Origin of the sequence: Pseudomonas sp. RIT-To-2, assembly GCF_029623465.1 — a bacterium.
GTDB lineage: Bacteria > Pseudomonadota > Gammaproteobacteria > Pseudomonadales > Pseudomonadaceae > Aquipseudomonas > Aquipseudomonas silvicola.
Map to the genome: position 1 here is coordinate 1 of NZ_JAPYKM010000004.1, position 56,645 is coordinate 56,645.

General features: G+C 64.1%; 48 protein-coding genes and 3 pseudogenes (1 of these 51 running past the window's edge). 18 read left to right on the forward strand and 33 right to left on the reverse strand.

Annotation, left to right across the window (positions count from 1 at the left end; genetic code table 11):
* The first annotated feature begins 629 nt into the window (after nt 1-629).
* Nucleotides 630-878 carry a hypothetical protein gene (locus QBK88_RS04810; protein WP_277961136.1) on the forward strand — a complete coding sequence of 83 codons (249 nt, stop codon included), beginning with the start codon at nt 630-632 and terminating at the stop codon, nt 876-878.
* 3 nt (nt 879-881) lie between these two features.
* Here QBK88_RS04810 and QBK88_RS04815 read toward each other — a convergent pair whose 3' ends face one another.
* The 3 genes from QBK88_RS04815 to QBK88_RS04825 form a co-directional block, all read right to left on the reverse strand.
* On the reverse strand, nt 882-1,652 hold the full coding sequence (locus QBK88_RS04815) for an alpha/beta hydrolase family protein (RefSeq protein ID WP_268141517.1): 771 nt from the start codon (nt 1,650-1,652) through the stop codon (nt 882-884).
* Nucleotides 1,639-2,751, reverse strand: coding sequence for a DUF3182 family protein (locus QBK88_RS04820; RefSeq protein WP_277961137.1), 1,113 nt, complete (start codon nt 2,749-2,751; stop codon nt 1,639-1,641). The genes QBK88_RS04815 and QBK88_RS04820 overlap by 14 nt, the downstream gene beginning before the upstream one ends.
* A 210-nt stretch (nt 2,752-2,961) precedes the next feature.
* The gene (locus QBK88_RS04825; protein ID WP_277961138.1) at nt 2,962-3,852 is read right to left on the reverse strand and encodes a LysR family transcriptional regulator; all 891 of its coding nucleotides are present in this window, start codon (nt 3,850-3,852) and stop codon (nt 2,962-2,964) included.
* A 132-nt stretch (nt 3,853-3,984) separates the two neighbouring features.
* On the opposite strand from QBK88_RS04825, the gene QBK88_RS04830 reads away from it, so the two are divergent.
* Nucleotides 3,985-4,413 (forward strand): (R)-mandelonitrile lyase, encoded by a 429-nt coding sequence (locus QBK88_RS04830; protein ID WP_268141520.1) that lies wholly within the window; start codon nt 3,985-3,987, stop codon nt 4,411-4,413.
* 62 nt (nt 4,414-4,475) lie between these two features.
* Here the strand turns inward: QBK88_RS04830 and QBK88_RS04835 are convergent, their stop codons facing one another.
* Nucleotides 4,476-5,375 carry a LysR substrate-binding domain-containing protein gene (locus QBK88_RS04835; protein ID WP_277961139.1) on the reverse strand — a complete coding sequence of 300 codons (900 nt, stop codon included), beginning with the start codon at nt 5,373-5,375 and terminating at the stop codon, nt 4,476-4,478.
* A 110-nt stretch (nt 5,376-5,485) separates the two neighbouring features.
* On the opposite strand from QBK88_RS04835, the gene QBK88_RS04840 reads away from it, so the two are divergent.
* From QBK88_RS04840 to QBK88_RS04850, 3 genes are read left to right on the forward strand one after another with little or no spacing between them, the layout of a single operon-like run.
* The gene (locus QBK88_RS04840; protein WP_277961140.1) at nt 5,486-6,676 is read left to right on the forward strand and encodes a CoA transferase; all 1,191 of its coding nucleotides are present in this window, start codon (nt 5,486-5,488) and stop codon (nt 6,674-6,676) included.
* 17 nt (nt 6,677-6,693) lie between these two features.
* A complete protein-coding gene (locus QBK88_RS04845) occupies nt 6,694-7,659 on the forward strand; it encodes a hydroxymethylglutaryl-CoA lyase (protein WP_277961141.1) in 966 nt (321 codons plus the stop codon).
* The gene (locus QBK88_RS04850) at nt 7,656-8,051 is read left to right on the forward strand and encodes a VOC family protein (protein WP_277961142.1); all 396 of its coding nucleotides are present in this window, start codon (nt 7,656-7,658) and stop codon (nt 8,049-8,051) included. The genes QBK88_RS04845 and QBK88_RS04850 overlap by 4 nt, the downstream gene beginning before the upstream one ends.
* A gap of 62 nt (nt 8,052-8,113) precedes the next feature.
* Here QBK88_RS04850 and QBK88_RS04855 read toward each other — a convergent pair whose 3' ends face one another.
* The gene (locus tag QBK88_RS04855) at nt 8,114-9,013 is read right to left on the reverse strand and encodes a LysR family transcriptional regulator (protein WP_445764893.1); all 900 of its coding nucleotides are present in this window, start codon (nt 9,011-9,013) and stop codon (nt 8,114-8,116) included.
* 108 nt (nt 9,014-9,121) lie between these two features.
* On the opposite strand from QBK88_RS04855, the gene QBK88_RS04860 reads away from it, so the two are divergent.
* Nucleotides 9,122-10,297: a saccharopine dehydrogenase NADP-binding domain-containing protein gene (locus QBK88_RS04860; protein ID WP_277961144.1), complete on the forward strand. Its 1,176-nt coding sequence runs from the start codon at nt 9,122-9,124 to the stop codon at nt 10,295-10,297.
* Nucleotides 10,298-10,446: 149 nt separating this feature from the next.
* On the opposite strand, the gene QBK88_RS04865 is transcribed toward QBK88_RS04860, so the two are convergent.
* From QBK88_RS04865 to QBK88_RS04910, 10 genes are all read right to left on the reverse strand, one after another.
* Nucleotides 10,447-12,702 carry a glycoside hydrolase family 3 C-terminal domain-containing protein gene (locus tag QBK88_RS04865; RefSeq protein WP_277961145.1) on the reverse strand — a complete coding sequence of 752 codons (2,256 nt, stop codon included), beginning with the start codon at nt 12,700-12,702 and terminating at the stop codon, nt 10,447-10,449.
* Between the two features lie 71 nt (nt 12,703-12,773).
* The gene (locus tag QBK88_RS04870; protein ID WP_277961146.1) at nt 12,774-15,494 is read right to left on the reverse strand and encodes a glycosyl hydrolase; all 2,721 of its coding nucleotides are present in this window, start codon (nt 15,492-15,494) and stop codon (nt 12,774-12,776) included.
* 30 nt (nt 15,495-15,524) lie between these two features.
* Nucleotides 15,525-16,031, reverse strand: a complete 507-nt coding sequence (locus tag QBK88_RS04875; RefSeq protein ID WP_277961147.1) for a hypothetical protein — start codon at nt 16,029-16,031, stop codon at nt 15,525-15,527.
* Between the two features lie 131 nt (nt 16,032-16,162).
* Complete coding sequence (locus QBK88_RS04880; RefSeq protein WP_277961148.1) at nt 16,163-17,059, reverse strand: alpha/beta hydrolase family protein; 897 nt, start codon at nt 17,057-17,059, stop codon at nt 16,163-16,165.
* Nucleotides 17,056-18,288: an amidohydrolase family protein gene (locus QBK88_RS04885; protein ID WP_277961149.1), complete on the reverse strand. Its 1,233-nt coding sequence runs from the start codon at nt 18,286-18,288 to the stop codon at nt 17,056-17,058. The genes QBK88_RS04880 and QBK88_RS04885 overlap by 4 nt, the downstream gene beginning before the upstream one ends.
* A 41-nt stretch (nt 18,289-18,329) precedes the next feature.
* Nucleotides 18,330-19,868, reverse strand: a complete 1,539-nt coding sequence (locus QBK88_RS04890; RefSeq protein WP_277961150.1) for a bifunctional 3-(3-hydroxy-phenyl)propionate/3-hydroxycinnamic acid hydroxylase — start codon at nt 19,866-19,868, stop codon at nt 18,330-18,332.
* 3 nt (nt 19,869-19,871) lie between these two features.
* Complete coding sequence (locus tag QBK88_RS04895) at nt 19,872-20,738, reverse strand: fumarylacetoacetate hydrolase family protein (protein ID WP_277961151.1); 867 nt, start codon at nt 20,736-20,738, stop codon at nt 19,872-19,874.
* Nucleotide 20,739: 1 nt separating this feature from the next.
* Nucleotides 20,740-21,645, reverse strand: a complete 906-nt coding sequence (locus tag QBK88_RS04900; RefSeq protein WP_268141532.1) for a VOC family protein — start codon at nt 21,643-21,645, stop codon at nt 20,740-20,742.
* A 3-nt stretch (nt 21,646-21,648) separates the two neighbouring features.
* Complete coding sequence (locus QBK88_RS04905; RefSeq protein WP_277961152.1) at nt 21,649-22,695, reverse strand: amidohydrolase family protein; 1,047 nt, start codon at nt 22,693-22,695, stop codon at nt 21,649-21,651.
* Between the two features lie 155 nt (nt 22,696-22,850).
* Complete coding sequence (locus QBK88_RS04910) at nt 22,851-23,276, reverse strand: heme-binding protein (protein ID WP_277961153.1); 426 nt, start codon at nt 23,274-23,276, stop codon at nt 22,851-22,853.
* A gap of 110 nt (nt 23,277-23,386) precedes the next feature.
* Between QBK88_RS04910 and QBK88_RS04915 the strand changes: the two genes are divergently transcribed.
* Complete coding sequence (locus QBK88_RS04915; protein ID WP_268141535.1) at nt 23,387-24,094, forward strand: GntR family transcriptional regulator; 708 nt, start codon at nt 23,387-23,389, stop codon at nt 24,092-24,094.
* 1,076 nt (nt 24,095-25,170) lie between these two features.
* Here the strand turns inward: QBK88_RS04915 and QBK88_RS04920 are convergent.
* The 8 genes and pseudogenes from QBK88_RS04920 to QBK88_RS04955 all read right to left on the reverse strand — a co-directional run bounded on the left by QBK88_RS04920 (nt 25,171) and on the right by QBK88_RS04955 (nt 34,054).
* Entirely contained in the window at nt 25,171-26,505 is a 1,335-nt protein-coding gene (locus tag QBK88_RS04920) for a family 1 glycosylhydrolase (RefSeq protein WP_277961154.1), read from the reverse strand.
* A gap of 30 nt (nt 26,506-26,535) precedes the next feature.
* Nucleotides 26,536-27,972, reverse strand: coding sequence for a carbohydrate porin (locus tag QBK88_RS04925; protein ID WP_277961155.1), 1,437 nt, complete (start codon nt 27,970-27,972; stop codon nt 26,536-26,538).
* A 488-nt stretch (nt 27,973-28,460) separates the two neighbouring features.
* Nucleotides 28,461-28,925 (reverse strand): annotated as a pseudogene (locus QBK88_RS30790) (XdhC family protein); the annotation flags it as partial.
* 287 nt (nt 28,926-29,212) lie between these two features.
* On the reverse strand, nt 29,213-30,520 hold the full coding sequence (locus QBK88_RS04935; protein WP_277961157.1) for an MFS transporter: 1,308 nt from the start codon (nt 30,518-30,520) through the stop codon (nt 29,213-29,215).
* 176 nt (nt 30,521-30,696) lie between these two features.
* On the reverse strand, nt 30,697-31,323 hold the full coding sequence (locus QBK88_RS04940; protein WP_277961158.1) for an N-carbamoylsarcosine amidohydrolase: 627 nt from the start codon (nt 31,321-31,323) through the stop codon (nt 30,697-30,699).
* 10 nt (nt 31,324-31,333) lie between these two features.
* Nucleotides 31,334-32,086: an aspartate racemase/maleate isomerase family protein gene (locus QBK88_RS04945; RefSeq protein ID WP_277961159.1), complete on the reverse strand. Its 753-nt coding sequence runs from the start codon at nt 32,084-32,086 to the stop codon at nt 31,334-31,336.
* Between the two features lie 13 nt (nt 32,087-32,099).
* Complete coding sequence (locus QBK88_RS04950; RefSeq protein WP_277961160.1) at nt 32,100-32,909, reverse strand: alpha/beta fold hydrolase; 810 nt, start codon at nt 32,907-32,909, stop codon at nt 32,100-32,102.
* On the reverse strand, nt 32,906-34,054 hold the full coding sequence (locus QBK88_RS04955; RefSeq protein ID WP_277961161.1) for an FAD-dependent monooxygenase: 1,149 nt from the start codon (nt 34,052-34,054) through the stop codon (nt 32,906-32,908). The genes QBK88_RS04950 and QBK88_RS04955 overlap by 4 nt, the downstream gene beginning before the upstream one ends.
* Before the next feature lie 310 nt (nt 34,055-34,364).
* On the opposite strand from QBK88_RS04955, the gene QBK88_RS04960 reads away from it, so the two are divergent.
* From QBK88_RS04960 to QBK88_RS04975, 4 genes are all read left to right on the forward strand, one after another.
* Nucleotides 34,365-35,417, forward strand: coding sequence for a 2,5-dihydroxypyridine 5,6-dioxygenase (locus QBK88_RS04960; protein WP_268141549.1), 1,053 nt, complete (start codon nt 34,365-34,367; stop codon nt 35,415-35,417).
* Nucleotides 35,418-35,504: 87 nt separating this feature from the next.
* Nucleotides 35,505-35,945, forward strand: coding sequence for a MarR family winged helix-turn-helix transcriptional regulator (locus tag QBK88_RS04965; protein ID WP_268141550.1), 441 nt, complete (start codon nt 35,505-35,507; stop codon nt 35,943-35,945).
* Between the two features lie 133 nt (nt 35,946-36,078).
* Nucleotides 36,079-36,588, forward strand: a complete 510-nt coding sequence (locus QBK88_RS04970; RefSeq protein WP_277961162.1) for a (2Fe-2S)-binding protein — start codon at nt 36,079-36,081, stop codon at nt 36,586-36,588.
* A gap of 1 nt (nt 36,589) precedes the next feature.
* The gene (locus tag QBK88_RS04975; protein WP_277961318.1) at nt 36,590-40,165 is read left to right on the forward strand and encodes a molybdopterin cofactor-binding domain-containing protein; all 3,576 of its coding nucleotides are present in this window, start codon (nt 36,590-36,592) and stop codon (nt 40,163-40,165) included.
* Nucleotides 40,166-40,168: 3 nt separating this feature from the next.
* Here the strand turns inward: QBK88_RS04975 and QBK88_RS04980 are convergent, their stop codons facing one another.
* A complete protein-coding gene (locus tag QBK88_RS04980) occupies nt 40,169-40,825 on the reverse strand; it encodes a TetR/AcrR family transcriptional regulator (RefSeq protein WP_277961163.1) in 657 nt (218 codons plus the stop codon).
* 187 nt (nt 40,826-41,012) lie between these two features.
* On the opposite strand from QBK88_RS04980, the gene QBK88_RS04985 reads away from it, so the two are divergent.
* The 5 genes from QBK88_RS04985 to QBK88_RS05005 all read left to right on the forward strand — a co-directional run bounded on the left by QBK88_RS04985 (nt 41,013) and on the right by QBK88_RS05005 (nt 46,280).
* Nucleotides 41,013-41,885: an AraC family transcriptional regulator gene (locus tag QBK88_RS04985; protein WP_277961164.1), complete on the forward strand. Its 873-nt coding sequence runs from the start codon at nt 41,013-41,015 to the stop codon at nt 41,883-41,885.
* Between the two features lie 172 nt (nt 41,886-42,057).
* Entirely contained in the window at nt 42,058-43,326 is a 1,269-nt protein-coding gene (locus QBK88_RS04990) for a DUF1479 domain-containing protein (RefSeq protein ID WP_277961165.1), read from the forward strand.
* A gap of 268 nt (nt 43,327-43,594) precedes the next feature.
* On the forward strand, nt 43,595-44,875 hold the full coding sequence (locus QBK88_RS04995; RefSeq protein ID WP_277961166.1) for an MFS transporter: 1,281 nt from the start codon (nt 43,595-43,597) through the stop codon (nt 44,873-44,875).
* Nucleotides 44,876-44,974: 99 nt separating this feature from the next.
* A complete protein-coding gene (locus QBK88_RS05000) occupies nt 44,975-45,118 on the forward strand; it encodes a hypothetical protein (RefSeq protein WP_277961167.1) in 144 nt (47 codons plus the stop codon).
* Between the two features lie 88 nt (nt 45,119-45,206).
* A complete protein-coding gene (locus QBK88_RS05005; protein WP_277961168.1) occupies nt 45,207-46,280 on the forward strand; it encodes an NAD(P)-dependent alcohol dehydrogenase in 1,074 nt (357 codons plus the stop codon).
* Between the two features lie 33 nt (nt 46,281-46,313).
* Here QBK88_RS05005 and QBK88_RS05010 read toward each other — a convergent pair.
* From QBK88_RS05010 to QBK88_RS05025, 4 genes and pseudogenes are all read right to left on the reverse strand, one after another.
* Nucleotides 46,314-46,454 (reverse strand): annotated as a pseudogene (locus QBK88_RS05010) (type II toxin-antitoxin system YhaV family toxin); the annotation flags it as partial.
* Between the two features lie 74 nt (nt 46,455-46,528).
* The gene (locus tag QBK88_RS05015) at nt 46,529-47,704 is read right to left on the reverse strand and encodes a PAS domain-containing sensor histidine kinase (RefSeq protein ID WP_277961169.1); all 1,176 of its coding nucleotides are present in this window, start codon (nt 47,702-47,704) and stop codon (nt 46,529-46,531) included.
* A complete protein-coding gene (locus tag QBK88_RS05020; RefSeq protein ID WP_277961170.1) occupies nt 47,694-48,509 on the reverse strand; it encodes an alpha/beta fold hydrolase in 816 nt (271 codons plus the stop codon). The genes QBK88_RS05015 and QBK88_RS05020 overlap by 11 nt, the downstream gene beginning before the upstream one ends.
* Nucleotides 48,510-48,756: 247 nt before the next feature.
* Nucleotides 48,757-49,263 carry a GNAT family N-acetyltransferase gene (locus tag QBK88_RS05025; protein ID WP_277961171.1) on the reverse strand — a complete coding sequence of 169 codons (507 nt, stop codon included), beginning with the start codon at nt 49,261-49,263 and terminating at the stop codon, nt 48,757-48,759.
* 17 nt (nt 49,264-49,280) lie between these two features.
* Here QBK88_RS05025 and QBK88_RS30795 point away from each other — a divergent pair.
* Nucleotides 49,281-49,445: pseudogene (locus tag QBK88_RS30795) on the forward strand (hypothetical protein); the annotation flags it as partial.
* Nucleotides 49,446-49,566: 121 nt separating this feature from the next.
* Here QBK88_RS30795 and QBK88_RS05035 read toward each other — a convergent pair.
* The 5 genes from QBK88_RS05035 to QBK88_RS05055 all read right to left on the reverse strand — a co-directional run bounded on the left by QBK88_RS05035 (nt 49,567) and on the right by QBK88_RS05055 (nt 54,422).
* Nucleotides 49,567-50,916: a cytochrome c gene (locus QBK88_RS05035; RefSeq protein WP_277961173.1), complete on the reverse strand. Its 1,350-nt coding sequence runs from the start codon at nt 50,914-50,916 to the stop codon at nt 49,567-49,569.
* Nucleotides 50,913-52,682: a GMC family oxidoreductase gene (locus QBK88_RS05040; protein ID WP_277961174.1), complete on the reverse strand. Its 1,770-nt coding sequence runs from the start codon at nt 52,680-52,682 to the stop codon at nt 50,913-50,915. Before QBK88_RS05040 ends, QBK88_RS05035 begins: the two co-directional genes overlap by 4 nt.
* Before the next feature lie 36 nt (nt 52,683-52,718).
* Nucleotides 52,719-53,438 carry a gluconate 2-dehydrogenase subunit 3 family protein gene (locus tag QBK88_RS05045; protein WP_277961175.1) on the reverse strand — a complete coding sequence of 240 codons (720 nt, stop codon included), beginning with the start codon at nt 53,436-53,438 and terminating at the stop codon, nt 52,719-52,721.
* A gap of 563 nt (nt 53,439-54,001) precedes the next feature.
* A complete protein-coding gene (locus tag QBK88_RS05050; RefSeq protein WP_277961176.1) occupies nt 54,002-54,157 on the reverse strand; it encodes a hypothetical protein in 156 nt (51 codons plus the stop codon).
* A 16-nt stretch (nt 54,158-54,173) separates the two neighbouring features.
* Complete coding sequence (locus tag QBK88_RS05055; protein WP_277961177.1) at nt 54,174-54,422, reverse strand: hypothetical protein; 249 nt, start codon at nt 54,420-54,422, stop codon at nt 54,174-54,176.
* Nucleotides 54,423-54,605: 183 nt separating this feature from the next.
* On the opposite strand from QBK88_RS05055, the gene valS reads away from it, so the two are divergent.
* Nucleotides 54,606-56,645, forward strand: partial view of a valine--tRNA ligase gene (gene valS / locus QBK88_RS05060; RefSeq protein ID WP_277961178.1) — the 5' portion only. It continues 534 nt past the right edge of the window; only the first 2,040 of its 2,574 coding nucleotides appear in the window; the start codon lies at nt 54,606-54,608; its stop codon lies beyond the right edge, outside the window.

Consider the following 56,645-nt stretch of genomic DNA (forward strand, 5'->3'; position numbering starts at 1 on the left):
GGCATGACTTAAGGTTTCCGGCGCCCTTGAGACCGTGCGCCGCCCGCGCGGCGCTTCGCGAGCAAGCCCGCTCCTACATCTGTTTCGGGCCAGTTATGTCTGTGCCATTGCCTGGACCGCCTTGTTTGTCTGGCTTGAGATTGGGTCAGGGCCTCTAGGTGCATGGCTTGGGTTTTTCCGGCGCCCTTGAGACCGTGCGCCGCCCGCGCGGCGCTTCGCGAGCAAGCCCGCTCCTACATCTGTTTCGGGCCAGTTATGTCTGTGCCATTGCCTGGTCCGCCTTGTTGGTTTGGCTTGGGATCGGGTCAGGGCGGCCAGGTGCATGGCTTGGGTTTCTCCAGCGCTCTTGCGACCGTGCGCCGCCCGCGCGGCGCTTCCCGGGCAAGCCCGGTCCTACATCTGTTTCGGGCCAGTTATGTCTGTGAGATTACCTTGACCGCCTTGCTTTTCCGGCTTGGAACCGTATCAAGGCCGCCAGGTGCATGGCCAGTATGCCTGGCACACCCTTGTGTGATCCTTCACACCAATACCCACTATCACGAGGGATGATTTATTGCTCCACCCCCCAAACCCTTAACCTTTGTTCATCGAATCACTCCCCAGAGCACCCACGGTGCAGGAGGCCCCTGATGAACAAAGCAATCGCCCTGGCGCTGTTGATCGCCACCGCTACACTGGCCGGCTGCGCCACCAGCCATCCCGAAGACCGTCCCTACAGCGCCGAGGAACAGCATGAACTGGCCCTGGAAGCCCTGAGCCGCCGCGGTCTGTCGTTTGACGAATACCAGCGCGAACATGCCCGCATCGAGCGCGCCCAGGTTCACGAAGTCGTCGGCCAGCAGGCCAGCAGCATCAAGGCAGCGGGCGAGGGCGCCTGAACGTCAGGAATAGCGTGGTGAATGGTGCGGGTAGTTGTCCAGCCGTTCGCGAATCACCATCTCGCTGACCCATTGGGTCAATATCGCGCTGTAGGCTTTCTGATTGGCATCGGTGGACAAGGCATGGTCGGCACCGTCGACGATGCGATGGGTCATCGAATGGGCGTTGATGAACGCCGAGCGGTAACTCATCAGGGTGGTATGGGGCACGTAGTCGTCCTGCTCCGATTCCACCAGCAGCACATCCCCTTCAAATTCCGCACACGCCGCCAGGGCGCGGTTGTCCGCGGGCCCCAGGTGTTCGCGGCGGTACTGTTGCAAACCGGCCCGGTCCAGGGCGAACTTCGGTACGTTCCACTCGTTGTCCCAGTACAGCGCCGGCACCCGCAAGGCCAACCAGCGCACCGGGCGCAGGCGGGTCAGGATGGCTGCCAGATAACCCCCGTAGCTACTGCCGATCACCGTGATGGCGCCGTTGTCCACCGCGGGCTGGCTGGCCAGCAGGTCATAGGCGGCCAGCAGGTCGTCCAGGTTCTGTTCGCGCGTCACGCTCTGGCGCTGGCTTTCGGTTTTCTCATGGCCGCGCAGGTCGAAGGTCATGCACACGCAGCCCAGGCCGGTGATGTTCTTCGCCCGGGCCAGGTCGCGCTGTTGGCTGCCGCCCCAACCGTGGACGAACAGTATGCCGGGCACCTTGCTGCCTGGCGTCAGTAGCGTACCGGCGATGGTTTCGCCGTCTACCTGAATGTCGAGGGCTTCGCTACGGATGCTCATAGTCGCGGATCCTTGCATATTTGCTCAGGCGCCCCAGCTCACTGTCGTCGCCTTGATAGAACAGGGTGGCGTCAGCCGGTATGGGGCTGTTATCGAAGACTTCATGGGTAGACGCCTGCACGCAGTCCAGCGCCGGGTCGGCGGCAAAGGCCTGCAAGGCAAGCACCTCGGCGCTGCTGGCGCCACCCACTCGCCAGGACTGCTCCAGCACGCCGCTGCGCACCTGGCCTTGGTGATCCAGGCCGCGTGCCACATCGTAGTTGCGCCGCGAGGCGATGAAACCGGGAAGGGCGTTCAAGGCCGCCTGCTCATAACGGCGCGCCTGGGTCACGGCATGGCGAGTGTCATCATCCAGCTCCAGGGCCAGCAGCCGGTCGTAGCCGCCGCGTACTACCACCAGTTGCGAACCGCCGTACACCAGTTCGCCCCGGTGGTCTTCGGTCAATTGCTGGGTGCCGTGGTAGGAGGCCATCAGGCCGGCGACCTGTACCTGGCCGACGCTGTACGTACGCACTTCGGTAAGGTTCTGTTCCAGCACCAGCCCCCATACCTTGATCTCGTCCTCGTCCAGATGGGGGAGCACCAGGTCCAGCTCCTGAATGTCGCGGATAATGGTCTGACCGCGCCCGGCGGTGGCGCGCACAGGCTTGAGCCGCAAGGGTGCGTCCTTGAGCAGCAGGCCCGCGGCCTGACGCGCATCGGCCAGGCTGAACACGGTGTAGCCATCGAGCAAGGCATCGCCAGCCTCTTCGGCGAAGGCGTCGGCCCAGCCTGCGGGGCAACTTCCGCCCGGTACACGGGGATGGGAAATGGCCTTGGTGGCCATGAAGGGTTGGCTGACCAGCCCACCGAAAAAGTCGTCGATGCACTGGATGCCGTGGCGATGGCTGCAATCGGCCGGGTCGATCAAGGTGGTTGCGGGCAGGTAGTACAGCGGCTGGCCCGCCATGGACTGACGTTCATCGTCCTGTACGAAACGCGTGCCCAGCAAGGCGGCAATGCGCACCGCCAAGGCTTGCTGAACCACGCGCTCGTGCTCGGGGGTCGGTGTGGCGCCGGGCAACAGGACAACACCGGACTTGCTGGGCGAGTGTGGCATGGGCGCCTCCCGTGGCGCGGGGGTTGAACAACCTTATGAAGTCGACCCCTTTTCACGCAGAAGATTCGGGATTTTTATGGCGTCTGCCGATAGGGTGCCGCCCCCTTTGCAGGACCGGGCGCAAGCTCGGAAGCAGGCACCGCCGATATCCTTGACATTGCGCAGTGCCCATTTCACAAGGCAGGAAGCAAGCGGTCGCGCCACAGCCACCTAACCGGCGCGCAGGGCAGCGATGACCAAGCGTACCGCCAATGACGACTGGCGACGGGTCGCATAATAAGCGTGGTGCCCGGTAAAGGTCGGAAACCAGTCCTCGAGTACCCAGCACAGCCGTCCTGCCTGCACGTGTGCTTCCACCAGCGCCTTGGGCAGGTACGCCAGGCCAAAGCCTTTCAGGGCGGCATCCAGCATCTGGTACGAGTTGTTGAACACCAATTGGCCGTTCACCTTCACGTCCATGCGCTCGTTACCCTTGCTCAGTTCCCAGGTCATGAGCGAATCCCTGGTGGGTAACCTCAGATTGATGCAGTTGTGAGTGGTCAGGTCCTGAGGCTGGACGGGCGCTGGCCTGTTCTGCAGGTAGGACGGCGAGCCAACGACAGCCAGGGTTTCATCCGGTGCTATACGCACGGCAATCATGTCTTTCTGTACCTGGTCCCCCAACCGCACGCCAATATCGAAACGCTGCGCCACGATGTCCAACAGGCCGTAGTCGTTGATCAGCTCGATATGCAGCTCGGGGTGTTCGACCAGCAACCCCTGCAGCTTTGGCCAGACGTACTGGTTCGCGGCGTAGTCGGTGGCCGATATCCGCACGGTGCCCACCGGTTTTTCACGGAGCTCGGCCATGGCGAGCAGCTGCGCGTCGATTTCATCCAGCTTGGGCGCCACCTGGTCCAGCAGGCGCTGGCCGGCTTCGGTGGGTGACACGCTCCTTGTGGTACGCGCAAGCAGCAGCGTTCCCAGCCTGGATTCCAGCGCGGTCACGGTTCTGCTCAGGCTCGACTGGGAAACACCTAACTGAATGGCTGCCCTGGTGAAGCTTCGCTCCCGTGCCACGGTCAGCAGGGCAACAAGACTGTTCAGATCGGTACCGGGCATTGATTCACCTGTGCATAAGTTTATCCCTATTTTGCCACCTAGTCGGTCTATGTCGGAAGCACTACAGTGCTTCGCACGGCAGCCAATTGGCCCTGTCCACGGCCAAGCCTCCACGAATCAGAGTGAGTATTCATGAGCAGTTCCAACCAGACCATCATCCGCAGCGGCAGCAAACCCTCGATCAAAGGCCCTGATACCTGGTTTACCGGTGCCGTGCGTATCGACCATATGTTCCAGGCAACGGCGCCTGGCCGGGCAACGGGTGCAATCGTGACGTTCGAGCCATCGGCGCGTACCTTTTGGCACGCACACCCGATGGGTCAGACACTGGTCGTACTCACCGGGGTGGGCTGGACCCAGTGTGAAGGCGGCCCGCGCACCGAAATTCGCGCAGGTGACGTGGTTTCGTGCGCCTGTGGCAAGCGCCATTGGCATGGCGCCGCCGCGACCACGGCAATGTCGCACTTCGCCGTCACCGAAACGGTCGACGGCAAGAACACCGACTGGATGGAGCCTGTGACGGACGAGCAATACCTGGGCGGGGAGTTGGTGACCGAGTAAAACCGGCCTTGCACCGCCAGGCAAACCGCAAGCAAGGCCGAGCCGGAACGGTCACTGGCTGCTCAGGCGAGGCCCGCCAGGTAGTTGAACAGGTTGGCGGCTTCGGGGGACAGTTTCGCTTCGGTCGCGACGCCAACGTACAAGGTTCTCGACGCCCAGGCATCGACCAGCGCAACGGCGGTGAGCGTGGTACCCAGGGAGGCAGGGTGCACGGCGCCCAGCGGCAGGATGCCAATGCCCAGCCCGGCTTCGATCATGCGGCAGATACCGTCGAAACTGCTGACCTGGATGCGCACCCGCAGACGTTGGCCGGTTGCCGCGGCGGCTTCGCTGATTCGGCGGAACAGTGAGCTGCCCTGGTTCAAGGCAACGTAATCGTAGCCCAGTGTCTCGGCCAGGGCGACTGCCTTGCGTTCGGCCAGTGGATGCCCTCGCGGCACCAGCACCACCAGGGTGTCCCTGCGATAGACCCGTTTTTCCAACCCCGGCGCTGGAATGTTATCGGCGAAAATGCCCACGTCGGCCCTGCCGTCCGCCACCGCGTGGATGGTCATTTCGCTGAGGGCTTCTTCCAGGCCGATGCGCACGTCAGGGTTCACGGCCAGGAAACTCGTCAAATCATCAGGCAAGAACTGGATCACGGCGGAGGTATTGGCGAATAGCCGGACATGGCCGCGCACGCCGCTGGCGTAGTCACTGGCATCCTGGGCCATGCGCTGTGCACCGTCGAGGATGTGCCGTGCATGTTCAGCCAGGCCGCGCCCCGCAGGGGTCAATTGCAGACCGCGGGGCAGCCGCACGAACAGCGCACAACGGGTCAGCCGCTCAAGTTCGGCGAGCCGTTTGCTCGCCGCAGAGACGGTCATGTGCGCACTGTCGGCGGCTTTTGTCAGGTTTGAGCTGTCGGCTGCCAGCACCAGCAAGCGCAGTGACAGCAGATCCAACGGGAGCAAATTGAACATCGATGCCTCTAGGCTTTCCATTCAGGAAAGCTTAGTGGAAATATTTGAAATTCTCCCGTGCGCTGAAAGGCGCGATGATCAGCCCATTACCCACAAGAACGGAAAACGTCATGAGCCTACCCCTGGAAGGTATCAAGGTGGTGGAAATGGGCCAACTGATCGCCGGGCCTTTCGCTGCCAAGATGCTCGCCGAATTCGGTGCCCACGTCATCAAGATCGAACCACCGGTGACGGGTGACCCGCTGCGCAAGTGGCGGCTTCTGCACAACGGCACTTCGGTGTGGTGGGCCGTGCAGGCGCGCAACAAGCAATCGGTAACCCTGGATTTACGCCAGGCCGAGGCCCATGACGTGGTCAGGCGCCTGGTCAAGGACGCCGATATCCTGATCGAGAATTTCCGCCCCGGCACCCTGGAAAACTGGGGCCTGGGCTGGGACGCACTCAGCGCCATCAACCCGGGGCTGATCATGCTGCGGGTGTCGGGCTACGGGCAAAGCGGGCCTTACCGTGACCTGCCCGGTTTTGGCGTGATTGGCGAAGCCATGGGCGGGCTGCGCCATTTGTCCGGCGAGCCCGGCCGCACGCCGGTGCGCGTCGGGGTTTCCATTGGTGACTCGCTGGCGGCCTTGCATGGGGTCATCGGTGTACTGTTGGCCCTGCGTCATCGGGAGCAGAACCACGGGGCGGGCCAGCAGGTAGACGTTGCGCTTTATGAGTCGGTGTTCAACATGATGGAAAGCCTGATACCCGAACACTCGGTATTCGGCACCGTCCGCGAGCCGGCCGGCAGCAGCCTGCCGGGTATCGCCCCGACCAATGCCTACCGTTGCCAGGACGGCAAGTACGCCTTGATCGCCGGTAATGGCGACAGCATCTACAAGCGGCTGATGGAGAAAATCGGCCGGCACGACCTCGCGGGCGATCCCGAGCTTGAACACAACGACGGGCGCGTGCGCCACGTGGCCCGCATCGATGCCGCCATTTCCACCTGGACGGCCGAGCGCCCGCTGGAGGCGGTGCTGGCTGCACTGAAGGACGCCGATATTCCGTCCGGCAAGATCTACGATGCCGGCGACATCGCGGCCGACCCCCACTACCAGGCCAGGGGCATGTTGCTGCCCAGTGAGCTTGACGACGGCACACCGGTGACCCTCCCGGGGATCGTGCCCAAACTCACCGCCACGCCCGGGCGGGTCCAGACCCGCGCACCGACGTTGGGCCAGCATACCGATGCAGTGCTCGAGGGCCTGGGTATCGGTTCCGACACCCGCGAGCAATGGCGCAGCCGCGGCATCATCTGATTACCGGAGCACCCTGAATGAAACGCCTGTTCCTGCAGGAAGTCGTCGCCCGCGACGGCTTCCAGAATGAAAAGCCCTTTATCGACACCGAGGACAAGATCGCCCTCATCAATGACTTGAGCCACTGCGGCTACGCCAAGATCGAGGTGACGTCGTTCACCTCGCCCAAGGCCATCCCGGCCCTGCGCGATGCAGAGGCGGTGATGGCCGGCATCCAGCGTCAGCCAGGGGTCGAATACACGGCGCTGGTGCCCAATGTGCGTGGCGCCGAGCGTGCCCTGGGCTGCTGCCTTGACGAGGCCAACCTGGTGATGTCGGTCAGCGATCCCCATAACCGTGCCAATCTGCGCATGACCCGCGAACAGTCTTTTGCGCAATTGAAGGAGGTGATCGGCGTCATTGGCCAGGCTTCGATCGCTGTCAATGTGTCGCTGTCGACGGCCTTCGGTTGCCCCATGCAGGGGGACGTGCGGCTGGATGAGGTGCTGGCCTGGATCGAGCGTTTCGCCGAACAAGGTGTACGCGGCATCAGCCTGTGCGACACCACGGGCATGGCGTACCCCACCCAGGTGCAAGCGCTGGCACAGCAGGTGCGCGACCGCTTCCCCTCGTTGCAACTGACCCTGCATTTTCACAATACCCGCGGCATGGCCCTGGCCAACACGGTGGCGGCCCTGCAAGCCGGTGTCGACCGTTTCGATGCCTCGCTGGGCGGCCTGGGCGGTTGCCCCTATGCCCCCGGTGCCAGCGGCAACGTGTGCATGGAAGACCTGGTGCACATGCTGGACCTGATGGGGCACCACACCGGCATTGACCTGGATCGCGTGCTGGCTGCGTCCGCCAGGCTACCCGGCCTGGTCGGCCATGACACCCCCAGCCAGCTCCTGAAGGCAGGCAGGCGCCTTGACCTGCACCCGTTTCCCCAACAAGCCCACGCGCTCGCCAGGCAAGTGTCCGACACCCCACTGGAGCGTGCCCAATGATCGATCACCTTGACCACCTGGTACTCACCACTTTCGACCTGCAAGCCTGCCAGGACTTCTACGTGCGTGTGCTGGGCATGCGCGAGGAAACGTTCGGGAACGGCCGCGTCGCCTTCCGGTTTGGGGACCAGAAAATCAACGTGCACCTGCGCGGCCACGAATTCGAGCCCAAGGCCCATCTGCCGGTGCCGGGCGCGCTGGACCTGTGTTTCATCGCCAGCGTCAGCCTGGAGCAGGTCATAGGCCACCTTCAAGCGCAGGGTTGGCCCATCGTCGAAGGTCCGGTGCAGCGTACCGGGGCAACGGGGCCGATCCGTTCGGTGTACGTGCGCGACCCGGACCTTAATCTCATCGAGATATCCGAACGGCTCAGCCATTCCAATCGCACCTGAACAGGCGATCTCCCGCGTTCCCTTGGCCAGCAATGCCAAGGGCGGCAGGGGACGTGATGACTTCAAGCGGTAAGCGGGTGACGGAGGATCTCCAGCAACAGGCGAAAAGCCGGCTTGTGTTGCCGACGGCTCGGGTAATACAGATGGTAAGCCAAGGGCGCTTCACACCAATCTTCCATCACCCTCACCAGCCGGCCCTGGGCCAGGTCCTGCGCCACGACATGCTCTGGCACATAGACAAGGCCGCTACCGGCGCGGGCAAAATCAAGCATCAGCGCCAGGCTGTTGCAGACCAGGTGCCCGTCCCCGCGTACCTTGATTTCCCGTCCGCCCTTGGCAAACGGCCAGGACCACAGGCCACCTGAGGTGGGCAGACGCAAGTCAATGCAGGCATGCGCGGTCAGCTCCTCAGGGGCGTGCGGTTTCGTTCTGCGTTCGAAGTAAACCGGGGCGCCCACCAGGACCATGCGAAACTCTGGACCAATGCGCAGGCTGATCATGTCCTTGGCCAGTTGTTCACCCATGCGAATACCTGCGTCGAAGCGCTCGGCGACAATGTCCACCAAGGCGTAGTTGTCACTGATTTCGACCGTGATGTCCGGGTAGTCAGCCATCAACTGGTTGACCGCCGGTGCCAGGACCCAAGGGCTGGCATGTTCAAGGGACGTGATGCGCACATTCCCCGCGGGCTTGCCGCTCAATTCACTCAGTTCGCCCAGGCCCGCTTCGATGCCGTCGAAGTGCGGGCCGATCGTGTCCATCAAGCGTACGCCGGCCTCGGTGGGGGCGACGCTGCGGGTACTGCGCGTGAGCAGCTGCACGCCCAGGCGCGTCTCGAGTTTACGGATGGTACGGCTCAGCGCCGGTTGCGACACACCCAGCTGCGCGGCGGCCTTCGTGAAGCTGCCTTCGCGGGCCACCCGCAGAAAGGCGACCAGGTCGGTTACCGTGTCACGCATGATTGATGCCTTGTGGTTATAGGTCCATTCCTATCATACCGGCTAATCATCACTGGCCTGCGTTGCTAGAGTGCGACCTCGTTTTCTTTCACGTGCAGGGAACACATCCACATGAGCAATCGGCCATTTGATGTAATCATTTTCGGCGCCACCGGGTATACCGGTCGGCTGGTAGCCGACTACTTCTACAACACCCACGGGGTCGCTGGCCCGGTCAAGTGGGCCCTGGCCGGCCGCAACCTGAGCAAGCTGGCGGCCATCCGTGACAGTTGGGCCGATGCCGCGGCCTTGCCCCTGATCATGGCTGATGCCGACCAGCCAGCCAGTGTCCACGCCATGGCCTCCGCCACCCGGGTGATGATCAGCACGGCGGGGCCGTTCTCGCTGTACGGCGCCGACCTGGTGGCCGCCTGCGCCGAACTCGGTACCGACTATGTCGACCTGTGCGGGGAGATCCCGTGGATTGCGCAGATGATCAATCGCCACCAGGCCACCGCCAACGCGTCCGGTGCCCGGCTGGTGTTTTCCTGCGGCTTCGACTCCGTGCCCTTCGACCTGGGCGTGTGGTACACCCAGCAATTGGCCATGCAGCGGTTCGGCCAGTACGCCCCCCGTGTTCGGGCGCGCATGCGCAAGATGCAGGGTGTTTTGTCGGGCGGTACTTTCGCCAGTGTCGGCGCCGTCGAGGCAGCGGCAGCGACCGATCCGGCCTTGGCCGCGGTATTGAACGATCCGTTTGCCTACACGCCGGGCTTCGAGGGGGTTCGACAACCTGATGGGCAGACGCCGTACGTGGATGATGTGGCAGGCAGTTGGGTGGGGCCGTTCATCATGTCGACCATCAACACCAAGGCCGTGCACCGCACCAACTACTTGCAGGGCCACCCGTGGGGTGAAGGCTTCCAGTATGACGAAATGCTGATGCTGGCGGCCGCGCCTTCCAGCAACGACGCACCGAGCCTTGCCGGGTTTTCCTATAACGAAGCCGGGCATCCCCAGCCAGGGCAGGGGCCTACCCAGGCAGAAATCGATGCCGGTTTCTACGACGTTGTGTTCTACGCCGAAGTGGGCGACGGCAGGGTGGTGAAAGCCTCGGTCAGATGTGACGAAGACCCCGGCTACCTGTCCACCTCGAAAATGCTCTCGGAGTCGGCACTGGCGTTGGCCTTCGACGTCAGTCGCGAGCAGACCCCAGGCGGATGCTGGACGCCTGCCGCCGCGCTGAATGAGGCGCTGGTCGCGCGGCTGGGCAAGAACGCGGGCGTCAGATTCATGCCCGAGGATTGAGCCCCCGCAGCTAGCTCGCAGACGTTGGCCACCCTCGCCGACCTTGCCCACCTGGCCGAAACCCGGCCGGGTCAGCGGCCAGAGAAGCCATTACGTCTTCCACAGGCAAGCCCCCTGATCGACTTCCTGTGAGGGCACCTGAAAGGTGTTCACCCCCCGGCGGTCAACAGGCGCTTGCGCAGCGTGAACGAGGCGCTCAACCCATGGGCGTCCCGTGAAGATCCACCGACCTTCAACGTCGCCAGCCCCTGGGGTACATACCAGCCATCACGCCACACGCTGAACCGGGTCGATGGCAGGGCAAGGGTCAGCGTGCGCGATTCGCCCGGCTTCAGATGCACTTTCTGCCACCCCACCAAGCGCTGGGGTGGCTCGCCGCTGTCGATTGGCAGCCCGGCGTAGAGCTGGGCCACCTCGGCGCCCTCGCGGGGGCCGTCGTTGGTGAGGGTGAAGCTGACGCGGACATCGCCTTCGGCGGTCGGAACCACCTGCAGGCCAGTGTAAGTGAAGTGGGTATAGGACAACCCATGGCCGAACGCGAAGAGCGGCGTGCGGTGCTCTGCGTCGTAGCGTCGATAGCCCATCAGCAGCCCTTCGTCATAGTGGACATCAGGGGTGCGGGTGCTGATCTGCCGTTGCGGCAGGTCCTGTTCGGAGGCCGGGAAGGTGATCGGCAGTTTCCCGGAGGGGTTGACCTCACCAAACAGGACACGAGCAATGGCAGGCCCACCCTGCGCACCTGGGAACCACGCCGCCAGGACCGATTGCACCTTGTCGACCCAGGGCATGGTCACCGCCGTGCCGTTTTCCAGTACCACGATGGTGTTGTGGGCTCGGCTGGCAATGGCGTCGATCAGCGCGTTCTGGTCGTAGCCCTGGTTGGCCGGGTCACGCTTGGCGTCGGGGAGTGACAGGTCCGGCAGGTCCACTTGCTCCATGGTGTACTGCGTGGCGAACACGATGGTCGCGTCCGCTTTCGCGGCGGCTGCCGACACGGCCGCGGCATCGCTGCCGTCGAAGTAGGTGACGGTGGCGCCCGGCAGTCGTGCACGGATGGCTTGCAGGGGGGAAGACGTGTGCCATATGGCGCACAGATCGAAGATATGGATGACCGAATCCTTCGCCCCAGGTGTCCGGCACGGCACGGCGTTGCCGTCGCGGGCCGGAACCGAAGCGGAACCACCGCCACCCATGACGCCAGCGTCGGCGTGGCCACCCACCACGACCACGTTGTGCAGTTGCCTGGCGTCCAGCGGCAGCGGCGCGCGAGCACCGGCACCGGCCTGGGGCGAGTTTTTCAACAGCACCATCGACGATTCGGCGGCATACAACGCCAGTGCGTCGCCCGCTGCTCGGTCGACCTGGCCGCCCGGCACCGGCGGTGTGTCCATGATGCCGTGGCGGTAAAGCATGGTCAGCTTGCGGCGTACCATGTCATCGAGCCGCTCGGGTGCGACCTGGCCATTGTGCAGGGCGGCCTTGAGTTTCTGGTTGAACCAGGTGCCGCGGCCCATCAGGCCAGGTTCATCGTCATTCGCCGAGCCGGGTTCTTCTTCATCGGTGCCGCTGTTGGCGGCGCGTGCGGTGTCGGTCACCGCCATCACCCAGTCGGACTGCACATACCCGTCGAAGCCCCATTCACCCTTGAGGATGTCGCTGAGAAGATGCTTGTTCTCACAGGCTTTCTCGCCGTTGACCTTGTTGTAGGCGCACATGACGATGGCCGGTTGGCCGTCTTTGACGGCGATCTCGAACGGGCGCAGGTACAGCTCGCGGAGCACGCGCTCACTGACCACCGAGTTGGAATTGAAACGGTCGGTTTCCTGGCCATTGACCGCGAAGTGCTTGGCCATGCCCAGCACGTGCTGGGATTGGGTGCCCTTGGTGCGTTCAGCTAACAGGGTACCGGCCAGCAGCGGGTCTTCGCCCAGGTACTCGAAGGTACGGCCGTTACGCGGCTCGCGGGCCAGGTTGGTGCCGCCGCCCAGGCCTCCGGCGAAACCCAGTGTGCGCAACTCGCTGCCGATCAGCGTGCCGTAGCGGTGGGCCAGGGCAGGATCCCAGCTGGCAGCCAGCGCCAGTGTGGCGGGTAATGGCGTGGTGTTCTTGCCCGACAGGTTGATGCCGGAACTGGAGTCGGCATAGTTGACAGGTGGGATACCCAGGCGTTCGATGCCCGGTACATACCCCCCGCCACCGATGGGTGAGGTGAAGAAGCCGGCGCCGTGGACCAGACTGACTTTTTCATCCTGGGTCATTTTGGCCAGCAGCCCGTTTGCCCTGGCGGTAGCGTCCGTGTCCAGCTCGCTGGCATGGCCGGTGGCACAAAGCGTGGCACCGATGGCCAGCGCCAGCAATGGGCGGGCAATGAGTCCGTGACGTGCGGTAGGTGTGCTTCCTGGCATGTGATTCACCTGAAGATGATGGAATGGCAGAGGCCGTGTCTTCACACGAAGGCACGGCCGGGCGACCGGTATCAGTGCCCCGTTTGGACCATCAGCGGCCCTTGCAAGCCGTATGGCTGGAAGGGCAACGCGCCGTAGATAGCGGCTTCCTGCTGCTTCATGCGGTTGTTCAATGTGGAGGCAACACTCAGCTCAACGGTGTTGCGCCCGGGGTGCGCATACTGGCTGACCGCGACTTCACGCAGGTGAGGGTCCACGGCCACGGCGTGGCCGTTGACCTTCAACTGCCACAGGCCGTCGGCAGCCGGCACCAGCAAGCGCACGGCCGTGTCGCCAGGCGCGAGCTGAAAGGTGCCTTGGTAATTGGCCCGGCCCGAAAGGTTGCGCAGGGCTTCCACGTCTGACCACGGACCGTCAGGGGCTGTGCCAAGGTACCTGGGCTGGATGCGCGTGGTATAGCCATCCGCCGCCGGGCCCCAGTCTTCCAGTCGCAGGCTCCAGTGGGTCAAGGCCAGGGGCGCCTGCCATTGCCGGGCGGGGGTGGCAGGGGCGAGGGCGAATTGTTCGCCCAGGGCAAAGGCGATCGACTGGCCAGGTTGCAGCTCCACGGCGGTAGTCAGCGTGCCCTGTGCCTGGGGCGTGAACGCCACCGGCACGACCTTGCCGCTCCAGGCATCCAGTTGCACCAGCTTGCCTTGGCCACGCAGTGCGACCTGTGCCTTGTAGACCTGCTTGCCCGTGTTGACCAGCCAGTAGTAATCGCTGCCAGCGTCGCGGCGGTGCACGCTGTACACGTCAGCCACACCTGGGACGAAACCGGGCAGTACCTGTAGCGTTTGCAGGGCGGCCAGGGCATGGGGGTAATCGGCAACAGGGGTTGCCCCGTCCACTGCCAAGGTGCCGCCCACCACGATCACCGGCGCGCCCTGGGCGATCAGCGCTTGCAGCTTCTGCTGGACATCGGCAGCCAGCGGCCGGCGGCCGTCCAGCAACAGTGCACGCCACGATGCATGGCCCATCACCAGATGCGTGCCCTGCCAGGCCAGGCCGTGGCTGAGCAACTGCTGGCTGCTGATAAACCCATAGTGGTAGCCCGCCTGCGCCAGTGCCGGTTCAGGCAGCAGTGGCCCTTCGTGATCCAGTTCGTCGTTGAGCACCACCAGTTCGGTCTGCGCAATACCGTGGCGCAACAGCGCCTGGGTACGCGCCAGGTAGCGTGTGATTACCGGCATGTCTGGCCAGGAGGGTTGGCGTGGCCCCCAGGCTTCGGAGAAACCGTTGTCGATGGTGGGCGAAAACAGGCTCGGCCCGAAGGGCTCGAACGGTGACCAGCCCGGCCAGCGCGCCGTCGGTACCTTGCCTGAATAGGGATAGCCGTGCACGGTGATCTGGTTGACGCCACCGGCGTAGTGCAGTTGCAGCAGGTTGAGCATGTCCGGCCAGCTTTGCCGGTAGCTGCCACCGATTATCGAGCAGCATTCGGTGGAGAATTGCCCGCGCCCCTGGATCTGGCCAGCGGTGCCCAGCACGCGGAACAGGTCCAGTTCATTGTCGAGGGTCAGGTTTTCGCCTTCCGGTGTATCGGCCTGTTCGGCAGCGGCGCCCATGTCCATGGGTTGGCCGTAGGTTTGCACGCGGTAGCCCAGGCCCAGGCCATGGGCCCACTTGGCCAGTGGCCGCAGGTGGTGCTCGCGGTACAGGTCACTGAGGGTGCGCTCGTAGTCGCTGTACACTTCGGTGGAATGGGGCGTTGCGGTGGCCAGCGCGAAGGTCGGGACGCGGGTGCGCGGAGCGCCGAAATGGCGCTGGTTGTCGACGATGATCAGCGGCAACAGCGGTTCCAGGGCGTAGCCGCGGTGCTGGGCGAAAGCGGTGGGCAGGCCAGGGGTCCAATTGAGGTGGGAATCCAGTTCCAGGGAGTCCTCGAACAGGTCGCGGCCGTGCTGGCGGATCAGCCTTTTGAGCGTCGGGGTGAGGATGTTGGCTGCCCAGTAGCCGGTCACAGCCTGGGTACCGGCCTCGGCAAAGTGGTCTGGCACATAGGCCTGGGGCGCACTGGCGGCGGGGTTCTGCGGCATGATGGCCAGGGCGGCGGTCTGGCCGGTACCGCGCTGCCAATAGGCGATGACGATCCAGTGGCCGCCCTGGGGCGCTTGCCATTGAAGGGTGTCGCCAGCCTTGAGGTCGATGAGCGAGCCGGTCTTCAGGCGGATCGGTGTTTCAGCGCATTGCTCGGCGCATTGCCAGGCTTGCACCGCTACCGGACGCTGCTGGGTGACGGCCGCTGCGCGGCTTCTGGCGGGGGCTGGCAAGGGCGCATCGTAGGTGTCGTTGCCGGCCAGTACTTTCCAGCCGACCACCAGCTCCTTGGCGGCTTGCGGGCCGTTGGGGTCCAACCCCGGCACGACCACGGGCCACGCCGGGCCGATGGTCAGCGAGACGCGCAGGTCATTTTTCCCGGCGGCGCGCAAGGTGGTTTCCAGGGTGTCGCGCCACGCCGGCGTGCCCCAGCCGTAGCGCGTTGGGTCCACGGGGCCGGCGTTTTGCGGCAGGTCGGCAACTTCCACGCTACCGAAGCCGGCCTGGGCAATGCTGTGCAGGTCCTGAGCGATCACGGCGTGGTCCGCCTGGGCGCCGGGCAGCCAGTAGCGGATGCTGGGTTTGAAGGCGTGGGTGGGCGCTTCGAACAGTGCGCGCAGTTGATTGAAGTCGTCGGCGGCGTGGGCCACCGTCGGCAGGCCGGTGACCAGGCAGGTGCAGGCCAGAGCCCGGGTGAAGGGGGAAATAGGCACGGGAGGCAGTTCCTTTGTCCAAGTAAGCGTTCAAGCAGGCGCGCGGTCGCTCACGGCCAGCGCGGCTTTCAGTATCCAGGGCGCGGACAGCGCGCCGACGATGGCGGCATAGCCCATCTTGAACGCGACGAAGGGCCAGAACGCCAGGGCATCAACGGCCAGGGTCATCAGCGCCAGGCAGGTCAGCGGCACCAGGGCAACGGTCATCAGCAGCGCCACGATCACGGTGCGCACCGGCAGCGGCAGCGATGCCAACGCCGAAATCCATGACGAAGGGTGGTCGGACGGCGGGGCGATGCGACCCTGGCGCAGGCGCTGGCGGGTCAGCAGCGAAATGGCCAGGCTGCCGAACAGGGTCAGCATGAACACCGTGGGTACCAGGTCAATGGCGATACCCTTGCTGCCCCATAACGGGATGACGGGGGCGTTGTGAAACAGCAGGGCGGCGAAAAACAGGGCGATGGCGGCGTTTATCGCGCAGCCCAGCAGGGTTTCACGCTGGATGTAGCGATGGGCCGGAACGGGGGAATGATTCATGCGGTTACACCTGATTTATTGTTAGTGTCCAGGGTGCGTACAGCGGTCATGGTTTGCCTGCGGGGGGGGCCGGGGAAGCGTGGAAGGCGGACGACTCGCCAGGCCCGCGCTTCACCCCGGCCCCCGGGGAATCATGTCAGGGCGGTGGCGGCCTCCAGGAACGTGAGCAGTGGCGCGCTGAGCGAGGTGTCTGGCGTGCCGATGCTGAACCCCTGGGAGAAATGGTTATGGTCAGGCAGCACCAGCAACTGGGGGTTGAAGCCGTGCTGGCTGACCAGCCGGGCAAACAGCTCGCCGGCCTGCACCTGCATTTGCACCAGGTCCAGTTGGGTAAAGCCGATCAGCAGCGCGAAGGGCGCGCTGGACACATGGTCCACGGTACTGGCGCTGTCCCACTGGGCCGGGTCGCTGCCAAAATAGGCCTCGTTGCGCGGGTCGGGCGTGTCGATCCCGAATTGTGCCCGGGCCTTGCCTTCCAGCCGAGGGTTATAGGGGCCGGACAGCAGCACCGCGCCGCGGATGTTCCAGCCGGGCGGGTGGAACGCTTCGCGCAATGCAGTGGCGGCGACATGGGCGGCGCCGGCCGACTCGCCCATCAGCACGATGCGCGTCGGGTCCACGGAAAAGGCCTGGCCATTGTCCTGCAGCCATTGCCACACCCGGCCCACATCCTGGGGCCCGCACGGCCAACGGCTTTCCGGTGCCAGGCGGTAGTTGGCCAGCACCACGGCATAGCCGTGGCGGGCCAGGAAATGGCCAATGTTCTGCCGGTGCGCCTTGCTGCCGCGAATGAAACCGCCACCGTGGAAGAATGCCAGCACCGGCCAGCCCCCTGGCGGTGCCGTGCCGGTGGGCGTGAACAGGTCCAGGCGGTGCCGCTCGTGGGGGCCGTAGCTCAGGTCCACGCGCAGGTTGACTGCGTCACCGTCAGGCGCCGGCTGGGCGTCGGCGTACAGGGCGGCCACGGCGGGCAGGTCATTGCCCACCTCGCGAATGCGTGCGGCCAGTGCCGCGCTCATGCCGCTCATGGCCGCGACTCGGGCGTTTTGTACAGGTGGCCGTCCTTCATGATCAGGGCGATGTTGTTTTTGTCCTGCAGCACGGTGACGTCCTCGGTGGGGTCGCCCTTGATCATCAGCAGGTCGGCCAGGTAGCCGGGCTTGATCAGCCCCAGTTCGTCACCCATGCCCATGATCTGCCCGCCCAGTTCGGTCGCCGCCCGCAGCACTTCCAGCGGGGTGTAGCCGAAATGGCGTACCCACAGCTCCAGGTCGCGGGCGTTGCGGCCGTTGGGGTTGAACGGGAAGCCGTAGTCACCGCCAGGCAGCAGGCGAATGCCGCGTGCGCGCAGCTTGGGCACCAGGGCTTTCTGATGCTCCAGCACGATGGCGGCATCGGCCTTCATGTGGGTCATGTCAAAGTGTGGCGGCGGGTTGGCGTCCAGGGTGGCCTGGATGATACCGATGGTGGGCGCGACGAAGATCTCGTCCTTGCGCGATTCCAGCAGGTCCAGCCCTTCTTCGTCGGCGTAGGTGCAGTGGTACAGCACGCGGAAGCCGCTGCGCACGCCCACTTTCACGGCTTCGGCGCCGTGGGCGTGGCCGGTCAGCCAGACGTTGGACTCGCGGGCCTGTTCGCCTGCGGCGAGCAGTTCGGCTTCCTCGTACAGCAGTTCGTGGGAGGCGCCGGGCTTGAGGGCGCTTTCGCCGGAGATCAGGAACTTGACGGCTTTGGCGCCCAGTTCGGCGCACTCCTTGACGAAGCTGCGCATGCCGTCGGCACCGCGTTGGTTGCCTTCGACCTTGCCGGGGTCCAGCTCGGTCTCGTTCGGCGGTTCGCGCTCCACCGACGAGGGGATCAGTCGCGGGCCGGGCATGCCACCGGAGACGATGTGGGCGTTGAGGCTGATCTCCAGGGACTTGCTCAAGGCGCCGGCGGAGTAGGCGCTGGTGAAGCCATGGTCCAGCAGGATGCGGGCGTTGCGGGCCGCGGTCAGGGCCAGTTCCTCGGGCGGCAGGTACATGCCCGGGACGAATTTTTCCACCGAGGTGGGCCAGGTGATATGGGCGTGGGGCTCGACCAGGCCGGGCATAACGACGTGGTGGGTACAGTCGACGATGCGGGCGTCATGGGCCGACACCGTGTGCGGTGCACGGGCCACTTCGGTGATGCGGTTGCCTTCGACGCGGATCTCGCCGGCGAAGGCGGCAGCACCGCTGCCGTCGAAGATGCGGGCATTGCGAAAGACGACGTTCATGGACTTTTCCTTGTAATTGTAAGCAGTCACTGAGCACTGGGTCAGGCTGTCAGCCTGTGGAGCAGGCCGCGTTGCAGTTCGCCCAGGGGCTCGCTACCGGCGGCGGTGGCGTACACGTAATGGTCAGGGCGCACGATGGCGGCGCTCACGTCGTGGCGCGCGAACCAGGCGGCCAGCAAGCCGTCCGCTTCGGTCAGGGCCTGGCTGTTGAGCACGACGCGTTGCATGCCGGTGGCGGCCTGCAGCTGGGGGTCCAGGGCGTGGGCCGGGTCGGTGACCAGCAGGCGCCAGCCACCGCCGAGCACATCGTCCATGCGCCGGCGAACGCCATTGCGCAGCAGCCAGGGTTGCGGGAACAGGCTACCGGCGGCCGGGCTGTCGACCAGCAGGCCGGTGGTCAGGCGCGGCAGAATGTCCTGGCGCGGAGTAGGGCGCACGCTGCCACCCTGTTCGGCCAGCAGGCGGGCGTCGCGGGCGCGGGCCTTGTCCATGTCGCGTTCGCAGATCACCGCGCCCACCGACTTGATGGTGGTAGTCAACTGGCGCACGTGCTCCTTGCGCTCGGTGCTGTAGCTGTCGAGCAAGGCTTCGGCGGCGTTGCCCTGCACACGGCCGTCGAGCACCGCTTGCAGCTTCCAGATCAGGTTGCTGACATCGCGCACGCCCTGGCACATGCCCTGGCCCAGGAACGGCGGTTGCTGGTGCGCGGCATCGCCGGCGATGAACACACGGCCCACGCGCCAGTTCTCGGCCACCAGGGCGTGGAAGCGGTAGCTGGCCTGGCGCCACAGTTGCGCATCCGCGGGGCCGATCCAGCGCTCCAGCAAACGCCAGGCGCCTTCCGGGGTGGCGGCCTGCACCGGGTCTTCCCCCGGCTTGAGGGAGATTTCCCAGCGGCGGTGGTTGCCCGGGCCCATCACGAACGAGCAGGGGCGCTCGGGTTCGCAGTACTGCACGCTGGTGGTGGGCAGTTTGGCCAGGCCCTGTTCGTTGGCCAGCACATCGACCACCAGCCAGGGCTCATCGAAGTCCAGGTCCTGCAGGGTCAGGCCGACCTGTTCGCGCACGGTGCTGGACGCGCCGTCGCAGCCGATCAGGTAGCGTGCCGTGACAGTCTTGTGCTCGCCGTTTTCGGCCTTGAGGGCCAGGGTCACGTGGTCGGCACTTTGCTCCAGGGTCTCAAGCTTCATGCCGGTTTCAACGGTGACGCTGGCCAGCGTGGCGATCTTGCGGCGCAGCACGGCTTCCACCGGCGGCTGGGTGAACACCACCGAAGGCTGGTGGGCCTGCGGGTAGGGCTCGGGCACCACGGTCATGCGGCGGATCATCTGCCCGTCCAGGCCGTAGTAGCACGAGTCGGTGAACGGCTCGCAGTACTGCGCCACCTCGTCGGCGATGCCCAGGTGCTGGAATACCCGCAGGATCTCGTGGTCCAGCGCGATGGCGCGTGGTTTGTCGTAGACGTCATGGGCGCGGTCGCACACATGGACGTTGACGCCTGCCTGGCCCAGCAGCGCGGCGGCAATGGCCCCCGAAGGGCCGAAGCCGACGATGGCCACATCGTAGTTGTCGGCCGCCATGGCTCAGGCTCCTTCGGCCAGGATCGGGTTGCGCAGCAGGCCAACGTTTTCGATTTCCACTTCCACCACGTCGCCGGCCTTCATCCACAGTTGCGGCGTGCGCGCCTGGCCGACGCCGGCCGGGGTGCCCATGGCGATGACGTCGCCCGGCTCCAGGGTCAGGCATTCGGACAGCAGCGAGATGGTTTCGGCGACCGACCAGATCATGTCGCTGGTGGTGGCGTCCTGCATGATCTCGCCATTGAGGCGGCACTGGATGCGCAGGCCGGTGGCGCCAGCAGGCAGCTCGTCGGCGGTGACCACGACCGGGCCCAGGGCGCCAGTGGCGTCGAAGTTCTTGCCGATGGTCCACTGGGGGGTGCGTTTCTGGTAGTCGCGCACCGACATGTCGTTGAAGCAGGTGTAGCCGAACACGTAGTCCAGGGCATCGGCCTGGGCCACGTGGCGCGGCACTTTGGCGCCGATGACCACGGCCAGTTCGGCCTCGAAGTCGAAACGCTCGGACACCTTGGGCACGCGGCCGGCCACTTCGTGGGCCATCAGCGAGGTTTTGCCACGGTAGAAGAACCACGGGTATTCAGGCTTGCCGCGGCCGCTTTCATTGGCGTGGTCAAAGTAGTTCAGGCCCAGGCACACGGTCTTGCCGGGCTCTGGCACCAGCGGCGCCAGTTGCAGGTCCACCAGGGGCAGGCGCGGGGCCTGGCTGTCAGCGGCGGCCAGGGCGGCTTCGTTGAGGTCGATACCCTGTTCCAGGGCTTGGCGCAGGTCGGCCGGCACATGGGGCAGGGTGGCGTTGAGGTCGATGACCTGGTCGCCTTCGATCAGGCCCAGGCGTGGGGTACCGTTGTGCAGGAAAGTGGTGAATTTCATTTTATTGTCCTTGTTCCTGGGAGGTGAAGAAGACGTTGCGTTGTGCAGCCTTGAGTGCTGGCGACGGTGGCTGGGAGATGCCCCACTGGTCCACCCGGCCCTCGGGCCAGGTCCAGTCGCCGGGCGCGCCGGCCTGGTAACTGTCGTCGATCTGCTCGACGTCGGCGGTGTATTCGATGACTTCGCCGAACGGGCCGATGAAGTAGTTGAAGGCGTTATTACCCGGGCCATGGCGGCCGGGGCCCCATTCGATGGGGTGCTGGGCGTCGCGCATGCGGCCACCGCCGCGCATCACCGACTCCAGGTCCGGCATCAGGAAGGCGATATGGTTGAGCGCGTCGTTGTCGGTCACGCCCAGGGCAATGGAGTGGTGGTCGCGGTCGCAGTTGAGGAAGGCCATGATCTTGGTGCGGTCGGACAGGCGGAAGTCCAGTACGCGCTCGAAGAAGGCCTGGGACTGCGCTACGTCGTGGCTGTTGAGCACGGCATGGGCCAGGCGGATAGGGCGGTCGGTGGCTTCGAAGGCCTGGGCGCGCTCGTCGCCATGCACCACGCGCAGGATGCGCCCGTGGGGGTCGCGCAGGGTCAGGGCGATGCCGCCACCTGGCTCGGTCACGCTGACCTGGTCTTCGATAATCTGCCCGCCATTGGCCAGCGCGGCTTCGCGAATCTGCCCCAGGGCGTCGGCATCGCGGGCGCGCAGGGTGACGTTGCGAATGGCCAGGTGGTCGGCCTGGTGCAGGGCCAGCAGGTGGTGATCAGCACCGGTACCCTTGAGGTAAATGGCCGTGTCGGTACGCGCGGCAATATCCAGGTGCCAGACGCGGGTGTAGAAGTCCTCAGCGCGCGCCAGGTCTGGTACGTCCAGCGCGACGCTGCGCAATGCCTGAATCCATTTGGAAGCCATAGATCAACCCCTGCCTGTGTGAGTCGAGAGTGCGAAAAATCGTTCGGCGTTACCGTGCAGCAGGGCCTGGGCCTGGGCGTCGGTCAAGCCGCACTCCGCCAGGCGTGCCACGGGTTTGCGCTCGTGGAAATTGAAGGGGTAGTCGCTGCCCAGCAGCAGTTGGCTGGCGCCGAACGTGGCCACCAGATGGCGCAGGGTCGGGGCGTCGAACACCAGGGTGTCGAAGTACAGCTGGCGGGCCTGTTCGCCAGGGGAAACGGCGATGCTGTCGCGCAGCGCGGGAAAGGTTTTCCAGCCCTGTTCCAGGCGCGGCAGCAGTGAGGCGAAGGTGCCGCCACCGTGGCTGAAGGCCAGGCGCAGGCCGGGGCAGTCGTGCAACAGGTTGCCGGTGATCACGGCGGCAGCCGCCAGGCCCACGTCGCTGGGGTAGGCCAGTACCTGCTGCAACGGCGCGGGGCCAATGAGGCGGTCCATGCCGCACGGCTTGAGGGCGTGCACGAACACCGGCACGTCGAGCGCCACGCAGGCCTTGAAGAAGGGGCGCAAAGCAGGGTCGGCCAGGGTCAGGCCATTGATGTTGCTGCCCAGTTCGACAGCCACCAGCCCCAGTGTCCGCACCGCGTACTCCAGCTCGGCGATCGCCACGTCCACGTCCTGCAGCGGCACGGCGGCCATGCCAAGCAGGGCACCACCACTGTCGTCGCACAGCTGGGCGATGGATTCGTTGATGTAGCGCAGCAGTGGCTGCGCATGGTGCACCGGCATCCAGTAGCTCAGCAATTCAGGCATCGGCGAGATGACCTGGCGCCCCAGGCCCATGCCCGGCAGGTCGGCCAGGCGGCGGGGCAGGCTCCAGCATTGGTCGGAGACGGTACGGTAGTGTTTTCCATCGATCATCACGTGGCAGTGGCAATGGCCATCGTGTGAGGGGGCTTGCAGCATGGACGGCCAGCCGGCCGGTACATGCGGGCCGGCCCAGGCGGGAAACTGGCCGGGGACAAAATGGGCGTGAATATCGATGCCCAGGTCGGGAGCGAGGCGGAAGGTCATGGCAGGGTATTTTTATGATTGTGTGGGCTGATCCTATATAAAATGAATTTTAGTGGCAATATAAAATATTAAAAATATCGTATCGTTTTTTCATACACTCGCGGGCCCAGTAGCGCGCCGATGCGCAAGGCCATCGGCGCGACTACCTGGCCGGGTCAGCGGGCTGCAAGCCCCGCAACATCGATGCCCACCGTCACGATCAGTTCGTCTTCGTCACCGGTTCCGCCTGACGCGCCGATGGCGCCTACCACGGTGCCGGAGGCGTCTAGCATGAGCATCGCGCCGGTTTGCGGGACGAACGGCTGCTGAGAACTCGTGGCGATCGAGCCGAAGAACGCTGGCATTTCACCGGCTTTCTTTGCTAATAATCGAGTATTGGCCCCCATGCCGATGGCGGCGCAGGCCTTGCCCGTGGCGATGGTCATGCGCAATGGCGTTGCGCCGTCTTCCCTGGCAGCGGCGACAACGGTGCCTGCGGTGTCGACCACCACGATGGCCATGGGCCGGAACTGGTGGCTGCGTGCGGCCTGCAAGGCGCCGTGCAGAGCGGTTTGAGCCTGGTCGAGAGTGAGGGTGGGCATGACGGTTCCTTTTTATATATTAAATGAACGGTGTGGCTGTATCTGATATGATTGGCCGCGCAATCGCAACTCCGACTGCTTGTTTTTCATATTTTCTGGTGTCCCTACCCATGGCTCGAACCCCCGCTGTCAGCATCGACAACCGCCCCTCTACCCGCGCGACCGACCTGTATGACCAGTTGCGTGCTGACCTGCTCAACGGTCAGCTGGAACCGGGCAGTAAGTTGGTGATCGATGCCTTGGCCGGGCGTTACGCCACCAGTGCCACGCCACTGCGCGAGGCGCTGAACCGGCTGATCTCCGACGGGCTGGTAGAGAAGCGTGAATTGCGCGGTTTCGTGGTGGCGGAGGTCAGCGAGCAGGACCTGCTGGAAATCACCAAGACCCGCTGCTGGCTGGAGGAGATTGCCTTGCGCGAATCCATTGCTCGCAGGGACAGGGTGTGGGAGGAAGAAGTGGTCATTGCCCACCATCGCCTGGCGCGCACGCCCCGCTCATTGTCCCAGGACCACTTCGAGGACAACCCGGATTGGGAGCCCGCTCACCGGGCGTTTCACCGCGCGCTGATCGGCGGCTGTGGTTCGCGCTGGCTGCTGGCGTTCTGCGCGCAGCTGGCCGACCAGCACCACCGTTACCGTACCCTTTCGGCGCCCCAGGCGTTTACGGCCAAGCGTGATGTGAAGTCCGAGCACCAGCAGATCATGGAAGCGGCGGTTGAAGGGCGGGCGGACGAGGCGGTGGGGTTGTTGCGCGGGCATATCGAGCGCACGGCCAGCATCGTGCGATCCGACTCGCCGATGTTCAACAAGGGCCGCTAGCGCTTCCCCCACGCCTGTAGGAGCACAGCTTGCTGGCGAAGGGCACAACGCGGTTCATCAGGTATACCGCGTTGCGTTTTTCGCTAGCAAGCTACGCTCCCACTCCCTGGCTGACACGAGCCTGTGGGAGCACAGCTTGCTGGCGAACGGCACAACGCGGTCCATCAGGTATACCGCGTTGTGTTTTTCGCTAGCAAGCTATGCTCCCACCCCCCCAGACCGACGCAGGCTGTAGGAGCACAGCTTGCTGGCGAAGGGCACAACGCGGTCTGTCAGGTATACCGCGCTGGCTGTTTCGCTAGCAAGCTATGCTCCCACCCCCCCCAGACCGACGCAGGCTGTAGGAGCACAGCTTGCTGGCGAACGGTACGACGCGGTCTGTCAGGTATACCGCGCTGGCTGTTTCGCTAGCAAGCTATGCTCCCACCCCCCCCCAGGCCAACGCAGGCTGTAGGAGCACAGCTTGCTGGCGAACGGTACAACGAGGTCTATCAGGTACACCGCGTTGCCTTTTTCGCTAGCAAGCTACGCTCCCACCACCAGGCCGACACAGCCTGTAGGAGCACAGCTTGCTGGCGAAGGGTGCGACGCGGCCCATCAGGTACACCGCGTTGCGTTTTTCGCTAGCAAGCTAAGCTCCCACTCCCTGGCTGACACAAGCCTGTGGGAGCACAGCTTGCTGGCGAACGGTACGACGCGGTCTGTCAGGTATACCGCGCTGGCTGTTTCGCTAGCAAGCTATGCTCCCACCCCCCCAGGCCGACGCAGGCTGTAGGAGCACAGCTTGCTGGCGAAGGGCACAACGCGGTCCATCAGGGATACCGCGCTGGCTGTTTCGCTAGCAAGCTATGCTCCCACCTCCCCAGGCCGACGCAGGCTGTAGGAGCACAGCTTGCTGGCGAAGGGCGCAACGCGGTCCATCAGGTATACCGCGCTGGCTGTTTCGCTAGCAAGCTATGCTCCCACCTCCCCAGGCCAACGCAGCCTGTAGGAGCACAGCTTGCTGGCGAACGGTACAACGAGGTCTATCAGGTACACCGCGTTGCCTTTTTCGCTAGCAAGCTACGCCCACCGTTTCAGCTCAGTGCATTGCGCTGGGCAATGGCCCCCAACACCTGGGCGCTGCCTTTGACTTCGCGCTTGAACGTCGTGCGGTCCACCGCCACCAGCCCGAACCGGGGCTTGTAGCCGAACAGCCATTCGAAGTTGTCCAGCAGACTCCAGTGCACATAGCCCAACACCGGCACGCCATCCTGCATGGCCCGTTGCAAGCCGGCCAAGGCTTGCGGGATGTAGGCGGCGCGCCGTGCATCGTTGGAGGTGCTGATGCCATTCTCGGTGACGATGACCGGCTTGCCAGTCGCCGCATGGGCATAGCGAACGGCGCCTTCGAGCGACGCCGGGTAGTATTCCTCGCCGCTTTCGGTCAGCTCCGCGCCTTTGGGCGGCAGCATCGCGCCCTTGGCATCGAGCTGCTGGCGGCCGTAGTTCTGCACACCAATGAAATCACTGGTCTTGGCGGCTTCCATCCAGGGGCCGTACACGCTTTCACGCTTGGCGTCGCGTTTGCTGTCCGGGCCTACGGCCTGGTCGTCGGTAATGGACAGGCTCACGCCCACCAGCGCATGGGGCGCCACCGATTTGATCGCCTGGTAGCCTTTGAGGTGGCCTTCCAGCATCAACTTGAGCTTGGGCTGGTATTGACCAAAATTGGCCACTGAATAATTGGCGCTGCCCGTGGCCCTGGCCGCCGCCTGCAGCATCTGCGCCTCCACGGCCTTGAACGCAGGTGGAAAGGGCAGCGGCAGCCAGTCCAGAACCGCCAGAATGTTAGGCTCGTTGAGGGTGGTGGCATGGCTCAGATGGGCGCCCAGGTGGGTGGCCGCGCGCTCGCAGAACCGTGCGAACAGGTCCGGCGCCCCGGCCGCCTCCCAGCCGCCGCGTGCCGCGAACCAGCGTGGGGTGGTGAAGTGGTTGAAGGTGACCATGGGGGTGATGCCGCGTTCCAGGCAGCTGCCCATCATGCGTTTGTACAGGTCGAGCATGGCCACTGAAAACTGGCCTTCGGTGGGCTCGATGCGCGCCCACTCCAGGGAGAATCGGTAGGTGTTCAGGCCGATACCCTTGACCAGGTCCACGTCTTCGTTCCAGCGGAACAGGCTGTCACAGGCGTCACCGGAGCGCTCGGCGAACACCGTGGGGGTCACGTGTTCCAGCAGCCAGATGTCGGAGTCGCTGTTGTTGCCTTCGATCTGGTGCCCGGCGGAGGCCGCGCCCCACAAAAAGCCTTTTGGAAACGCGGGGTTCTTGCTGGCGCCATAGCCCAGGCCAGGGAGGCTCGCCGCAACGGCCAGTGTCGCGCCGCTCAACAGCACATCACGCCGGGTCAGGGGGGCAGAGGAGATTTTCACGATCATCACTTCCTTTTTATTCGAAGGGGTTCAACGATGCTGGCCCGAATCCAGTCCCAGGAAACTCTCCAGCTGGACATGGAACAGGAAACCGGCGGACATGCCGCTTTTCGGCGCGATGCCATTGAAAGGGTTGACCGTGTTGACCGGGTCCCAGGTGTACATCACGTAGGGGCTGACCACCACGCCGCGAGTCAGGATCAGGTTGGCGTCCAGTTCCACGGCGTACTCGCCGCCCGGGCTTGAATAGTCCTGGCCCGCGGTGCGGAACGCGGCGTTGATGTACTTCTGTTCGTGGTCACTGAGCTGCACCCAGTGGGCGCTCAGCGAGTAGGTGTCATAGGGTCGGGACTTGAACGGCGCGGACAGGATCAGGCCGGTGCTGACCTGGTTGGGAATGCCATTGGGCAGGTCTTCTTCGAAGACGTGGCTGCCAGCGAAATAGGCGCTGAGCGCGGTGGGGCTCATGTCGTTGGACTGACCGCCATCGGCGCGCCAGAAGGTCTTTTTCAGGCCCAGGTAGAAGCCGTTGAGGCCGTTGGTGGTGGCGGCCGCGTGGGTGGAATCGGTGAGCTGCGGCGTACCGGCCACGGTGTAGTAAGGGTCACTGCCGTCGCGGGTGTTGTGAAAGCCCACCAACTCATAGGACTCGGGATAGGCCGTGTTGGAGAAGTCCGTACGGTAGGCCACGTTGGCCAGGTAGGTGGTGGACATGTTGCCGCCCGAGCTGCCGGCCCCGCGCTCCCAGCCATCGGTAAACGGATAGGCGTCATTGACGCGCCACGTGCCGACCTGCGCGCTCAAGGCAGGGGTGAACTGGTAATTCATCCGTGCGCCCCAGTTGGCATAGGGGGCAGGGTTCGCGCCGGCGGCGTCCGGTAGGGTGGTGCAGCCCAATCCCACGTTGCACAGGGGCAGGGCGAAGTAGTTGCCGGCATTGCTGATGCCGCCTTCGACGGTCAGCTTGTCCTGCAGCAGCTTCTGCTCCAGCGTGAACAAGGTGAGGTGGCTGACCCGTGGAATGTACGGGCTGGATTTGCTCGACAGCACGTCCCCGGCTTGTGCACCGAAGTCCAGGTTGTTGCGGTAAGGCACGTACAGCTCGTTGAAATGTACGCGGGTACCTTGCCAGCCCATGATCTTCTCGAGATCGAAATCCACGCCCACATCGAACAGCGTCAGTGACTCGTGGTTGCCGGTGTCCGTGCCCACGTCCGGGTTGGCCAGGTAGAACTGGGTCAACCCCAGGTGCGGGCTGATGCCGTGGTCGTCCAGCCATTGGCCTTGCTTTTCCAATGGCGGCGGGGTCAGCACAGGAATGAAGGAGTCTGGAATGCCGACACTCGGGCCAATGGGTTCACCGGGGTATTCCAGGCTGGCGAGCTCAAGCTGTGCCAGTTCGGCGAAACTGGGGGAGGCACACAACAGCGAGACAGCGAACAGTGAATACGGGGCGTATTTGTTCATGGATACCTTCTTTTATTATTGTTGTGGCTCTGTTCACAAGGCGCACGAATCCCTGCCAGCGGAGGCGGCGCTTCCAGCATTGCTTGAGGTGACTCAGGTATCAGGGCCGGGCGTATCGGGCCCGTGTGGCACGTATCAACTTGAAGATGACCGTGGGCCGTTGAGGCAATGCGGGGGTATCGCCTGCGTGTTGGGGTGGCCGGTGGCGTGCTCCAGGTCAGGGACGCGCGCGGGCGATGTGCGCAGGCACGGCAAGCTGTGGGGGGCAGCGTCTACCGCTGCGGCAAGCTGGGTAGTGGTCATGGCATCTGTTTTTATGATTGTTGATGTCAAGGATCCTATACAGAACCAAAATTCGAAGCAATATAAAATATTAAAAATGATGTATCGGTAATTTGTACATGCTTTAGCAGGGTAAACGGGGGAATCGCCCTGTCAGGCGGTTTAGCGGGGAGCACGCGGGGGGGGGCGTGATGCCCACCGCAGGGCTAAAGATGGGCCCGGTCGATGCCATTGCTGGCGCGCAGGATGTCGGCCATCACCGCCAGGGCAATTTGCGCCGGCGTCTTGCTGCCCAGGTTGAGGCCGATGGGGGCGCGAATACGGCGCAGCTGTTCGTCCGACAGACGGCCAATGCGCTGCAGCCGTTCCAGGCGTTTCTGCGAGGTGCGCTGCGAGCCCATCGCACCGATATAGAACGCCGGTGTGCGCACGGCTTCCATCATGGTCAGGTCATCCAGCCTGGGATCGTGGGTCAGGACGACCACCGCCGTTTGCCCATGACAGCCACCCGCCTCGATGTACACCGCTGGCAGTTCCCTGCGGCACGTGACGCCCGTCAGGCTAAACCCTGCCCATGCTTCTTCGCGAGGATCACAGATGACCACCTCCAGCCCCAGGCTGAGGGCGAACTGGGCGCAGAATTCGGCCACGGGGGACAGCCCGGCGATCAACAGCTTTTGCGCCGGGCCTACGTGCAGTTGGACCTTTGATTGGGCGTCATCCAGGATAACCTTCGCGGCGATCCCCGGGTGCTGCACGACCTCACAGGTCTGTGCTACCACGTCTACTCGCCGCACCACGGCCCCCTCACCTGACAGGGCGCGGCGCATCAAGTGCAGGTCATGCAGCGTACGGTCCGTTGGCACCAGGTGTTCGACCAGCACCAGCAGGCTGCCGCCACAGGGCAACGCCACGGGGGTGTCATGGCCACCGGCCCCGTAGCGGATCAACTGTTGCCTCAGCGGTTCACGGTTCTGGCCGGCAGGGCCAGCACCAGCAGCGAGCTGAGCAACAGGCACCCGGCGAATATCCACAGGGCGATCTGAGGGCTGTGGAAGTGGTCCATCACCGCGCCCATCAGCGAGTTGCTGACCAGGCCGGCGATGTTGGCCACCGAGCACGCCAGGGCGAAACCGGTCGCTGCCGCGGTCCCCTTGAGGAAGGTGGCGGGCAGACTGAAGAACACCGGTACCGCGCCAATGATGGTCAGTGAAGCCAGGGAGAACAGCAGCACCGTGATGGCGACGTTGTGGGTGAAGAAGGTGCTGAGGAACATCGAGGCAGCGCCGATGATGAACGGCACCACGATGTGCCAGCGGCGCTCGCGGCGGCGGTCGGAACTGGCACCGATGGCGAGCATGCCGATCAGCCCGGCCAGGCTGGGAATCGCGACCAGCAGGCCGATCTGGCTCGGGTCGGCCACGCCGGCGTTGCGGATGAAGGTGGGCAGCCAGAACCCCATCGCATAGGCGCTGAGCAGGATGGAGAAGTCGATGCCGCCAAGCATCCACACCTTGATGTCGAAGAAACCATCACGGAAGGACTGGCCGCCCTTGTTTTCGCTGTCATCCTGGTCCAGCAGGCGCTTGAGTTCCAGCTTTTCAATAGCGCTCAGCCACGTTGCCTGGCTGATGCCGTTGGGCAGCACCACCACGCATAGAAAGCCCAGCAGCACCGTAGGGACGGCTTCGAGCAGGAACAGCCACTGCCAGCTGGCCAGGCCGCCGACCTTGTCGAAGTTGCCCATGATCCAACCGGAAATGGGGCTGCCCAGCAGGCTGGACAGCGGCAGGCCGATCATGAACAGGGCGATGATGCGGCTGCGGCGGTAGGACGGGAACCACTGGCTGAGGTAGTACAGTACCCCCGGCAGAAACCCCGCTTCGGCGGCGCCAAGCAGGAAGCGCAGGGTGTAGAACTGCCACTCGCTGGTGACGAACATGGTCAGCCCGGACAGCAGCCCCCAGCTGATCATGATGCGGGCGATCCATAGCCGCGCGCCGACTTTTTCCAGGGCCAGGTTGCTGGGCACTTCAAACAGGATATAGCCGACGAAGAACAGCCCGGCACCCAGGCCATAGGCGGTCTCGCTCATGTGCAGGGTGTCGAGCATCTGCAGTTTGGCGAAACCGACGTTGATGCGGTCCAGGTAGGAGGCCAGATAACAGAAACACAGGAATGGAATCAGGCGCCAGATGATCTTGCGGTAGAGCGCGGTGCTGCTGACCGGGGCTATCGGCATGGCGGAAGCTTGGCTCAGTGACATGGTGGAACTCCTGGATCTGCCGCGAAAGCACAGCGGCGCAAGTCGGTTCATTGGGGGGGGCAGTCAGGAATGAGAGGCTTCAGGACGGCCTTTTTTTATAATGTGTACAGCCGCCTCTGTACCGGGGCGGTCTGTGTGTGCCAGCGATGAGCATCCCTGCTCGGCCGTGGTTTTTCTCAGCGGGTACCGAGATAAGCCAACGCCTCCTGCTTGTCCACCACGTCGCCGTACTTGCTGTCGATGTCGAACAGGTTGGCGTCGTGGGGCGCCTGGTGACGGTCACCGACGCACTGGCGGACAACGATGGTGCGAAACCCATGCTGCACGCCATCGACTGCCGTGGCTCGAACGCAGCCGCTGGTGGAGCAGCCTGCGAGGATCAGGGTGTCGACGTTCAGGGGCTGCAGCATCGGTGCCAGCGCGGTGCCAAAGAAACTGCTGGCGTATTGCTTGGTCAACACCACTTCTTCAGGCAGGGGCAATACCTGGGGGCAAAACGCGGCCAGTGGGTTGCCTTCAACCATGTCCTTCATGACCGGCGCTTTCTTGACCCACATGCCGCCGTCGGCGAAGTGGCCGGGGTGGTAGCGGATGTTGGTGTGGATCACCGGGATGCCCGCTTGCCTGGCCGCGGCGAGCAGCGCCACACTCTCTGCCACGGCACTGACCACCCCCGGGGCGAACAAGGGCGCGCCCTGTGTTATGTAGCCTTGCATGAAGTCGATCATCAGCAGGGCGGGGCGCTGGCCGAAGCCGATGCGGTTGCCCCACACGCCCTGATAATTGTCCTGTGCACTGACCATGGTCTGTTCCTCAGTAGGCGCCCGACAGCAAGGCACCGGCACCGGGCACTATCGGCTCCAGGTCCAGTGCCTTGAGCATGGCATAGGTGGTGGCGATGGCGGCGGTCAGCACCGGCTTTCCGGTCTGCGCCTCGACCTTGGCAACTGCGCCCAGCGACGGCATTTGTACGCAGGCCGAGAGCACGATCACGTCCACGCCTTCCAGGTTCAGGCCGGCGACGATGCCGGGCAGGCGTGCGGGGTCGTGTCGTGCCACGTCGAGGTTGTCCGGGATTTCCAGTGCATGCCAGACCTTGACCTCGATACCTTCGTGCTGGATGTAGTCCACCACCAGCTCGGTCAGTGGCTTCATGTAGGGGGCGACCAGGGCGATGCGCCTGGCACCCAGCACGTTCAAGCCATCCACCAGGGCGCCGGCGCTGGTGATCACGCTGGCCTGGGAGTCGTTGTCTCGGACCACCTGGCCCAGGCGCTGCTGGGACTCGCGGTGGTAGCCGCGGCCCATGGACATGATCGCCACCAGGCAGGCGTAGCCCAGCACGTCGACGCGGGCGTCGGACAGCTCCAGGGCGCAGCGGTCGGACTGGGCGTCCATGGCCGCCAGTTCTTCCTTCTTCACGTGCTTCATGCGCATCCGCGCCGAATGGAAGGTGAAGCGCTGCGGGCGGATCAACTGGCGTGCAGTGAGCATCGCCGGTATCTCGGTTTCCATGGTGGTGTTGGAACTCGGCACAATCTGGCCGATGCGGTACAGCTGGTTCATGAGAGTCTCCAGGTCAGCAGAAGGAATGGCCGAGGAAGTTGCCCAAGGCGGCAAAAAAGCCGTCGAAGTCGTCCCAGGGGATCATGTGGCCGGCCTCGGGGGCATGGCTGATTTCGATGGCCGGGTGCAAGGCGTGGATCGCGGCTTCGTCCTCGGGCAGGATGACGCCGCCTCGCCCCGCCACCATGAGCAGGGCAGGCTGGCGCAGGGCAGGGAAGTCCTGGTGAATGTCCACGCTGTGAAATTCCTGGTATGCCTGCACGATGGCCGGCTCGAAGCAGGTGTGCAGCCATTCGGCACGCAGCGCACGCTGCTCCAGCGTCCAGGAGGGGCAAAACGCGGCCATGTCCTGCGCGCTCATGCCTTGCCGCGCCTGGCGAATCGAGTCCACGTACCAGGGCAGCTTGCCGGGGTATTCGCGGCGGCCCGGCCCGGACACCGGCGGGTCGATCAATACCAGGCGCCCGTGGGTTGCCCCGGGGTGGCGGGATGCGGCGCGCAGAACGAAACGGGCGCCCATGGAGTGGCCCATCAGATGATAGCCCTGCAGCCCCAGCGCGCTGGCGAAGGCAATCACGTCGTCGGCGCAGGTATCCGTGTCATAGGCCAACCCTGGCCCGGTCGAGGACAGGCCGCGACCGCGCACGTCCAGCACATAGGTGTCGAAGTGCTCGCCCAGACGTTCGGCGACGAAACCCCAGGTGATGGCGGGGCTCGTGATGCCAGGTACCAGGATCAGTGGTTGGCCCTTGCCACCGTACCGCAGGTAATGTTGACGGATGCCATTGGCCTGCACGTTGGCGCCGTGCTGGAAAGTACTCATGCGGCGGTTTCCGACTTCAGCGGGTGGGCGAACAGGTCATAGCCGAACACCCAGGCCGGGTCTTCCTGGGTGCGCAGCCAGGTGTTGGCATTGGACACTGCCTGCACTCGCGACGCACGTTCCTTGCGGTTGGCTTCGTAGAGGCGGAAGGCGGTGCCGTAGTCACTCAGGCCGGTTTCCTGCAAGCAGCGCGCCAGCATGGCACCGTCTTCGATGGCCATGGCCGCGCCCTGGGCCATGTGCGGCTTCATCGGGTGGCAGGCATCACCCAGCAACACCATGCGGCCTTTGCTCCAGACCGGCAGCGGTTGGCGGTTGAGCAGCGGCCATTTCGTGATCTCTTCGGCGTTGTCGATCAGCGCCTGCACAGAAGGGTGGTAGCCCTTGAAGGTGTCGAACATTTCGGCCTTGGAGCTGGGGATGAAGCTGGCATTGCCGCCTTCCCACGCTGGCTGGGGGACGCCGCTGACGAAGTAGTACTCGTCGCGCTTGCCCGTGGTGTAGTAGACCATCAAATGGCGGTCGCCCGACCACCATTTGACACAGTCTTCAAAGCTGAAATCGTACTTCGCCAGGGCGCTGGCCTTGATCAGTGCGCGGTGCCCCACCCAACCGCTGTAGGTCGGTGCTTCAACGCCCAGCAGGTGCTCACGGACGCGGGAGTTGATGCCATCGGCACCGATGACGATGTCGGCGAGCGCGTGGGTGCCATCGGCAAATTGCAGGCGCACCTCGCTACCGGTGTCTTCGATGGCGGCCAGGTGCTTGGAAAAATGCACGCTGCCAGGTGTGAGGGTCGACATCTGCAAGGCGTGCAAATCGCCGCGGTGCACGGTGATGTAAGCGGCGTCGTATTCCTTGCGAGCAAAGTCGCCCAGCGGGATGCGCGACAGGTAGTCGCCACCGGCGTCGCGGCTGAACCAGAACTCGGGGTGCGAGCCCATCGCCTCCAGCTGCTTTTCGATGCCCATGCGCCGGAAGATCTTCATCACGTTGGGACCCATGTGGATGCCCGCGCCCAGCCGCGAGAACGCAGGGGCCTGTTCGTAGACGTTCACCTCGAAGCCGGCCTGTTGCAGTGAGGTGGCAGCGGCTGCGCCGCCAAGGCCTGCGCCGATGATGGCAATTCGTTGTGTCGCGGGCATAGCACTCATCTCCTCGAAAGCCGATCGCCAGGAAACGGGTCGGCGTGTAATTACAGTGTATGCACTCTTTTATTTTCTTGGGAAGGGCCTTTTTCAAAAATGTGGAATGGGGGGGTTGCTAGCTATTCATGGGCGGTAACACTGGCTTTATCCCGTTTTTGTTACGTCTATTCCCACTCGATCGAATAGCTTGCAGCATTTCTGGAATAGATCCATATTGAAGAGTAAGTAGCGTATACGTTATTAATTTGCACCATCCTGACGCCTCGTGCGCCGCGATGGTGCAGCGTTTGGCACGAGGAGAAATGCAATGGCAGTCAGCGACGGTGAGTTGGTGCAGATGTTTGAACATGTGTTGAAGCTTTCGCGGGTGGACGCCAGTCAGAGCGTGGCGGTGCTCAAGAGCCATTACTCCAACCCCCGAACGGTCAGGGCCGCTACCGAAGCTGCGCAGCGGTTGGGGGCCAAGGTTTACGCGGTAGAGTTGCCGGCCTTCAATGCGCCGGTCGCGATGGGCAATGACATGACCGCCTACTGCGGCGATACCGCGCTGACCGGCAACCTGGCGGCTCAGCGGGCGCTGGAAGCAGCGGACCTGATCGTCGACACCATGATGCTGCTGCACTCCCCGGAACAGGAGCAGATCCTCAAGACCGGCACGCGCATCCTGCTGGCCGTGGAACCGCCGGAAGTACTGGCGCGCATGCTGCCCAGCGAAGCGGACAAGGCCCGGGTGCTGGCCGCGGAGCAACTGCTCAAGGCCGCCCGCTCGATGACCATGCGGTCGGCGGCAGGCAGCGATTTTCGCGCGCCACTGGGGCAATACCCCGCGGTGACCGAGTATGGTTTCGCCGATGAGCCGGGGCGTTGGGACCACTGGCCCAGCGGTTTCCTGTTCACCTGGCCGGACGAGGACAGCGCCGAGGGCGTGCTGGTGCTGGATATCGGCGACATCGTGCTGCCGTTCAAGAACTACTGCCGCGAGCGCATCACGCTGGAGATCGAAAAGGGCTTCATCACCGCCATCCACGGCGGCTTCGAAGCCCAGTACCTGCGCGAGTACATGGCCTATTTCAAAGACCCCGAGGTGTATGGCATTTCCCACATCGGCTGGGGCCTGCAACCGCGCGCCCAGTGGACGGCCATGGGCCTGCACGACAAGAACGATGGCATGTGCATGGACGCGCGGGCGTTCTACGGCAACTTCCTGTTCTCCACCGGGCCCAACACGGAGGTGGGAGGCAAGCGCAAGACGCCTTGCCACCTGGACATTGCGCTGCGCAATTGCGATGTCTATCTGGATGACACGGCCGTGGTACTGGCCGGTGACGTGGTTGCCCCTGCCGCTTCCATCGCCCGCTGAAGGCCCACTGCAAGCGGCTGGCGGTGCGCATCGGCGGCCGCTTGCGTTATCGTAGGCGCCTTTTCACCCATTGTCGGGCAGTACTGCATGAACGCTTCAGACTACTCCTACACCGATCAGGTCGGCCATTTGCTGCGCAAGGCCTACCAGCGGCACATGGCGATCTTCCAGCAGAACGTCGGCGAGTCGCAATTGACGGCCGTGCAGTTCATCACACTCTGCGCGGTACGTGACCACGGGCCGAGTTCGTTGAGTGAGTTGGTGAAAATGACCGCCGTGGACCAGGCCACCATTCGGGGCATCGTCGAGCGCCTCAAGGCGCGTGACCTGATCGTCCTGGGCCACGACGCCCAGGACAAGCGCAAGGTCATCGTCAGCCTGTCCGACGCCGGGCGCCACGCGGTGGAGCAGACCGTTCCCTGCGCCCAGGCCATCAGCGAGCTGACGCTCAGCAACCTCAATGCCGGTGAACGCGTGGCCATGATGTTCCTGCTGCGCAAGATGATGGACGACCCCGAGCAAGCCTAGTGTCCCGTCCGTAGCGGGGCTTGGCAGGAGTGGGAATTGGCTTGTGGGGCACTCCCGCCTGTCGAAGTTCGTCAGTTGGCACCGTTCTTGCCTTTTCATGTAGTAAGTACTTCATGAGTGGGTGGGTAACACAATGGACAAGGCCGCTCTACCGGACGCATTGGTCAATGTTTCGTGCACCGTCAACGGGCAGGCCATTCAGCGTACCGCCATGGCTGATACACCGCTGCTGCTGGTGCTGCGCAACGACCTCGCGTTGAACGGCCCCAAGTACGGCTGCGGCCTGGGCGAGTGTGGTGCCTGTACCATCATTGTCGATGGCAAGGCCGGGCGTTCCTGTGTACTGCCCTGGGCAGGCATGCAGGGGCGTACCATCACCACGCTGGAAGGCCTGGGTGCCCGTGGCAACCTGCACCCGGTGCAGCAGGCCTTTGTCGAGGAGCAGGCCGCGCAATGCGGTTACTGCCTCAACGGCATGATCATGACCACCAAGGCCCTGCTGGACCGCAACCCCGAGCCCAGTGACGAACAGATTCGCCGCGCGCTGGCTGCCAACCTGTGCCGCTGTGGCACCCACCTCGAAATCCTCAAGGCGGCGCACCGCGCCGTGACGCTATGCCGGGAGTGCCCACGCCGTGACTGACCTGACTTCCCCCGTCCCCACCCAGGCGCAACTGCTGGCACGCGAAGGCGTGCTGCTGGTGGTCAATGAAATCCAGCCGCCCTCCGGGCCGGTGCCCAAGGGGCAGCAACCGGTGCTCAAGCCCAAGGAACTCGGGCTGTTCATCGCCCTGTGCGACACCGGCGAGTTCTACGCATTCAACGGTCATGTGGACCTGGGCACCGGCATCCAGACCTCGCTGGCACAGATCGTCGCCGAGGAGCTGGACCTGCGCATGGACCAACTGCGCATGGTGCTGGGTGACACTGCGCGCGCCCCGAACCAGGGGGCGACCATCGCCAGCGCCACCCTGCAGATCTCCGCCGTGCCGCTGCGCAATGCCGCCGCCGAGGCGCGGCGCTGGCTGCTGGATGCGGCAGCCGCGCGCATGGGGGCGCCGAAGAGCGCGCTGCGTATCGAAGCCGGCTGCGTTTTTGGCCCCAACGACCAGGCGCTGGCCTTCACGCAGTTGATCAGCGGCCAGCACGTCGAATTGGTGATCTCCGGCGAGGCGCCGCTCAAAGCCATCGAAGACTACAAGCTGGTGGGGCAGAGTTCGTCACGGGTGGATATTCCCGCCAAGGCCACTGGCGAGCTGACGTTCGTGCATGACATGCGGGTGCCAGGCATGCTCCATGGCCGCATGGTACGGCCGCCCTACGATGGCCATGACACCGGACCTTTCGTGGGTACCAGCCTGGTGCGCGTCGATGAGTCGTCAATCGCCCACCTGCCCGGCATCGTCAAAGTGGTGGTGATCGGTGATTTTGTCGGCGTGGTGGCCGAGCGTGAAGAGCTGGCGGTCAAGGCGGCCCGACAGCTGCGAGTAGAGTGGAAACCCTGGCGGCACCACGTGCGCGACCTGGGTGATGTGGAACAGGCCATCCGCGACAACCCTCACATCGAGCGTGTGGTGCATGACACCGGTGGGGTCGACGCGGCGCTGGCCAGCGTCGACCGGCGTTTCACCCGCCGTTACCTGTGGCCCTACCAATTGCACGCTTCGATCGGGCCCTCATGCGCGGTGGCGGACTATCGGCCCGAGGGCATTCGCCTGTGGTCCGGGACGCAAAACCCGCACCTGCTCCGCGCCGACCTGGCCTGGCTGCTGGCGTGCGACGAGGCGCTGATTGAAATCATCCGCATGGAGGCCGCGGGCTGCTACGGTCGCAACTGCGCCGATGATGTGTGTGCCGACGCCTTATTGTTGTCCCGCGCCGTGGGCCAACCGGTGCGGGTGCAACTGACCCGTGAGCAGGAGCATGTGTGGGAACCCAAGGGTACCGCGCAACTGATGGAGGTGGACGGCGGCATCGACGCGGCGGGGGACCTGGCGGTCTACGATTTCCGCACCAGCTACCCATCCAACGGTGCGCCCAACCTCGCGCTGCTGCTGACTGGCCGGGTCGAACCGGTGCCAGTCACCTACGAAATGGGCGATCGCACTTCCATTCCCCACTATGAGTACCCCGAACTGCGTGTCAGCATCAACGACATGGCCCCCATCGTTCGGGCCTCGTGGCTGCGCGGTGTATCGGCATTGCCAAACGTATTCGCCCACGAGTCCTACATCGACGAACTGGCGTGCGCCGCTGGCGTCGACCCGGTGGAATATCGCCTGCGCTACCTGCCGGACGAACGCGCCGCCGAGCTGGTGCGCTCCACCGCCCAGCGCGCGGCCTGGACCCCGCGCACCCAGCCAGGTACCACGCCTTCCGAGGACGGTGTGCTGCGCGGACGTGGCTTTGCCTATGCCCGCTACATCCACAGTAAATTCCCCGGCTTCGGCGGTGCGTGGGCGGCCTGGGTCGCTGATGTGGCCATCGACAAGGCCACCGGCGAAGTGGCCGTCACCCGTGTGGTGGTGGGCCACGATGCCGGAATGATGATCAACCCCGCGGGGGTTCAGCACCAGATCCACGGCAACGTCATGCAGTCCACCAGCCGGGTGCTCAAGGAGCGGGTGACGTTCGAGGAGTCGCGGGTGTCGAGCAAGGAGTGGGGGGGGTACCCGATCCTGACCTTCCCCGAGGTGCCCAAGGTCGACGTGATGATGATGCCCCGCCAGAACGAGCCGCCCATGGGCGCCGGCGAGTCGGCGTCGGTGCCCAGCGCGGCAGCCATCGCCAATGCCGTCTACGACGCCACGGGCATTCGCTTTCGCGAGTTGCCGATCACCCCGGAGCGCATTCTGGCAGCACTCAAGGCCAAAGAGCCTGTGGATCCGGTCGGCTTGCCCTATGCGGCCCCGATAAAGCCCAAGCGCAGGAGATGGCTGTTCGGCGGCCTGACCGGGCTGCTGGGCGCGGCATTGGGGCTGGGCATCACCGCCATGCCCTGGCGCCAGGAAATCGCTCGGGTGGCGCCACCGGGCGCCAACACCTGGAGCGCTGCCACCCTGGAGCGTGGTCGGCTGCTGGCCGCGGCGGGCGACTGCGCCGTATGCCACACCGCGCCCGGCGGCAGCACCAACGCCGGTGGCTTGGCCATGGACACACCCTTTGGCCGCCTGTACAGCAGCAATATCACCCCCGACCCCGCTACCGGCATCGGCAACTGGTCGTTCAGCGCCTTTGACCGGGCGATGCGCCAGGGCATCAGCCGCGATGGCAAGCATCTCTACCCGGCGTTTCCCTACACGGCGTTTCGCTCGACCACCGAGGCCGACATGCAGGCCCTTTACGCCTACCTGATGTCCCAGGCACCCGTGGCCAGCACCCCACCTGCCAACCGCATGAGCTTCCCGTTCAACGTCCGACCGCTGATGGCGGGGTGGAACAGCCTGTTTCTCAAGCAGGGCGAGTTTCAGCCCGTACCGGAGCGCAGCGCTCAGTGGAACCGCGGCAACTACCTGGTCAACGGCCTGGGCCATTGCGCGGCCTGCCACTCACCTCGCAACCTGATGGGGGCAGAGCAGGGGGGGCGGGCTTTTCTGGCCGGCGCCGTGGTGGATGGCTGGGAAGCTCCGCCCCTGGCCGGCATGGCCAGCGCCGCGGTGCCCTGGAGCGAGGAGCAATTGGTGGACTACCTGCGCAGCGGTTTTTCCAGCGGCCATGGCGTTGCCGCCGGGCCCATGGGGCCGGTGGTAGCGGGGCTGGCCACCTTGCCGCAGGCGGACCTGCAGGCCATTGCCCACTACCTGTTGTCACTGCCAGGCGAGCCATCCGCCGCCAAAGCCAAGCCAACACCGCAGGCCGCCCTGAGTGCCCGTATGCCTGACAAGGTGGCGGGAAAGCGGATCTTCGAGGGGGCCTGCCAGGGTTGCCACACGGCGGCGAGCGGCGGCCCGGTGCTGTTTGGTGTCAGCCCTGACATGGCCGCCAACACCAGCGTGCACAGCGACCGGCCCAACAACCTGATTCAGGTGATCTTGCAGGGCATCGAGAGCCCGGCAACCAGCGACCTGGGGTACATGCCGGCCTTCAAGGGCAGTTTCAGCGATACCCAGGTCGCCGACCTGGCTGCGTATCTGCGCGCCGAGTTCGCGCCGCGCGAACCGGCGTGGCCCGAGCTGAGCAAACAGGTCGGCTGGCTGCGCGCCAACCCGGGTAGCCACTGACGCTCAACCCGTGCCATCAGGAAGGTTGCGCAGGCCGCGCAGCACCTGGTCGCAGGCATACGCGAGCCAGCTGTCGCGCGCGTGGGGGCTGGCCAGGTCGGTGCCAAGGAAGGCGCCCAGGGTGTGCTGGTTGGAATGGTAGAAGTAGCACAACGAAGAAATCAGCAAGTACAGGTGGTGGAGGTCGACATCGGCGCGAAACACCCCCTGCGCCTGGCCGGCCTCGATGATCGGTGCCAGGTTGCCCAGGGCCTCCCCGGACAAGGCCCTGAGGGCGGGGGACTTGCGCGAATGAGCGGCCTTGTGCAGGTTTTCGGTATTGAGAATGCTGATGAACTCGGGGTGCTGGATGTAGTACTGCCACACGAACGCAATCAATTGCCGCAGCGCGGCTACCGGGTCATCCAGGTTGAAGCGCTGGCGGCTTTCAGCCTCATTGAAACTGGCGTAGATGCTCTCCAGTACACGGATGAACAGCTGCTCCTTGCTCTTGAAATAGTAATAGATCATCCGGTCGTTGGACTTGGCCAACCGTGAGATCCTCTCGATGCGCCCGCCGCTGTAGCCGTCCTGGCTGAACACGCGGGTAGCCGCCTTGAGGATTCGGGCGCGGGTCAAATCCGCTTGCTGGGCGCGGACGCCGGAATTGGGCGTGGGCATGTAGGCTCCGCTGACGGTGAAGCCCTGATCATACGGCATGGAGCTTTTGCCGGTCTTGCCGCCTTCGAAATTATGTCCCAGGCCCCGCGTGAGCGCTACGAGACGTTGAGTTGTCCCACCTTCGTTGAGTGGTACGATTGTGGCGTGGATGACCGACGGCTATGCAGCAAATGCAGGAATGAGTGGCATGAAACCCAGCTTCGAGAAGATCCCGACGCCGCCCAATGCTTCATGGACGCTGCTCAACAGGCGCCTGGCCGATGAAATTCCGTTCGAGTGGCACCACCACCCGGAATATGAGTTGACCCTGACCCTCAACAGCCGGGGGCACAGGTACATCAGCAGTCACGTACAACGTTATGACGACTGCGATCTGACGTTGGTGGGCCCCAATGTGCCTCATAGCTGGTGCTCCGCCGAGCTGATCGACACTGCTGAGCCGCACGTGGCGCTGGTGATCTGGTTCTCGGAAGCTTGGGCACAGTCGCTGGTGGGGCTGTTTCCCGAGCTGGGGCAATTACGTAACCTGTTGGCTGCCGCCCAGTGTGCGTTGACCTTCAGCCCTCACTTCGCGCGCCAGTTGCGTCCGACCATCGAAGCGATGGTTTATCAGAACGACCCCCAGCGGCTGGTCTCGCTGCTGCATGTCTTGACTCAACTGATTCAGGACACCGAGGCTCAGCGCATCATGCCAGCGCCGCTGGCCGTCTCGGCCGGGCCCCTGAGTGAGGATCCACGCTTTCATCGCGTCCTGGATTACATCCATGCGCACTACGCCGATCCCGTGACCATTGCGCAGTTGGCGCAATTGGCGTGCGTCAGCGTGTCGGCGTTCCACCGTATGTTTCGCCGTCATGCCCGTACCACGGCGCTGGACTACATCGCTCGGTTACGAATAGGGCGGGCGTGTGCGCTGCTGTTGGAGGGCAACGCGATTATTTCGGTGGTGGCCGAGGAAGTCGGTTATTCCTCCCTGGCTTTTTTCAACCGTCAGTTCAAGGCGCAGAAGGGCATTACCCCGACTGAATTCCGCCGGCTGCACGGTCGGTATTTCCGCTAGGCCAATGCCCTCGCGTTGCAGGTTTCACGCACCACGATACGGGGGTTGATCGTGGCGCGCGCCTGAATTCCCGGAACGCCACAATCGTATGGCATGACGCGCCAATCCACACTCCCGCCTCGCCGGACGGGGGTGTATCTATACGGGCTTAACGACAAGAGTTGATGAACCCATGAAAACCTATCAGGCGTTCGAAAGCGCCGACCTTCCCGTCGATTACAAAGAGAATGTCATCACCATGAAGCGCGTCTTGCGCGAGCAGATAGGTGATGTGGATGCACTGTTCGCTGAAGTGAGCGCATTCATCGAAGGTGAGATCGCGTCCATCCGTGAGCAGGAGGCCGCAACCGGGTCCGCGTGGCCCGTGCTGGAGTACGAAGCCCTTGCGCGCGGGGTGGTGACGGCGGACGAACTGGCGCTGATCAAGCGGCGCGGCTGTGTTGTAGTGCGGGGGCATTTCCCGCGCGAGCAAGTGCTAGGTTGGGACAAGGCTCTGCTGGATTATCTGGATGAAAACGCCTTCGATGAAACCTACCGCGGTCCCGTTGACCAGTTCTTCGGCAGCCTGGATGCGTCCCGCCCCGAAATTTTCCCTATCTACTGGTCGCAGTCGCAGATGCAACTGCGTCAGCATGAGCGCATGGCCACGGCGCAATCGTTCCTGAACCGCTTGTGGAAAACCCAGTCCCAGGGCCAGACCTGGTTCGACCCGGATGTGAACGCGCTTTACCCTGACCGGGTTCGCCGTCGTCCGCCAGGCACCCGCTCCAAAGGTCTGGGCCCGCACACCGATTCCGGCGCTTTGGAGCGATGGCTGCACCCGGCCTACCTGAAAGTATTCGACAGGATCTACCGCAACGACTTCAAGGCGTATGACCCTTGGGACGCAGCCCACCGCACCGAGGTGGACGAGTACGCGTACAAGGACACGGTGAAGTGCTCGGCCTTCCGCACGTTCCAGGGGTGGACGGCGCTTTCGGACATGAAAGCCGATCAGGGTGTGCTTCACACGCTGCCTATTCCTGCGGCCATGGCCTACATGTTGTTGCGCCCGTTGCTGGATGACGTACCTGAAGACGAGTTGTGTGGTGTAGCGCCTGGCAAGGTGTTGCCGGTCTCGGAGAAGTGGCACCCGCTGCTGGTCAACGGCCTGAGTGCGATCCCCGATGTGCAGGCGGGAGACTCGGTGTGGTGGCACTGCGACGTCATTCACAGTGTCGCACCGGTGGAGGATCAGCAGGGCTGGGGCAACGTCATGTACGTGCCGGCAGCGCCGATGTGCCCGAAAAACCTGCGTTACGCGCGGGACGTCTTCAGGGCGTTCGAGCAGGGGGCTTCGCCGTACGATTTCCCCCAAGAGGATTACGAGGTGAACTGGAAGGACCGCTTCACCGTGCAGCAGCTCAATGAGATTGGCCGTCATGGGCTGGGCGTTGAGTAACGTGCCAGGGGCGTGTTTTCTCCCACCCCGTCACCTGCGTTGATGCCGCCCGGTCCTACGGAAACCTCCCGCCGCTACCCCCTGTAGGGCCGGGCAAAGCTCGGGCGCCCGGTCCGAACGGCAGATCAGCAGGGTACGGTGCTTATCCACCATGCATCGCGGAGCACCTCATAAAAAGATCCACTCGCTCGATCACCAATACGCACTTCTTCCCGGACAAGGATGCGTTGCACCCTGTGGGCAATGACAAAAACACAGGAAACCGATCATGCGCCTCGGCTGGTACTCCGCACTGACTCCCAAGGAAAAACGCACCTACTGGGCGTGTTTCGGTGGTTTTACCCTCGACTCCATGGACTCGACCATCTACGCGCTGATGATGCCCGTGCTGATGACTGTGCTGGCCCTGAGCAAGTCCGATGCCGGCATGCTGGGTTCGGTGTCGTTGATCGGCAGCGCCATCGGTGGCTGGGGCGCGGGCCTGCTGGCCGACCGTTATGGCCGGGTCCGGGTGATGCAGGGTACGGTCCTGTGGGTGGCGCTCTTTACCTGCCTGGCAGGGTTGTGCAGCAGCTTCTGGGCGTTTCTGCCGGTGCGGTTTCTGCAGGGTATCGGCTATGGCGGCGAGGCGGTGGTAGGCGCGGTGCTGATCAGCGAGGCCATCGCGCCGGCCTTGCGCGGGCGGGTGGCAGCGTCGGTGCAAAGCGGCTACGCGGTGGGCTATGCCATCTCCCTGACCATGATGCCGGTGGTGTTCGCCTGGCTGCCCGAAGACATCGCCTGGCGTGCCTTCTTCGCCATCGGCCTGCTGCCCGCCGCGCTCATCTGGTTTATCCGCCGCCTGGTGCCGGAGTCCGAAGCGTTCACCCGTGCCAGCCAGAAGCGTCGGCGCATCGAGGTGCGCGACATATTCGGCGCAGAGCATCGTCGGGTCACGTTGATCAGTACTGTACTGGCCAGCGGGATTTTCGGCGGCGCCTACATCATGATCACGTGGCTGCCCACCTACATGCGCCTGGTACTGAACCTGCCAGTGGCCTCGACCTCTGGCTACCTGGCGGTGAATATCATCGGTTCACTGCTGGGCCCGTTCATTTACGGGCGCATCAGCGATGGCATCAGCCGTGGCAAGGCGTTCATGCTGTTCCTGGTGTGCCAGGCCTGCGTAGTGGCGGTGTATACCTTCGCGCCTATCAACATGGCTGTCACCCTGGGCCTGGGCCTGCTGCTGGGCGCCTTCCAGGGCGGCCTCGCGTCAGGGCTGCCGGTGGCGTTCGCCGAGCTGTACCCCACGCGCATCCGCGCCAACGGCGCCGGTTTCTGCACCAGCTTTGGTCGCGGTTTCGGTTCGATCATGCCCGCGGCGGTGGGTTTCGCCGCCACCGGCATGGGGTTGCCGACCGCCATGGGGCTGTTCGCGATCACTTCTTACCTGATCGCCTTCATCGCGGCGCTCTGCCTGCCCAACGCCACCGGCGCGGACATGACCGATGAGCAGCCCGGCATGGCGCAGGAAGACAACAGCTCGCCCGTTGTGCACCACCATTGAGGGGCTGCGCTGCAGATTGCCTTAGCGCATTGCGCTTAGGTGGGTTGAACAATCCGGGTGGTCAACGGTTCGAATGTTCACCACTAGGGAGGATTGATCATGCAGCCGAAAACCGAAGGGATGGAAGAGCAGGGGCCCGGGGGCGTACCGTTTATCAACGACCCTGACAAACCCTCGTCGGACCATCGTCTTGTCGAAGAGCCCGTCGAGAGCGATGAAGAGGACGAGGAGGATGAGCCATAGGGGCTCGATCCCACCACTGATCCGGCAATCCGGCAAAGTCCTGGTTTGATGCTGAACTCAACCCCAGCACCGTTCAGGAGGGATTGCCATGGCCACCATGAAAGCCGCCGTATTCGTCGAAAAAGACCGGATTGTTCTGGAAGACAAACCCATTCCAGAAGTCGGGCCCCTTGATGCGCTGGTGCGTATCACCACCACCACGATCTGCGGCACCGACGTCCATATCCTTCGCGGCGAATATTCCGTTGCGAAAGGCCTCACGGTCGGCCATGAACCGGTAGGGGTGATCGAACGGCTGGGCTCGCAGGTGCGCGGTTTCACTGAAGGCCAGCGGGTGATCGCCGGCGCGATCACGCCCAGTGGGCAGAGCTACGCGTGCCTGTGCGGCTGTGGTTCACAGGATGGCCCGGACACCCGCCATGGCTTCCGGGCCACCGGTGGGTGGAAGTTCGGCAATATCATCGACGGTTGTCAGGCTGAGTATGTAGTGGTGCCCGATGCATTGGCCAATCTATGTCCGATCCCGGACGGGCTCAGCGACGAACAGGTGCTGATGTGTCCGGACATCATGTCCACCGGATTCTCCGGGGCGGAACGGGCAAATGTGGAAATCGGCGACACCGTCGCGGTGTTCGCGCTGGGGCCGATCGGTCTTTGTGCCGTGGCCGGTGCACGCCTCAAGGGCGCGACCACGATTATCGGCGTAGACGCAGTGGCCGAGCGTATGAGCGTCGCGACACGTTTGGGCGCCACCCAAGTGGTGAACTTCAAGGACGGCGACGTGGTTGGCCAGATCATGGGGCTGACCGATGGTCGCGGCGTCGACGTGGCCATCGAGGCGCTGGGGACCCAAGGGAAGTTTGAATCGGCACTACGGGTTTTGCGCCCGGGCGGTCGGCTTTCCAGCCTGGGCGTGTACTCCAGTGACCTGCGCATTCCCCTGGATGCATTCGCCGCAGGCTTGGGCGACTACAGTATCATCACCACCCTGTGCCCCGGCGGAAAAGAACGCATGCGGCGACTGATGGCGGTAGTGGGCAGTGGTGGCGTGGATCTGTCGCCGTTGGTGACTCACCGGTACAAGCTGGATGACATCGAAGCGGCGTATGAGTTATTCGCTCACCAGCGCGACGGGGTGATGAAGGTAGCCATTACGCCATGACTCGTCTCGCGCTCTGGGACGGGATTGGGGGCATCAGGGCTTGCAAGGCTGAGCAGAGCGCCAGGCTGTCTGGGTCGCTGCAATGAGTGCATCCCAGTCATCTGGAGGGTCGCCCCGGCCCAGCATCTTCTCGAACACGGCATAGGGGTCGGATTTGCTGCCTGCGGAGCGCAGAAACTCGATATTGCTGCCGCATGAGTTACACCCTCTACCGGGACACGATCAAAAAATTCGCAAACCAGGGGCCGTCACGAAGTCGAACAGGGCAAGGTAACAGTGAACGTCGTGCCACCGGTATCGGTGGAATTCACGGTCACATCACCGTCATGGGCAACGGCGATCTCGCGAACGATGAACAGGCCCAAACCGACGCTGCGCACATCGTCGTCCTTGTGACTGCCTCGGGTCATCGGCTCGAACAGCCTGCTGATCACCGGTTCCGGGATACTCGGGCCGGCGTTGTGCACGGCAAGGGTGGCGGTTGTTTCGTCGATTGTCGAGAGCAGGCTAATGGGCTTCTGCAGGTCACCGTACGCCACGCTGTTGGCGACCAGGTTGCCAATGACCTGCTGGATGCGGTCGGCGTCCACGTGCGCCGTGCCGGTGCCGTGAGTGTGGTGTATCAGCGTTGCCTGGGGGAAGGCAACGCGCAGTTCATCGAGGCTGCGGCTGACGATGTCGTGCAACCGCTGCGGCTGCTTGTGAATGGCGATACCGTGTCCAACCCTGGCCAAGGCCAAATCAAGCAGATCGGCGATGATCCGTTGAGCACGGTCTGATGACTGACTGATATGGGTGAGCAACTGGGCTTCCCGCGGGCTGCGCTCGGCGCGGGCCAGAAAGTCGGCCGCCATCTTGATGGCAGTGAGCGGGTTCTTCAGGTCATGGCTGGCGATGGCGACCATCTGTTCGGCAAACAGGGCACGGCGTTGGGATTCTTCGTAGGCAATGCTGAGCTCGCCCTTGATCTGATGCAGGGCGGATTCAGCAACGGTCTTTTCCCACAGAAGTTCCTCGGCATGCTTGCGTGCACTGAGCAATTCGCGCTCATAACGGTCGCGATCAGTGGTGCCAAACAACGCCAATTCGTAGAACACGCCGTTGGCATGCTCGCGCCGAACGCCATTGAGCAGCATCGTCACCGTATGTCCGTCATGATGTATCAGGTCCAGCTTCACCTCGGCTACCGAGCCTTGCATCTTCATCAGCGGCGCCCAGTGGGTTTGGTGGAAGATGCGCCCGCCCATGGTCAACAAGGTCTGGAATCGCAGGCCGAGCAGCGCATGCTGACTGCGGCCCATCCACGTGCAGAAGATCGAGTTGGCGCGCAGAATGGTGCCGTCTTCGGTGGTCACGATCAGCCCGCAGGGAGCGCCCTCGAACAAGGCATCGCTGTCGGGGAGTGGCGGCTGTTCAGTCGACATGCTCACGCGCCCAGGGCTGCAGGAAACGGTCCATGGCCTCGGAGCAGGCGCCGGGTGCACTCATGTGCGGGCAGTGGCCGACGTTGGGCACCATGCACAGGGTGCTGCCGGGTAACAGCGTGTGTAAATAATGACCGACAGCGACAGGCGCGATCAGATCGTCGGTCGACTGCAGGATCAACGTCGGCGTGGTCAGGCCGGCGAGGTCCTGGCGGTTATCGGACAGGAAAGTCACCCGGGCGAACTGCTTTGCAATCTCCGGTTCGGTGCGGCAGAAACTGTTGGTCAGTGCCTCGCCCAGGGCTGGCTGGCCTGGGGCGCCCATGATGACCGGGGCCATGGTGCTCGACCAGCCGAGGTAGTTGCTGTCGAGGGTATCCAGCAGGGAATGAATATCCTCGAGCGAGAAGCCGCCCACGTAGTCGCCGGAATCGATATAGCAGGGCGACGGCCCGACCATGACGTGAGCTGCGATTTGCCCAGGTACCAGCCGATCGGCCAGCGCGCCGATCATGGCACTCACAGAGTGACCGACCAGGACGATGGGCCCAACGCCGTAATGCTGGATGATCTCGACCAGGTCCTGCGCATAGCCGCTCAGCGAGCTGTATTTTTCACGGCTGTAGGCGCCAAGGTGCGACTGGCCAGCCCCCACCAGGTCATATAGCACCACCCTGAAACGGCCGAGGAAGTGCGGGTACAGGTAGTGCCACATGGTCTGGTCGCATCCAAAACCGTGGGAAAACACCAGCGTGGCGGGGCCGTCGCCCAGAACGGTAATGTTGTTGCGCTGCGCAAGATCCACGTGATTGCTCCTTGGGGCCAGAGCCTTCTGGGCTGTGGTGGAGGGATGATGCCTTTCAGGGCGTGCAAAAGGCAACCTGACGCTCACAGTGCTCCAACCGGGAGGGCAGAACCCATGCGGCGGCAAGGGCCCGTTGTTTATCGATTGGCATGATCGTACCTGCCGTTTGAATACGAGGCTGACGCCAGCTTGGGCGCAAGCGTTTTCATGGGTAGGCGCCCGATCAACACACATTGCTCGGAGAACCTTAATCAGGTGCAAACCAGGCCATCGTGATATCGGCAATGAATGTGCCGTCGGGTAGCAGGATTCGCTTTTCCAAGCGTCCTTCCTCAATAAAACCAAACTTTTCGTACAGGCGTCGGGCCCGCACATTGGTTTCACGCACGCGTAGCTCGATCTTGAGCAGGCCGGGCCGGGCTTGGGCCCATTTCAAAAGTGCGGTCATCAGCGCTTCACCCACGCCTTGCCCGAGGTTGTCGGGATGCACAACGATAGTCAGACTATAGACGTGGGCAAGCGCCTTGAGGCTGTTAGGCTCCAGCAGAGCATGACCGACCACCAAGCCACCTCGCTCGGCCACTGCGTAAAAACCCTCACGACCCAATACCTCGATTTTTTCCTCAAAGGATTCATAGCTGAGTTCACTCGGGCGGGATATCAGCAGCCCAGGTGTGCGAGCGGTTTCGCGCTCAGCGTCGCACAGCACAACTGCGTCAGCGATCAAGGCGTTTCGAATGGTCAGTTCGTTCAAGCAGGGCCTCCTGCTGGGTGGCTGGCGAAGGGCAAAGAAGTCATGTCAATCATTGTGCCAGAGCAGGAAATCAGCGGCGAGCCAGCTCATCCGCCAGGCCCCCGGCCGCGCTATCGGCACTGCTGGCCGACGACTTCCGTGAATTCGGCGCCAGCGGCGACGTGTGGAACAAGGCCCAGGTCATCGATGGCCTGATGAACGAAACTTTCATCCCCCGTACCCTCAGCGACGAGCAGGTACAACGGCCGGCCGCCGCCTGGCGGCCGCTGCTATACAGGTTTCTGCAGCGGCCCCCAGGTCGCGTCAGGGGCGCCGCGCTGCCCCCAGCTGCTCGCGCACCGCGCGGACCTGGTCGGCTGATACCGCTGGCGCGCTGTTGGACCAGCCGCTGCGCAGGAAGGTCGTCAGCGCCGCGAGGTCGCCATCGTTGATGCGCGCGGCGAAGCTCGGCATCGGCAGCACCGACGGCGACTGCGCGGTAGACGGCGTCTGGGCGCCTGCGAGTATCACTTGGATCAAGGCTGCGGGGTTCTGCGCATTGACGATGGAAGCCCCGTCGAGCCGTGGGAATACCCGTGGCGCACCCTGGCCGGTGACAAAGTGGCAGGCGCCACAGTTGTCCAGGTACACGCGCTGCCCCAGGGACAGGTCGGTGGCCGCGGTCAGCTGCCGCGTGGTGGCGGCGCTGCGTTCAGGCTGCGGGCGGTCACGTGGTTCGGTCTGGGCTGGCAGCAACTGCAGGTAGGCGGCGATGGCGTGCAGGTCCTCGACGCTCAAGTGCGAGGTGCTGTTGGCAACCACGTCCTTCATCTCGCCAGCCACGGACGCGGTGCTGTTGCGCCCGCCCGCCAGGTAGTCCACCAGATCGTCTTGCGACCAGTGCTTGCCCCCACGCAACGCCGGCACCGCCCAGCCATTGAGTTCGGTGCCGCTCAGGTAGGTGGGGGTGGCATCGTCCAGGCCTTTTTCCTGCATCGTCAGCGCCCGTGGCGTGTGGCACGAGCCGCAGTGGCCCAGCCCCTGCACCAGGTACGCACCGCGGGCAATGCGCGCATCGCTGGCGGCGCTGGCCAGGCCGTCGCCAGGCGCAGGCGTGGGCGCGAACAGGCTGCGCCAGTACGCCAGGGGCCAGCGAATCGACAGCGGCCAGGCAATGCCGTTGGCGCGGTTCGCCTGGTGCACCGGGGCCACGCCGTTCATGAAGTACGCGTACAGCGCTTCGGTGTCCGCCGTGCTGACCTTGGCGTAGGAGGGGAAGGGCATTGCCGGGTACAGTGCGCTGCCGTCATGGCCGACGCCCCGGCGCACGGCGCGCTCGAACGCGCCGTAGGTCCAGGTGCCAATGCCCGTGGCCGTATCGGGGGTGATGTTGGTCGAATAGATAGTGCCGATTGGCGACTGGATTCCCAGGCCACCGGCAAACGCCGGGCCGCCATGCGCGGTGTGGCAGGCCACGCAGTCGCCGGCGCGGGCCAGGTACGCGCCGCGCTGTATCAGGGCCGGGGTGACGGCCTGGGACAGGGTGGCCGAGGCGTCGCCGGTGCGGTTCAGCAGCGCGCCCAGCGCCCAGGCCGCCAGCACCAGGGCCAGCACTGCCGTGGCAACGCTCAAACCGACGACACGGCGGGTAGTGTTCTTGACGTTGCTCTTCATGCGCTCACCAGCGGGCCAGGGTTTTTCAGATACAGGTCCTTGATGGCCTGGGCGGCCAACAGGCTCAGCGCGCCGATCATGGCCGTGGGGTTGGCCTGAAAGTTCTGCGGGAAGGCGTTGCCGCCCGGCACGAACACGTTGTGCACGTCCCAGCTCTGCAGGTAACGATTGAGCGCGCTGGTCTCAGGCGAATCACCCATCACCGCGCCGCCCACGTTGTGGGTAGACACATACTTGGTGATGTCCCAGTGCGAATCCATGCCCAGGTAGCTTTCCGAGTAACTGTCCGGCTCCAGCTCGCGGGTAATGTCCAGGACGATCTTGCGCAGGTGCTGCTGCAGTTTCAGCTCGTTCTGCTTCCAGTCGAAGGTGATGCGCAGCAGCGGTTGGCCCCATGGGTCCTTGTAGGTGGGGTCGAGGTCCACATAGTGGTCCCGATAGGACATGCAACTGGTGGTAATGCCAATCTTCATGGAGTGGCCGTACCAGTCGACCATGCCGTCCTTCCAGCCCTGGCCCCACTCCGGCGTGCCGCTGGGCAGCGAGGTACCTATGGGGGTGCCGGTGGCCTGGGCACTCTGGATCTTGGCCCCGCCCAGGAAACCCAGCGACGGGCCGTCGAAGTTGCCCGGGGAAATGTCATTGAACAGTTGCCCTGTGGCGCCGGCGGTGGCGAACGGGTTGAACTGCTTGTCCTTGAAGAACAGCGTGGTGCCGCCGTTGCTGAGGAAGGCGTAGTTGCGGCCGATCGTGCCCTTGCCGGTGAGCGGGTTGTACGGCTGGCCGATTTTAGACAGCAGCATCAGCCGTACATTGACGAACTGGAACGCGGCCAGCACGACGATCTTGGCCGGCTGGAACACCTCGTTGCCCTGGCCGTCGGCGTAGGTCACGCCCCGGGCGGTCTTGCCGTCCGGGTGCAGCTCCACGCGCAACACGTTGGCATTGGTGCGGTAGGAGAAGTTGTCCATGCGCTTGAGCGCGTCTAGCACCGCCGTCTGTGGCGAGGCCTTGGAGAAGTTCAGGCATGGGTACTTGCTGCAATAACCGCAGTAGTTGCAGGGCGCGATCTGGTTGCCGTATTCGTTGGTCCAGGCCCGTGACACGTTGGCCGACGGGTTGGGGAACGGGTGGTAGCCCAGCTTGCGCGCGGCATCGGCGAACATCGTGTTGTTCAGCGTGTCTTCCAGCGGCGGCAGCGGGAAGGGGCTGGAGCGCGGCCCTTCAAAGGGGTCGCCACCGGCGATGATGCGGCCCTGCAGGTTGCCGGTGTTGCCCGACAGCCCGCAAATCTTGTCGAAGCGGTCCAGGTAGGGTTCGATCTCTTCCCAGGTAAAGGGGAAGTCCTGCACCTGCATGCCTTCACCCAACTGGCCGGGCTTGTAGGCCTGGTCGGCGTAGGTCTTGAGCTTGATGTCGGTGGGCGTAGGGCGGATCAGCACGCCCGTCCAGTGCAGCCCCGAGCCGCCCACGCCAGTACCGGGCACGAAGGCGCCCCATTGGCGGGTGGGCAACGCTGTGTCCTCCAGACTGTGGCGAACGGTCAGGGCGCCGTCCTTGGGGGTGACCATGATCTTGTTGCGCACGCCGTACGCGTATTCGTCGGCAGGCTTGGGGTACCCGAAATCGGCGTTGCTGCGGTCTTCGCCGCGTTCCAGCGCGCGAACCTTCAGCCCTGCCTTCGCCAGTTCGATGCTCATCAGCGAGCCCGCCCAGCCCATGCCGACGACGATAACGTCGACCTCGTCATTGGTAATAGTTGCCATAAATCTCTCGATAAAGTGATGCGCAGGGGGCGGGGCTTAGCCGCGCTCGCCACTGAGGCTGACGGGACCCAGGGGGTATTTCACGTTGTGCTGCGCCACCCATTCCACATAGCTGGCACGCGCCCCGGGAAAGCCGATGGCGATCCAGGCCTTCATGCCCTTGTTGCCGCCGTAGAGGGGGTCGGCGAGGTAGCCCTGCTTGGCGTGCTTGAGCAGCTCGCCGAAGAACAGTTTCGAGCCCAGGATGCTTTCGCCGAAGTCGGCGAAGTTGATCTCGCCGGCCGCCAGTTTCTTCAGCGCGTCCGTGCGCGCGGCGTTGTCCAGGGCGGCGAAGTTGGCGCCATGGGTGCGCTGGCACCACGCCTGGGCGGCCTGGATGCCGTTGCGGTATACCTGTTGCGGCCGGTAGGGCAACTGGTAGCCGAGGGTGGCGGGCGCCTTGAGGTCGAACGGGCCTTCCAGGTAGATCTCGCTGCCCAGGTCCCCGGCCAGCTGTTGGTCGAGGAACACCGGTACGTTGGTTTCCAGCGCACCGGGGCCCTTGCCGCCACCGGGTATCAAGCAATCGCAGGCGGCCATGATGAACGCCCATTGGGCCGGATCGAAAAAAGTCGGGCGATAGGTTTCCAGGCTGGGGGCGATCATGTCGGCTGCGGCGGCAGCCCCCAATCCCTTGACGACCACGCCCATGGCGGGCAGCGCGATCAGGGATGAAAGCAGGAATTTTCTTCGGGATGTTTGCGAGGCTAACAACATATCGGGGCTCACCTGAGCTGCTGGCAAAAACCGGACGACACAGGACAATCGCCGAGCGCTCGACGCGATGCGTGGGCCCACTTCAACGCGCACTCGCCAACGCGCCGCGCGTTCCCGTGGCAGGGAATGCGTGTGTGGGGCGGGCGACCGCTGGGAGGTTGAGGGGGTGGCAGGCCTTGTGGCTGCTCTAATTGGACTGTTCACATCGATCCGGCAGGTGCGAAAACCTGCTCGGCAAGGAGACGCGATACGGCGGTATCGTCTGGCTCATCACGGGTCAGACATCGTACCACTGGTTATTTGTGTCGCGTTAGAAAAATTTTTTAGGTGTCAAGCGTGGCCTGTTGTCGCAGGTTTTTCAGGTTTCATTGCCGTTCTAGAGCTGTCAGTGAGAGTTTATTGAAATATCGAGCTTTATTTTGCGGTTAAAAAGTCATCGTATGACGTTGGTTTCATAGGGGCGCCGGACGCCGGCTGCGGCAGATGCTAAGGAGTGGGTCGATGCCACAGCGGCCGCCAGGCGGCGTCAGGCCTGCAACCCAGGGCGTACTCGGTGCGGAATATCATCTGAAACGCACCTGGTATTCCGGGTTGCCGTACTCCTTGAGCAACAGCGCCACCAACGCCTGGTTGTCTTCCTGGGACCAGCCAGTGATCCGCGGTGACATGGAAACGTTAATGAACAACGCATCTTCCCCCGTCTCCGAGTGGGTACGCACCAGTGGCTGATCTCGATCAGGCGTTCGGGCAGCTGCGGGCTAACGGCCACCAGCGGCACGCCGCGGGCCTGCAGCGCCGGTTGCAGGTAACGTTCGTAGTAGGGGATAGCGAAGTTGCAGGCCGGGCAGCCGGCGAACGGAAGAACACCAACACGGCGGGGCCGTCGGCCACCAGGGTGTCCATGCCCAGCTCGCCGCCGGTGACATCGACCAGGGTAAACGGCGCCAATCGGTCGCCCGCCTTGACGACGCTGCGCCTGGGCACCTCGTCCACCGAGCACAGCCCGCCCTACGCTGCGGAGCCCACTGTCGCGTCCTCCACTGACATTTAATTTAATGTTTTATATGCATATTGTCTGGGGCCGCCCAGTCCCATTGCAGGCTTTACACTCGCCTGGGCAATCGTTTATAAAAAAGGCACGCAGGTGCACTGTTCGGTGCGCCCTTGGTGATAACAGGAGGATGCTATGTCACCGTTAAACGTGATGGCTTACTGAACGACCCCACCCCTTCGCTCGACCACCTCGAGGCGCGCTGGTCCCAGCGCTGGCTAGAGGACGCTATCTACGCCTTCGACCGCAGCGCGCCGCGCGAGCAGGTCTTTTCCATCGATACGCCGCCGCCTACCGCCTCCGGTTCGCTGCACGCCGGCCATGTATTCAGCTACACCCACACCGACATCATCGCGCGCTTCCAGCGCATGCGCGGCAAGGCCGTGTTCTATCCCATGGGTTGGGACGACAACGGCTTGCCCACTGAACGGCGGGTAGAGAACTTCTACGGCGTGGTCTGCGATGCCGATGCGCCTTACCGGGCCCACTGGCAGCCGCCCGCCACGCCCGCCAAGCGGCGCGAGGACTACGCCCGGGTCAGCCGGCGCAACTTCGTTGAGCTGTGCCACCGGCTGACCGCCATCGATGAGCAGGCGTTCCGCGCACTGTTCGTCCAGCTCGGCCTGTCGGTGGACTGGGACCTGACCTACGCCACCATCGACGAGCGTTCGCAACGGGGCAGTCAGCGGGCGTTGTTGCGCAATTACCAGCGTGGCGAACTCTACAGCCAACAAGCGCCGTGCCTGTGGGACGTGACCTTCCAGACCGCCGTAGCCCAGGCCGAGTTGGAGGAGCGGGAAGTCGCGGGTGCCTACCACGACCTGTGTTTCCGAGGCGCCGACGGCCAGTCGCTGACCATCGCCACCACCCGCCCGGAACTGCTGGCCGCGTGCGTGGCCCTGGTCGCCCACCCGGACGATGAGCGCTACCAGGCGCGCTTCGGCCATAGCCTGCGATCGCCGGTGTTCGAGGTCGAGGTACCGTTGCTGGCCCACCCGCTGGCCGACCCTGGGCAAGGCACCGGATTGGCCATGGTTTGCACCTTTGGCGACCTCAACGACGTGACCTGGTGGCGTGAACTGGCCTTGCCGACCCGCGCGATTCTGGGCAAGGACGGTCGCCTGCTGGCCGACACACCGGCCTGGCTGACCACGCCGGCTGCGCGCCAGGCGTATGCCGCGCTGGCCGGGTGCCGCCTGGCCCAGGCCCGCCAGCGCCTGCTGCCGTTGCTGCAGAACGCCGGAGCGCTGGTTGGCGAACCACGGGCGATCCGTCACCGGGTCAAGTTCTTCGAGAAAGGCGACCAGCCGCTGGAAATCATCGCCACCCGCCAGTGGTACCTGCGCAACGGTGGCCGCGACGTCGCGTTGCGCGAACAATTGCTGGCGCATGGGCAGGCGCTGACCTGGCACCCGGCGTTCATGCGCAGTCGCTATGAGCATTGGGTCAACGGCCTGAAGGGTGACTGGCTGATCAGCCGCCAACGCATTTTCGGCGTGCCGATTCCGTTCTGGTACCGCCTGGATGCTCAGGGCGAGCCCGATTATCACGCACCGCTGCTGGCCGACGAAGCCGACCTGCCGGTCGACCCCAGCCTCGACACGCCGCCGGGTTTCATGCCCGAGCAGCGTGGCCGGCCGGGTGGTTTCGTGGCTGAAGCGGACATCATGGACACCTGGGCCACCAGCTCGCTGACACCGCAGATCGCCGGCGGCTGGGAGGAGGGCGATGGTCTGTTCGAGCGGGTCTTCCCCATGGACCTGCGCCCCCAGGGCCACGACATCATCCGCACCTGGCTGTTTTCGACGCTGCTGCGCAGCCATCAGGAACAGGCATGCGCACCGTGGAAACACGTGGCGTTGTCGGGCTGGATCCTGGACCCGGACCGCAAGAAAATGTCCAAGTCGCGCGGCAACGTCGTCACTCCACAGGCGCTCCTGGACCAGTACGGCAGCGATGGCGTGCGCTATTGGGCCGCCCTGGGCCGGCCCGGTAGCGACACGGCGCTGGAAGAACAGCAAATGAAAATCGGCAAGCGCCTGGTGCTCAAGCTGTTCAACGTCACCCGCTTCGTGTTGGGGCTGGGTCGCGATGACCAGGGGGCCGTGGACGCGCCGCTGGACCTGGCCATGCTGCGGCGCATGGACCAGGTGGTC

What these genes read in the sequence shown, in the direction of transcription:
- QBK88_RS04810 (WP_277961136.1), top strand. Translation starts at nt 630, where the DNA reads ATGAACAAAGCAATCGCCCTGGCGCTGTTGATCGCCACCGCTACACTG.
- QBK88_RS04815 (WP_268141517.1), bottom strand. Translation starts at nt 1,652, where the DNA reads ATGAGCATCCGTAGCGAAGCCCTCGACATTCAGGTAGACGGCGAAACC.
- QBK88_RS04820 (WP_277961137.1), bottom strand. Translation starts at nt 2,751, where the DNA reads ATGCCACACTCGCCCAGCAAGTCCGGTGTTGTCCTGTTGCCCGGCGCC.
- QBK88_RS04825 (WP_277961138.1), bottom strand. Translation starts at nt 3,852, where the DNA reads ATGCCCGGTACCGATCTGAACAGTCTTGTTGCCCTGCTGACCGTGGCA.
- QBK88_RS04830 (WP_268141520.1), top strand. Translation starts at nt 3,985, where the DNA reads ATGAGCAGTTCCAACCAGACCATCATCCGCAGCGGCAGCAAACCCTCG.
- QBK88_RS04835 (WP_277961139.1), bottom strand. Translation starts at nt 5,375, where the DNA reads ATGTTCAATTTGCTCCCGTTGGATCTGCTGTCACTGCGCTTGCTGGTG.
- QBK88_RS04840 (WP_277961140.1), top strand. Translation starts at nt 5,486, where the DNA reads ATGAGCCTACCCCTGGAAGGTATCAAGGTGGTGGAAATGGGCCAACTG.
- QBK88_RS04845 (WP_277961141.1), top strand. Translation starts at nt 6,694, where the DNA reads ATGAAACGCCTGTTCCTGCAGGAAGTCGTCGCCCGCGACGGCTTCCAG.
- QBK88_RS04850 (WP_277961142.1), top strand. Translation starts at nt 7,656, where the DNA reads ATGATCGATCACCTTGACCACCTGGTACTCACCACTTTCGACCTGCAA.
- QBK88_RS04860 (WP_277961144.1), top strand. Translation starts at nt 9,122, where the DNA reads ATGAGCAATCGGCCATTTGATGTAATCATTTTCGGCGCCACCGGGTAT.
- QBK88_RS04865 (WP_277961145.1), bottom strand. Translation starts at nt 12,702, where the DNA reads ATGCCAGGAAGCACACCTACCGCACGTCACGGACTCATTGCCCGCCCA.
- QBK88_RS04875 (WP_277961147.1), bottom strand. Translation starts at nt 16,031, where the DNA reads ATGAATCATTCCCCCGTTCCGGCCCATCGCTACATCCAGCGTGAAACC.
- QBK88_RS04880 (WP_277961148.1), bottom strand. Translation starts at nt 17,059, where the DNA reads ATGAGCGGCATGAGCGCGGCACTGGCCGCACGCATTCGCGAGGTGGGC.
- QBK88_RS04885 (WP_277961149.1), bottom strand. Translation starts at nt 18,288, where the DNA reads ATGAACGTCGTCTTTCGCAATGCCCGCATCTTCGACGGCAGCGGTGCT.
- QBK88_RS04890 (WP_277961150.1), bottom strand. Translation starts at nt 19,868, where the DNA reads ATGGCGGCCGACAACTACGATGTGGCCATCGTCGGCTTCGGCCCTTCG.
- QBK88_RS04895 (WP_277961151.1), bottom strand. Translation starts at nt 20,738, where the DNA reads ATGAAATTCACCACTTTCCTGCACAACGGTACCCCACGCCTGGGCCTG.
- QBK88_RS04900 (WP_268141532.1), bottom strand. Translation starts at nt 21,645, where the DNA reads ATGGCTTCCAAATGGATTCAGGCATTGCGCAGCGTCGCGCTGGACGTA.
- QBK88_RS04905 (WP_277961152.1), bottom strand. Translation starts at nt 22,695, where the DNA reads ATGACCTTCCGCCTCGCTCCCGACCTGGGCATCGATATTCACGCCCAT.
- QBK88_RS04910 (WP_277961153.1), bottom strand. Translation starts at nt 23,276, where the DNA reads ATGCCCACCCTCACTCTCGACCAGGCTCAAACCGCTCTGCACGGCGCC.
- QBK88_RS04915 (WP_268141535.1), top strand. Translation starts at nt 23,387, where the DNA reads ATGGCTCGAACCCCCGCTGTCAGCATCGACAACCGCCCCTCTACCCGC.
- QBK88_RS04925 (WP_277961155.1), bottom strand. Translation starts at nt 27,972, where the DNA reads ATGAACAAATACGCCCCGTATTCACTGTTCGCTGTCTCGCTGTTGTGT.
- QBK88_RS04935 (WP_277961157.1), bottom strand. Translation starts at nt 30,520, where the DNA reads ATGTCACTGAGCCAAGCTTCCGCCATGCCGATAGCCCCGGTCAGCAGC.
- QBK88_RS04940 (WP_277961158.1), bottom strand. Translation starts at nt 31,323, where the DNA reads ATGGTCAGTGCACAGGACAATTATCAGGGCGTGTGGGGCAACCGCATC.
- QBK88_RS04945 (WP_277961159.1), bottom strand. Translation starts at nt 32,086, where the DNA reads ATGAACCAGCTGTACCGCATCGGCCAGATTGTGCCGAGTTCCAACACC.
- QBK88_RS04950 (WP_277961160.1), bottom strand. Translation starts at nt 32,909, where the DNA reads ATGAGTACTTTCCAGCACGGCGCCAACGTGCAGGCCAATGGCATCCGT.
- QBK88_RS04955 (WP_277961161.1), bottom strand. Translation starts at nt 34,054, where the DNA reads ATGCCCGCGACACAACGAATTGCCATCATCGGCGCAGGCCTTGGCGGC.
- QBK88_RS04960 (WP_268141549.1), top strand. Translation starts at nt 34,365, where the DNA reads ATGGCAGTCAGCGACGGTGAGTTGGTGCAGATGTTTGAACATGTGTTG.
- QBK88_RS04965 (WP_268141550.1), top strand. Translation starts at nt 35,505, where the DNA reads ATGAACGCTTCAGACTACTCCTACACCGATCAGGTCGGCCATTTGCTG.
- QBK88_RS04970 (WP_277961162.1), top strand. Translation starts at nt 36,079, where the DNA reads ATGGACAAGGCCGCTCTACCGGACGCATTGGTCAATGTTTCGTGCACC.
- QBK88_RS04980 (WP_277961163.1), bottom strand. Translation starts at nt 40,825, where the DNA reads ATGCCCACGCCCAATTCCGGCGTCCGCGCCCAGCAAGCGGATTTGACC.
- QBK88_RS04985 (WP_277961164.1), top strand. Translation starts at nt 41,013, where the DNA reads ATGAAACCCAGCTTCGAGAAGATCCCGACGCCGCCCAATGCTTCATGG.
- QBK88_RS04990 (WP_277961165.1), top strand. Translation starts at nt 42,058, where the DNA reads ATGAAAACCTATCAGGCGTTCGAAAGCGCCGACCTTCCCGTCGATTAC.
- QBK88_RS04995 (WP_277961166.1), top strand. Translation starts at nt 43,595, where the DNA reads ATGCGCCTCGGCTGGTACTCCGCACTGACTCCCAAGGAAAAACGCACC.
- QBK88_RS05000 (WP_277961167.1), top strand. Translation starts at nt 44,975, where the DNA reads ATGCAGCCGAAAACCGAAGGGATGGAAGAGCAGGGGCCCGGGGGCGTA.
- QBK88_RS05005 (WP_277961168.1), top strand. Translation starts at nt 45,207, where the DNA reads ATGGCCACCATGAAAGCCGCCGTATTCGTCGAAAAAGACCGGATTGTT.
- QBK88_RS05015 (WP_277961169.1), bottom strand. Translation starts at nt 47,704, where the DNA reads ATGTCGACTGAACAGCCGCCACTCCCCGACAGCGATGCCTTGTTCGAG.
- QBK88_RS05035 (WP_277961173.1), bottom strand. Translation starts at nt 50,916, where the DNA reads ATGAAGAGCAACGTCAAGAACACTACCCGCCGTGTCGTCGGTTTGAGC.
- QBK88_RS05040 (WP_277961174.1), bottom strand. Translation starts at nt 52,682, where the DNA reads ATGGCAACTATTACCAATGACGAGGTCGACGTTATCGTCGTCGGCATG.
- QBK88_RS05045 (WP_277961175.1), bottom strand. Translation starts at nt 53,438, where the DNA reads ATGTTGTTAGCCTCGCAAACATCCCGAAGAAAATTCCTGCTTTCATCC.